This window comes from Brachybacterium sp. J153, assembly GCF_036311905.1.
GTDB lineage: Bacteria > Actinomycetota > Actinomycetes > Actinomycetales > Dermabacteraceae > Brachybacterium.
Window position 1 is genome coordinate 1 of sequence record NZ_JAZDCH010000014.1, and the last position, 43018, is coordinate 43018.

54 protein-coding genes are annotated in these 43018 nt (G+C 71.3%); 23 read left to right on the forward strand and 31 right to left on the reverse strand.

Annotated elements, in window-relative coordinates:
* Positions 1 to 58 precede the first annotated feature (58 nt).
* Together V1258_RS07535 and V1258_RS07540 are read right to left on the reverse strand one after the other, a co-directional pair.
* Positions 59 to 1747, reverse strand: a complete 1689-nt coding sequence (locus V1258_RS07535) for a hypothetical protein (protein WP_329749050.1) — start codon at positions 1745 to 1747, stop codon at positions 59 to 61.
* Positions 1732 to 2499 (reverse strand): ABC transporter ATP-binding protein, encoded by a 768-nt coding sequence (locus tag V1258_RS07540; protein WP_329749051.1) that lies wholly within the window; start codon positions 2497 to 2499, stop codon positions 1732 to 1734. Before V1258_RS07540 ends, V1258_RS07535 begins: the two co-directional genes overlap by 16 nt.
* Positions 2500 to 2627: 128 nt before the next feature.
* Between V1258_RS07540 and V1258_RS07545 the strand changes: the two genes are divergently transcribed.
* Entirely contained in the window at positions 2628 to 3872 is a 1245-nt protein-coding gene (locus tag V1258_RS07545; protein WP_329749052.1) for an AI-2E family transporter, read from the forward strand.
* A 78-nt stretch (positions 3873 to 3950) separates the two neighbouring features.
* On the opposite strand, the gene greA is transcribed toward V1258_RS07545, so the two are convergent.
* Together greA and V1258_RS07555 are read right to left on the reverse strand one after the other, a co-directional pair.
* Entirely contained in the window at positions 3951 to 4439 is a 489-nt protein-coding gene (gene greA / locus V1258_RS07550) for a transcription elongation factor GreA (protein WP_329749053.1), read from the reverse strand.
* 133 nt (positions 4440 to 4572) lie between these two features.
* Positions 4573 to 4965, reverse strand: coding sequence for a DUF4307 domain-containing protein (locus V1258_RS07555; protein ID WP_329749054.1), 393 nt, complete (start codon positions 4963 to 4965; stop codon positions 4573 to 4575).
* 109 nt (positions 4966 to 5074) lie between these two features.
* Between V1258_RS07555 and mca the strand changes: the two genes are divergently transcribed.
* A complete protein-coding gene (mca, locus tag V1258_RS07560) occupies positions 5075 to 5983 on the forward strand; it encodes a mycothiol conjugate amidase Mca (protein WP_329749055.1) in 909 nt (302 codons plus the stop codon).
* The gene (locus V1258_RS07565; RefSeq protein ID WP_329749056.1) at positions 5980 to 6369 is read left to right on the forward strand and encodes a hypothetical protein; all 390 of its coding nucleotides are present in this window, start codon (positions 5980 to 5982) and stop codon (positions 6367 to 6369) included. Before mca ends, V1258_RS07565 begins: the two co-directional genes overlap by 4 nt.
* Positions 6370 to 6378: 9 nt before the next feature.
* On the opposite strand, the gene trhA is transcribed toward V1258_RS07565, so the two are convergent.
* Positions 6379 to 7149 carry a PAQR family membrane homeostasis protein TrhA gene (trhA, locus tag V1258_RS07570; protein WP_329749057.1) on the reverse strand — a complete coding sequence of 257 codons (771 nt, stop codon included), beginning with the start codon at positions 7147 to 7149 and terminating at the stop codon, positions 6379 to 6381.
* A gap of 151 nt (positions 7150 to 7300) precedes the next feature.
* Between trhA and V1258_RS07575 the strand changes: the two genes are divergently transcribed.
* Together V1258_RS07575 and V1258_RS07580 are read left to right on the forward strand one after the other, a co-directional pair.
* Positions 7301 to 8059 carry an isoprenyl transferase gene (locus V1258_RS07575; RefSeq protein ID WP_329749058.1) on the forward strand — a complete coding sequence of 253 codons (759 nt, stop codon included), beginning with the start codon at positions 7301 to 7303 and terminating at the stop codon, positions 8057 to 8059.
* 120 nt (positions 8060 to 8179) lie between these two features.
* Entirely contained in the window at positions 8180 to 9601 is a 1422-nt protein-coding gene (locus V1258_RS07580; RefSeq protein ID WP_329749059.1) for a PhoH family protein, read from the forward strand.
* 16 nt (positions 9602 to 9617) lie between these two features.
* On the opposite strand, the gene V1258_RS07585 is transcribed toward V1258_RS07580, so the two are convergent.
* The 4 genes from V1258_RS07585 to V1258_RS07600 all read right to left on the reverse strand — a co-directional run bounded on the left by V1258_RS07585 (position 9618) and on the right by V1258_RS07600 (position 12874).
* Positions 9618 to 10010 (reverse strand): helix-turn-helix domain-containing protein, encoded by a 393-nt coding sequence (locus tag V1258_RS07585; RefSeq protein WP_329749060.1) that lies wholly within the window; start codon positions 10008 to 10010, stop codon positions 9618 to 9620.
* On the reverse strand, positions 9991 to 10368 hold the full coding sequence (locus tag V1258_RS07590; protein WP_329749061.1) for a hypothetical protein: 378 nt from the start codon (positions 10366 to 10368) through the stop codon (positions 9991 to 9993). Before V1258_RS07590 ends, V1258_RS07585 begins: the two co-directional genes overlap by 20 nt.
* A gap of 131 nt (positions 10369 to 10499) precedes the next feature.
* A complete protein-coding gene (locus tag V1258_RS07595; RefSeq protein ID WP_329749062.1) occupies positions 10500 to 11915 on the reverse strand; it encodes a class II fumarate hydratase in 1416 nt (471 codons plus the stop codon).
* A gap of 47 nt (positions 11916 to 11962) precedes the next feature.
* The gene (locus V1258_RS07600; RefSeq protein ID WP_329749063.1) at positions 11963 to 12874 is read right to left on the reverse strand and encodes a carbohydrate kinase family protein; all 912 of its coding nucleotides are present in this window, start codon (positions 12872 to 12874) and stop codon (positions 11963 to 11965) included.
* A 53-nt stretch (positions 12875 to 12927) separates the two neighbouring features.
* Between V1258_RS07600 and V1258_RS07605 the strand changes: the two genes are divergently transcribed.
* Complete coding sequence (locus V1258_RS07605; RefSeq protein WP_329749064.1) at positions 12928 to 13512, forward strand: DUF4245 domain-containing protein; 585 nt, start codon at positions 12928 to 12930, stop codon at positions 13510 to 13512.
* Between the two features lie 19 nt (positions 13513 to 13531).
* Here the strand turns inward: V1258_RS07605 and V1258_RS07610 are convergent, their stop codons facing one another.
* Together V1258_RS07610 and xseA are read right to left on the reverse strand one after the other, a co-directional pair.
* Positions 13532 to 13804 carry an exodeoxyribonuclease VII small subunit gene (locus tag V1258_RS07610; protein WP_329749065.1) on the reverse strand — a complete coding sequence of 91 codons (273 nt, stop codon included), beginning with the start codon at positions 13802 to 13804 and terminating at the stop codon, positions 13532 to 13534.
* Positions 13801 to 15081 carry an exodeoxyribonuclease VII large subunit gene (gene xseA / locus V1258_RS07615; RefSeq protein WP_329749066.1) on the reverse strand — a complete coding sequence of 427 codons (1281 nt, stop codon included), beginning with the start codon at positions 15079 to 15081 and terminating at the stop codon, positions 13801 to 13803. Before xseA ends, V1258_RS07610 begins: the two co-directional genes overlap by 4 nt.
* 200 nt (positions 15082 to 15281) lie before the next feature.
* On the opposite strand from xseA, the gene V1258_RS07620 reads away from it, so the two are divergent.
* On the forward strand, positions 15282 to 16286 hold the full coding sequence (locus V1258_RS07620) for a 4-hydroxy-3-methylbut-2-enyl diphosphate reductase (protein ID WP_329749067.1): 1005 nt from the start codon (positions 15282 to 15284) through the stop codon (positions 16284 to 16286).
* A gap of 64 nt (positions 16287 to 16350) precedes the next feature.
* Here V1258_RS07620 and V1258_RS07625 read toward each other — a convergent pair whose 3' ends face one another.
* Both V1258_RS07625 and V1258_RS07630 read right to left on the reverse strand, forming a co-directional pair.
* Positions 16351 to 17538 (reverse strand): DNA recombination protein RmuC, encoded by a 1188-nt coding sequence (locus tag V1258_RS07625; protein WP_329749068.1) that lies wholly within the window; start codon positions 17536 to 17538, stop codon positions 16351 to 16353.
* A 58-nt stretch (positions 17539 to 17596) separates the two neighbouring features.
* The gene (locus V1258_RS07630; RefSeq protein WP_329749069.1) at positions 17597 to 17959 is read right to left on the reverse strand and encodes a winged helix-turn-helix transcriptional regulator; all 363 of its coding nucleotides are present in this window, start codon (positions 17957 to 17959) and stop codon (positions 17597 to 17599) included.
* 140 nt (positions 17960 to 18099) lie between these two features.
* On the opposite strand from V1258_RS07630, the gene V1258_RS07635 reads away from it, so the two are divergent.
* The 10 genes from V1258_RS07635 (at position 18100) to V1258_RS07680 (ending at position 23545) form a co-directional block, all read left to right on the forward strand.
* Positions 18100 to 18750, forward strand: coding sequence for an NAD(P)-dependent oxidoreductase (locus V1258_RS07635; protein WP_329749070.1), 651 nt, complete (start codon positions 18100 to 18102; stop codon positions 18748 to 18750).
* A 111-nt stretch (positions 18751 to 18861) separates the two neighbouring features.
* A complete protein-coding gene (ychF, locus tag V1258_RS07640) occupies positions 18862 to 19947 on the forward strand; it encodes a redox-regulated ATPase YchF (RefSeq protein ID WP_329749071.1) in 1086 nt (361 codons plus the stop codon).
* Between the two features lie 107 nt (positions 19948 to 20054).
* Positions 20055 to 20261, forward strand: coding sequence for a type II toxin-antitoxin system RelE/ParE family toxin (locus tag V1258_RS07645; RefSeq protein ID WP_442878587.1), 207 nt, complete (start codon positions 20055 to 20057; stop codon positions 20259 to 20261).
* The gene (locus tag V1258_RS07650; RefSeq protein WP_329749072.1) at positions 20236 to 20556 is read left to right on the forward strand and encodes a HigA family addiction module antitoxin; all 321 of its coding nucleotides are present in this window, start codon (positions 20236 to 20238) and stop codon (positions 20554 to 20556) included. The genes V1258_RS07645 and V1258_RS07650 overlap by 26 nt, the downstream gene beginning before the upstream one ends.
* Entirely contained in the window at positions 20553 to 21092 is a 540-nt protein-coding gene (locus V1258_RS07655) for a GNAT family N-acetyltransferase (RefSeq protein WP_329749073.1), read from the forward strand. The genes V1258_RS07650 and V1258_RS07655 overlap by 4 nt, the downstream gene beginning before the upstream one ends.
* 110 nt (positions 21093 to 21202) lie before the next feature.
* Positions 21203 to 21643, forward strand: coding sequence for a hypothetical protein (locus tag V1258_RS07660; protein WP_329749074.1), 441 nt, complete (start codon positions 21203 to 21205; stop codon positions 21641 to 21643).
* A gap of 280 nt (positions 21644 to 21923) precedes the next feature.
* Positions 21924 to 22316 carry a VOC family protein gene (locus tag V1258_RS07665; protein ID WP_329749075.1) on the forward strand — a complete coding sequence of 131 codons (393 nt, stop codon included), beginning with the start codon at positions 21924 to 21926 and terminating at the stop codon, positions 22314 to 22316.
* A gap of 421 nt (positions 22317 to 22737) precedes the next feature.
* Complete coding sequence (locus tag V1258_RS07670) at positions 22738 to 22971, forward strand: FitA-like ribbon-helix-helix domain-containing protein (protein ID WP_329749076.1); 234 nt, start codon at positions 22738 to 22740, stop codon at positions 22969 to 22971.
* The gene (locus V1258_RS07675) at positions 22968 to 23393 is read left to right on the forward strand and encodes a type II toxin-antitoxin system VapC family toxin (RefSeq protein ID WP_329749077.1); all 426 of its coding nucleotides are present in this window, start codon (positions 22968 to 22970) and stop codon (positions 23391 to 23393) included. Before V1258_RS07670 ends, V1258_RS07675 begins: the two co-directional genes overlap by 4 nt.
* A complete protein-coding gene (locus V1258_RS07680; protein WP_329749078.1) occupies positions 23390 to 23545 on the forward strand; it encodes a hypothetical protein in 156 nt (51 codons plus the stop codon). Before V1258_RS07675 ends, V1258_RS07680 begins: the two co-directional genes overlap by 4 nt.
* On the opposite strand, the gene V1258_RS15245 is transcribed toward V1258_RS07680, so the two are convergent.
* Positions 23528 to 23674 (reverse strand): hypothetical protein, encoded by a 147-nt coding sequence (locus tag V1258_RS15245; protein ID WP_442878588.1) that lies wholly within the window; start codon positions 23672 to 23674, stop codon positions 23528 to 23530. The genes V1258_RS07680 and V1258_RS15245 overlap by 18 nt on opposite strands.
* A 352-nt stretch (positions 23675 to 24026) precedes the next feature.
* Between V1258_RS15245 and V1258_RS07685 the strand changes: the two genes are divergently transcribed.
* Positions 24027 to 24587: an AAA family ATPase gene (locus V1258_RS07685; RefSeq protein WP_329749079.1), complete on the forward strand. Its 561-nt coding sequence runs from the start codon at positions 24027 to 24029 to the stop codon at positions 24585 to 24587.
* Positions 24588 to 24625: 38 nt separating this feature from the next.
* On the opposite strand, the gene V1258_RS07690 is transcribed toward V1258_RS07685, so the two are convergent.
* The 7 genes from V1258_RS07690 to V1258_RS07720 all read right to left on the reverse strand — a co-directional run bounded on the left by V1258_RS07690 (position 24626) and on the right by V1258_RS07720 (position 29016).
* Positions 24626 to 24919 (reverse strand): DUF4287 domain-containing protein, encoded by a 294-nt coding sequence (locus tag V1258_RS07690; RefSeq protein WP_329749080.1) that lies wholly within the window; start codon positions 24917 to 24919, stop codon positions 24626 to 24628.
* 100 nt (positions 24920 to 25019) lie between these two features.
* Positions 25020 to 25478 carry a GNAT family N-acetyltransferase gene (locus V1258_RS07695; protein ID WP_329749081.1) on the reverse strand — a complete coding sequence of 153 codons (459 nt, stop codon included), beginning with the start codon at positions 25476 to 25478 and terminating at the stop codon, positions 25020 to 25022.
* 69 nt (positions 25479 to 25547) lie between these two features.
* Positions 25548 to 25898, reverse strand: coding sequence for a hypothetical protein (locus V1258_RS07700; protein WP_329749082.1), 351 nt, complete (start codon positions 25896 to 25898; stop codon positions 25548 to 25550).
* A gap of 27 nt (positions 25899 to 25925) precedes the next feature.
* Positions 25926 to 26693: an SCO1664 family protein gene (locus tag V1258_RS07705; protein ID WP_329749083.1), complete on the reverse strand. Its 768-nt coding sequence runs from the start codon at positions 26691 to 26693 to the stop codon at positions 25926 to 25928.
* Positions 26693 to 27253 (reverse strand): DUF3090 domain-containing protein, encoded by a 561-nt coding sequence (locus V1258_RS07710; RefSeq protein WP_329749084.1) that lies wholly within the window; start codon positions 27251 to 27253, stop codon positions 26693 to 26695. The genes V1258_RS07705 and V1258_RS07710 overlap by 1 nt, the downstream gene beginning before the upstream one ends.
* On the reverse strand, positions 27250 to 27969 hold the full coding sequence (locus V1258_RS07715; RefSeq protein ID WP_329749085.1) for a histidine phosphatase family protein: 720 nt from the start codon (positions 27967 to 27969) through the stop codon (positions 27250 to 27252). Before V1258_RS07715 ends, V1258_RS07710 begins: the two co-directional genes overlap by 4 nt.
* Positions 27970 to 28218: 249 nt before the next feature.
* The gene (locus V1258_RS07720; protein ID WP_329749086.1) at positions 28219 to 29016 is read right to left on the reverse strand and encodes an alpha/beta fold hydrolase; all 798 of its coding nucleotides are present in this window, start codon (positions 29014 to 29016) and stop codon (positions 28219 to 28221) included.
* Between the two features lie 47 nt (positions 29017 to 29063).
* Here V1258_RS07720 and V1258_RS07725 point away from each other — a divergent pair, with 47 nt between their 5' ends.
* From V1258_RS07725 to V1258_RS07735, 3 genes are all read left to right on the forward strand, one after another.
* Positions 29064 to 30359: a condensation domain-containing protein gene (locus V1258_RS07725; protein ID WP_329749087.1), complete on the forward strand. Its 1296-nt coding sequence runs from the start codon at positions 29064 to 29066 to the stop codon at positions 30357 to 30359.
* Positions 30360 to 30455: 96 nt separating this feature from the next.
* Positions 30456 to 30665, forward strand: coding sequence for a hypothetical protein (locus V1258_RS07730; RefSeq protein ID WP_329749088.1), 210 nt, complete (start codon positions 30456 to 30458; stop codon positions 30663 to 30665).
* Positions 30666 to 30964: 299 nt separating this feature from the next.
* Positions 30965 to 31936 carry an arsenic resistance protein gene (locus V1258_RS07735; RefSeq protein ID WP_329749089.1) on the forward strand — a complete coding sequence of 324 codons (972 nt, stop codon included), beginning with the start codon at positions 30965 to 30967 and terminating at the stop codon, positions 31934 to 31936.
* A gap of 256 nt (positions 31937 to 32192) precedes the next feature.
* Here the strand turns inward: V1258_RS07735 and V1258_RS07740 are convergent, their stop codons facing one another.
* The 6 genes from V1258_RS07740 to V1258_RS07765 form a co-directional block, all read right to left on the reverse strand.
* The gene (locus tag V1258_RS07740) at positions 32193 to 32675 is read right to left on the reverse strand and encodes a phage tail protein (RefSeq protein ID WP_329749090.1); all 483 of its coding nucleotides are present in this window, start codon (positions 32673 to 32675) and stop codon (positions 32193 to 32195) included.
* Between the two features lie 47 nt (positions 32676 to 32722).
* Positions 32723 to 33145 carry an alternative ribosome rescue aminoacyl-tRNA hydrolase ArfB gene (gene arfB, locus V1258_RS07745; RefSeq protein WP_329749091.1) on the reverse strand — a complete coding sequence of 141 codons (423 nt, stop codon included), beginning with the start codon at positions 33143 to 33145 and terminating at the stop codon, positions 32723 to 32725.
* Positions 33146 to 33261: 116 nt separating this feature from the next.
* Positions 33262 to 33753 (reverse strand): VOC family protein, encoded by a 492-nt coding sequence (locus tag V1258_RS07750; RefSeq protein ID WP_329749092.1) that lies wholly within the window; start codon positions 33751 to 33753, stop codon positions 33262 to 33264.
* 113 nt (positions 33754 to 33866) lie between these two features.
* A complete protein-coding gene (locus V1258_RS07755) occupies positions 33867 to 34886 on the reverse strand; it encodes an LLM class flavin-dependent oxidoreductase (protein ID WP_329749093.1) in 1020 nt (339 codons plus the stop codon).
* A complete protein-coding gene (locus tag V1258_RS07760; protein WP_329749094.1) occupies positions 34879 to 35457 on the reverse strand; it encodes a 1-acyl-sn-glycerol-3-phosphate acyltransferase in 579 nt (192 codons plus the stop codon). The genes V1258_RS07755 and V1258_RS07760 overlap by 8 nt, the downstream gene beginning before the upstream one ends.
* A 62-nt stretch (positions 35458 to 35519) precedes the next feature.
* On the reverse strand, positions 35520 to 36305 hold the full coding sequence (locus tag V1258_RS07765; protein ID WP_442878589.1) for an isocitrate lyase/PEP mutase family protein: 786 nt from the start codon (positions 36303 to 36305) through the stop codon (positions 35520 to 35522).
* 142 nt (positions 36306 to 36447) lie between these two features.
* On the opposite strand from V1258_RS07765, the gene V1258_RS07770 reads away from it, so the two are divergent.
* Positions 36448 to 38103, forward strand: a complete 1656-nt coding sequence (locus tag V1258_RS07770) for an ABC-F family ATP-binding cassette domain-containing protein (RefSeq protein WP_329749095.1) — start codon at positions 36448 to 36450, stop codon at positions 38101 to 38103.
* Positions 38104 to 38112: 9 nt separating this feature from the next.
* Here V1258_RS07770 and V1258_RS07775 read toward each other — a convergent pair whose 3' ends face one another.
* The 4 genes from V1258_RS07775 to V1258_RS07790 form a co-directional block, all read right to left on the reverse strand.
* A complete protein-coding gene (locus V1258_RS07775; RefSeq protein WP_329749096.1) occupies positions 38113 to 38883 on the reverse strand; it encodes a DUF3152 domain-containing protein in 771 nt (256 codons plus the stop codon).
* A 42-nt stretch (positions 38884 to 38925) separates the two neighbouring features.
* Complete coding sequence (locus V1258_RS07780) at positions 38926 to 39420, reverse strand: flavin reductase family protein (protein WP_329749097.1); 495 nt, start codon at positions 39418 to 39420, stop codon at positions 38926 to 38928.
* Between the two features lie 155 nt (positions 39421 to 39575).
* Complete coding sequence (locus tag V1258_RS07785; RefSeq protein WP_329749098.1) at positions 39576 to 40424, reverse strand: sugar phosphate isomerase/epimerase family protein; 849 nt, start codon at positions 40422 to 40424, stop codon at positions 39576 to 39578.
* Positions 40425 to 40531: 107 nt separating this feature from the next.
* Positions 40532 to 41704 carry a Gfo/Idh/MocA family protein gene (locus V1258_RS07790; protein WP_329749099.1) on the reverse strand — a complete coding sequence of 391 codons (1173 nt, stop codon included), beginning with the start codon at positions 41702 to 41704 and terminating at the stop codon, positions 40532 to 40534.
* A 295-nt stretch (positions 41705 to 41999) separates the two neighbouring features.
* On the opposite strand from V1258_RS07790, the gene V1258_RS07795 reads away from it, so the two are divergent.
* On the forward strand, positions 42000 to 42947 hold the full coding sequence (locus V1258_RS07795; protein ID WP_329749100.1) for an L-lactate dehydrogenase: 948 nt from the start codon (positions 42000 to 42002) through the stop codon (positions 42945 to 42947).
* Positions 42948 to 43018: the final 71 nt, after the last annotated feature.

Consider the following 43018-nt stretch of genomic DNA (forward strand, 5'->3'; position numbering starts at 1 on the left):
GGGGCTTATCGTATGAATTTCGCCTTGTTTCGGGGGTTCTTCGCCCTTGCCCCCGCACCTAGATGTGGTCCCTGACCTTCTGGAAGAGGTCCGGGTAGCGCGCGTCCAGGCGCGCCGTCGCGAGGCGCATCCCGATCCAGAAGGCGAGGCCGCCGAGGATCAGCGACAGGGCGCCCGCGAGCAGCTGCAGCGGGAGGCTCCCGACGACGACGCCCCAGATGCCGACGCCGATCGTCGGCAGCTGCGGGATGAAGATCGCGACCATCGCGATGCCCATCGATAGCATGGCGTTGGCGCTCGAGGCGGACTTGTCCTTCATCGGGTTGGTGCCCGGCGCGGAGGACGGGTAGGGCATCAGCACCGAGATCAGCATCGACAGGCCCCAGGCTCCGAGCATCGTGCCGAACGAGGCCATCATCACCAGCGGGATCAGCGACGGCAGCCCGTACAGGAGCGGCAGCACGATCATCACCACCATCAGCGGCGGGACCATGATCAGCGCCATCGCCGCGACGCGGCCCAGGAGGTTCGCCCGCGCGGGCATCCCCGAGACGATCTGCACCCAGCCGGCGGGACCGTCGAAGCCCAGCTCGTTCGAGAGGCTGATGCCGCTGAGCCCGGCCATGAACACGGCCATGCCCATCATCATCGGGCGGGACTCGGGGAGCATCAGCCCCATCGCCGCGAGGAACACCACGATCAGCGGGTAGATGCCGATCGCCGCGAGATAGCGGGTGTCGCGCCGCCAGTAGCGCAGGGCGCGGCCCATCGAGGCGCCGAAGGGGCCGGCGGGGACGAAGCGCGGCACCAGCGAGGTGACCTTCGTGCTCCCCGAGGAGGCATCTCCGGTGAGCGCCGAGGTGAGCGACATGTCGATGGAGCGGCGCCACCACAGCCAGGTCAGCACGATCGCCGCCGCGCCGATCACTGCGCGCAGCAGTCCGGTCAGCCAGCGGCCCTCGGCGAGGTCCATCGGCACCGCGAACAGTGCGCCGAAGGGCGTCCAGGTGAATCCCTCGATCACGCGGGGCAGCCAGCGCATGAGCATCGCGCCGTCGATATCGCCGATCCGCTGCGCCCCCAGGGAGAAGCCGTAGATCGCCGCGAACATGACCATCATCCCGATCACCCCGCCGATCTCCCGGCCGGAGCGGGAGCTGGAGCGGGCCGCGGAGTGCGCGAACCAGGCGCGGGGCAGCAGCAGGCAGAGGACGAAGCCCGCGAGGTTCGCGGGCAGCAGGGCGATCAGCCCGGTGGCGATGCCGACGGCCCCGGGGCCGTAGAGCACCAGCCACAGCGCCTCGAAGACCGTGGCGATGAGCAGGGCGGCGAGGGTGAACAGGCTGGGGATCGACAGCACGGCGGCCGCGAGCATGCCCGGCTGCAGCTCCTTCGCGGAGCGCGGGTAGACCGCGAAGGCGCGCGGGTCGAGGGTGTCATCGAGCCCGAAGGCGAACACCGGGATCAGGAACCACAGCAGCACGGTGAGCACGCCCAGGCCGCGCGCGATCATCGGGAAGAGGGAGCCCTCGCCGGAGAGCACCGTGGTGCTGAGGAAGAGGAAGACCAGCAGACCGAGGCCGCCGAGGGCGTACAGCACGCCGATCGAGACGCCGACGATCTTGCCGACGTTCTTGCGGTACGACCGCTTCCACAGCGTCCACTTCAAGCGCAGGGACAGCCGGATCAGGTCGCGCGCGGGGACGGTGCCGTGCTCGACGGCGTCAGGGGTCAGGACTGCAGCCACGCCAGGCTCCCCTCCGCGACCTCGCCGCCGCCGACCAGGTCGATGAACGTCTGCACGAGGCTGCCGCCGCGACGGACCTCGTCGAGGGTGCCCGCGGCACGCAGCTCGCCGCCGGCGATGATCGCGACGTGCGAGCAGAGGCCCTCCACCAGCTCCATCACGTGGCTCGAGAGCACGACCGTGCCGCCGCCCGCGACGTAGGAGGTGAGCACCGTGCGGATCACCTGGGCGGAGACCGGGTCGACGGCCTCGAGCGGCTCGTCGAGGACCAGCAGCCGCGGGGCGTGCAGCAGGGCGCAGGCGAGCAGGATCTTCTTGGTCATGCCCGCGGAGTAGTCGACGACCAGCTTGCCGTCCTCCCCGGCGAGGTCGAAGGCCGCGAGCAGGGAGTCCGTGCGCTCCTCGACGATCGCGGGCTCCATGCCGCGGATCAGGCCCACGTAGGTCAGCAGCTCCCGGCCGGTCAGGCGGTCGAAGGTGCGCAGACCGTCGGCCAGCACCCCGAGATGAGCCTTCGCCCTCTCGGGCTCCGCCCACATGTCCACGCCGAGCACCTCAGCGGTGCCGTCGTCCGGGCGCAGCAGTCCCGTCGCCATCGACAGCGTGGTGGTCTTGCCGGCGCCGTTGGGTCCGACGATGCCGTAGAAGGAGCCGCGCGGGACGTCCAGGGAAATCCCGTGGACCACCTCCGTGCCGCCGAAGGACTTGCGCAGGCCGCGCAGGGAGAAGGCGGGGGCTGGATCGCTGTGCATGGGGTCACGCTATCGGCGGGGGAGAGGGCCCCGCACCGTCGCTCGGCCAGCGCGGGGGCGACCTTCGTCGGACCCTAGCGCCCCGTAGAGTGTGCGGGTGGCCGCACCGGCCCGGAGGAGGGAAGACGATGTCGAAGCTGCGCCCGAGCGAGAGGCGACCCGCGATCGCCCAGGAGGTCGCCGAGATCCCCATCGGCATCCGTCGGCTGTCGGCATGGTCCTGGCGGCTGCTGGTGATCGTCGCGGCCGGCGCGCTGCTGATGTGGGGCCTGATCCAGGTCTCGGGCCTGATGATCCCCGTGCTCATCGCGATCCTGCTCGCCGTGATGCTGACCCCCGTGGTCAAGGCGCTCACGCGCTACACCTTCCTCGGCCGGGGCGCCGCGAGCGGGGTGGCGCTGCTGGGCCTGCTGCTCGTCATCGCGGGCATGTTCACCCTCGCCGGACGGCAGTTGATCGCGCAGTGGGGCTCCATCCAGACCCAGGCGATCGCCGGCTTCCAGGCGGTCATGAACTGGGTGACCACGACCTTCAACATCGGCAACTCGACGATCGAAGCCGCGATCGACGAGGGCCTCGCCCAGCTGCAGCAGAACGCCGACCAGCTGGTGAACTCGGCGCTGTCCACGGCCGCCGTGCTCGGCAACCTCGCCACCGGCATCATCGTCACCCTGTTCACCCTGTTCTTCCTGCTCTCGAGCGGGTCGACGGTGTGGCGCTGGGTGGTCGGCCTGCTGCCGCCCGAAGCGCGCGTGCCCACCCATGAGGCGGTGCGCCGCGGTTGGAAAGCCCTCTCGGCGTACGTCCGCACCCAGATCCTGGTCGCCGCGGTCGATGCGACCGGCATTGCGATCGGCATGCTCGGCCTCGGCCTCGGCTCCTACGCCGTCCCGATCTGGCTGCTGGTCTTCATGTTCTCCTTCATCCCGCTGGTCGGCGCGGTGATCTCCGGAGCGATCGCCGTGCTCCTCGTGCTCGTGCTGAACAGCTGGGTCGGCGCGCTGATCATGCTCGCCGTGGTGCTCGCCGTGCAGCAGCTCGAGGGCAACGTCCTCCAGCCCTTCCTCATGGGCAAGGCCGTCGAGCTGCACCCGCTCGCCGTCTTCCTCGGCGTCGCGGGCGGCGCGATGGTGGCCGGCATCCCCGGTGCCCTCTTCGCCATCCCGCTGATCGCCTTCGTCAACGCCACCCTGCTGCACGTCGTCGGCCGCGATCCCAGCCCCGAGCTGGGCGTGGACAAGGCCGCCGCCGCGCACTTCGAGGCGCTGCGCCGCGGCCGGGTCACCGCCGCCGAACAGGACCCCCGCCCCGAGAACCCGGTGCGCCGCGCGACCCAGGCCGTCGTGCAGAAGGCCACCGGCTCCGACGCCTGAGCGTCGGGAACCGGTGGCCTCCGGAAGCGGGGGATCCGACCGGACCGCCTCCCCGGGCGGTCCGGTCGGATCGGGGGATCAGGGCACGTAGGGCGTGGCGGCCTTGATCTCGATCGGCAGGGACTTGCCGTTCGGCGCGGTGTAGTCGACGGAGTCGCCGACCTTCGAGCCGTGGATCGCGGACCCCAGCGGCGAGTCGCTCGAGAAGACCTCGAGATCGGTCCCCTCGGCGATCTCGCGGTTGCCCAGCAGGAAGGTGCGCTCCTTGCCGGCCATGGTGATCGTGACGACCATGCCGGGCTCGACCACGCCGTCGTCCTTCGGGGCCTCTCCCACCACGGCGTCCTTGAGCAGGCGCTTGAGGTCCGTGATGCGGGCCTCGTTCATGCCCTGCTCCTCGCGGGCCGCGTGGTAGCCGCCGTTCTCCTTGAGGTCGCCCTCGTCCCGGGCCGCGGCGATGCGCTCGGCGATCTCGGTGCGACGGGGCCCCTCGAGCTCGGCGAGCTCCTTGACGAGGCGGTCGTAGGCATCCTGGGTGAGCCAGGCGCCATTCGGCTGGCTGCTCATGGGTTCACTCCTTGTCAGTGGTCCCTCGGGCGCCGGGGCGGAAACGCCCCTGACGCGAAGAACGGGGCACATGTGCTCATGCGCCCCGTGGTCGGGTGATGATGACCGGTCCGGAAACCGGTATCGGAGCATCCTACACCGGATCGCATCCGATGACCTCGGCGGACACGGCGCTGCCCTGCGTCGAGATCTCGACGGTGTGCGAGGTGGTGCGCTCCGTCTGCGCCTGGATCCGCACCTCCACGAAGCCCACCTGGGCGCGTCCCTCGTTGAGGGCCTGCACTTGGCAGTCCGCCGCGGTGCCCGGAGGCATCGTCACCGCGAAGGTGGCCTCGAGGCGATCGTCGGCGAGGTGCTCGTAGGAGACGAGGTCGTAGCGCACCGGGGTGCGCGAGATCCACGTTCCCACCACGATCACGCCGAGGACGAAGAGCACGGCCGTGACGGCGCCCAGGATCCGGGCCGTGCGCCGGGAGACCAGCGGGGCGCCGTAGCGATCGGTCGGGCGGGAGGGGACGGAGCTCATGGCGTCCAGTCTCCCAGACCCTGCCCGGGACTCCGCTCGGGACCGTGGCGTACGATCGGGCGCTGGCGAGTCCCGTGCCCGGGCCCCGCCCCGGACCCTGAGGAGAGACGTGAGCGTCCAGCTGCCCGCCCCCGACGAGACCCTGCGTCTGGTCGCCGTCCACGCCCATCCGGACGACGAGTCCTCCAAGGGCGCCGGCTCGACCGCGCGCTACGCCCGCGAGGGCGTCCAGGTCACGGTCATCACCTGCACCGGCGGCGAGCGCGGCGACATCCTCAACCCGCGGCTGCAGGGTGACGAGGAGATCGCCCGCGACCTCCCCGCGGTGCGTCGACGGGAGATGGCGCGCGCGCAGGAGATCCTGGGCGTGGACCACGAGTGGCTCGGCTTCGTCGACTCGGGCCTGCCCGAGGGGGATCCGCTGCCCCCGCTGCCCGAGGGCAGCTTCGCGGCGCTCCCCGTCGAGGAGGCCGCCCGACCTCTCGTCGAGGCGCTGCGCCGGCTCCGCCCGCACGTGATGACCACGTACGACGAGAACGGCGGCTACCCGCATCCGGACCACATCCAGGTCCACCGCATCAGCCTCGCCGCCTTCGACCTCGCCGCCGATCCGGACTACGCCCCGGAGCTCGGCGAGCCGTGGGAGGTCGCGAAGCTCTACTACATCAATGGGTTCAACCGGCAGCGGTTCTCGGCGATCAACCGGCATCTGATCTCCCAGGGCATCCGCCAGGAGTCCCTCGAGCAGATGCTGGCGCGCTACGACGAGAGCCGGGACCGGCTGCTCACGACCAGGGTGGACGTGCGCGACTACCTCACCGTGCGGGACGAGGCGCTGCGCGCCCATGCCACGCAGGTCGACCCGGAGGGCCTGTTCTTCCAGGTGCCGCACGAGGTGGAGACGGTGGCCTGGGGCACCGACGACTACGAGCTGCACATCTCCCGCATCGGGGTGCGCCTGCCCGAGGATGATCTGTTCGCGGGACTCCGCCACGAGACGCTGGAGGCCCGCCCGTGACCGGTGCAGAGACGCTGCTCGTTCTCGGCGAGGTGCTCGCCGCCCCCTCCGACGGCGGGGAGATGAACTCCGTGACCGTCTCGCCGGGACTGCCCGGGTTCTTCGCGGCCTTCGTCCTCGCGGTGGTCGTGGTGCTCCTGGCCGTGGACCTCTCGCGGCGGACGCGCCGCATCCAGGCGCGGGCGCGCGTCGAGGAGCGAATGCGGGAAGAGCAGGAGCAGGAGCGGGCCGCGGCGGAGCGGGGCCCGTCGGCGGAGGTGAGCTCGTCGGCGGAGGAGACGGAGCCCCGGGCCGAGGAGCCCGCGGCGGAGCGGAGCCCGTCGGCGGAGGCGCTGGAGCGCGGGGCCGAGGAGCCCCCGTCGGCTCCGGAGGATCCGCAGCGCTGAGGCGAGCCCTCAGATCACGGCCACCGCAACCGCTGCGAAGTGGCAGCCGAAGCCGGCGATCGTGCCGGCGTGGAAGATCTCGTGGAAGCCGAACCAGGCGAAGGACGGGTTCGGCCGCTTGAGCCCGTAGACCACGGCGCCCGCCGTGTAGGCGACGCCGCCCGCCGCCAGCAGGATCACCACGGGCCAGCCGCCCGACGCGTGCAGCTCGGGCATGTAGAAGACCGCGACCCAGCCGAGCGCGATGTACGCCGGCACGTACAGCCAGCGCGGCGCTCCGGTCCAGAAGATCCGGAAGCACACGCCCACGAGGGCGCCGCCCCACGCGATTGCGAGCAGGGTCAGCGCCTGGCGGGGCTCGAGCAGCGCGGCGGCGATCGGCGTGTAGGTGCCGGCGATGATCAGGAAGATGTTCGCGTGGTCGAAGCGGCGCAGCATGATCGCGCGCCGCGGCGACCAGGTGCCGCGATGGTAGACGGCGCTGATCCCGAACAGCAGGCTCGCGGTGAGCACGAAGACCGCGCAGGCCAGCCGGATCGTCAGCGTGTCCCCGAGCGCGACGAGGACCAGGCCGATCACGAGGGTGGTCGGGAAGGCGATCAGGTGGAGCATGCCGCGGAGCCGGGGCTTCGGCGGCTGCAGCCCGAGAGTGCGCGCCCGGGCCGCCATCGCGCGGGTGAAGGTGCGCGGGGCGAAGGGGTGGGTGTCGGCCGTGGGCAGGTCCTCGTCGACCGCGGGGGCCGGGGCCGTGGGGGCCGAGGGGTCGATGCCGGTGTTCATGACGGAAGCGTAACCTACGGACCCGTAACCGCAGGGGGCCCCGGGCTGTGCGCATCCCGTGAGGATTCGGCGAGCGCCGCGGCGAACTGCCCGCCCAGGCGCCCGCGTCGTCGATAATGGGCGGGTGCGACGTCGGGGAGCGGAGGTGGCGATGGCCGAGCACGGACTGCTCCACACGATCTACGAGCGGCGCCTGATGCGCGAGCTCGAGGCGTTCTCGCTGCCGCAGCATCTCGGGATCATCGTCGACGGCAACCGCCGCTGGGCGAAGGCCGCCGGCGCCACCACCGAGCAGGGCCATCGCGTGGGGGCCGCGAAGATCGTCGAGTTCCTGTCCTGGTGCGAGGCCCTGGAGATCCCGCTCGTCACCGTGTGGATGCTCTCGACCGACAACCTCCGCCGCCCGCCCGAGGAGCTCGAGGCGCTCTACGCCATCATCGCGGACACGGTCCAGCAGATCACCGCCGCCGGCCACTGCGTGCGCCTCACGGGCAACGCCGACGCCCTGCCCGAACGGATCCGGGAGCACCTCGAGGAGCTGCGCGGTGCGGCGAGCGTCGACTCCCGCCTCACCGTCAACGTCGCGATCGGCTACGGCGGCCGCGAGGAGATCGTCGACGCGGTGCGGGAGCTGGTCCGCGACCTCGGCTCCGCCGGGCTCGGGGCCGACGAGATCGCGGACGCCATCAGTGTCGGCTCCATCGCGGAGCACCTCTACACCCGCGGCCAGCCCGACCCCGACCTCATCATCCGCACCTCCGGGGAGCAGCGCCTCTCCGGCTTCCTGCTCTGGCAGTCCGTGCACTCCGAGTTCTGGTTCTGCGAGACCTACTGGCCGGGATTCCGTCGCATCGACCTGCTGCGCGCATTGCGCGAGTTCTGCCGTCGGGAGCGGCGTTTCGGGGCCTGAGCCCAGGACCTCCCAGATGACAATTCGGTGAACGTCCCCGCGCCGCGCGGTGTGACGCGCCCGACATCGCGTGCGCGGGGGGCTAAGGTCCAGTCATCCGCGCAATTCGGGGAGGCTCCGATGGATCAGATCATCACCACCAGCACCGATCTGGACAGGGGGGTGATCGGCGCGGCCAACCGGGACGGCTCGCCGGTGGTGCCCTCGTTACGCCCCGGCAGCGCCCAGCAGGTGCTCGACGGCGTCGAGACCGGCGTGATCACCTACGTGCTGGACACCTCCGTGCTGCTCTCGGACCCGCTCTCGCTGCACCGCTTCGCCGAGCACGACATCGTGCTGCCGATCGTGGTCGTCACCGAGCTCGAGGCCAAGCGTCACCATCCCGACCTCGGCTACTTCGCCCGCCAGGCGCTGCGCATCCTCGACGACCTGCGCGAGCTGCACGGCAACCTCTCGGTGCCGCTGCCGATCGGCAAGGACGGCGGGCACGTCCACGTCGAGCTGAACCACATGAACACCTCCTCGCTGCCGGACGGCTTCCGCCTCGGGGACAATGACACCCGCATCCTCGCGGTCGCCAAGAACCTCCAGCTCGAGGGCAAGCATGTCGTGCTCGTCTCGAAGGATCTGCCGATGCGGATCAAGGCCTCCGCCTCCGGCATCCACGCCGAGGAGTATCGCGCCGAGCTCGCCCGCGACCGCGGCTACATCGGCATGGTCACCGCCGCCGTCGACGAGCAGACGATGACCGACCTCTACGACGGGCAGGTCGTCGACATCCCCGAGGTCGCGCACCAGCCGGTCCACACGGGGCTCACGATCACCAGCCCCCGCGGCTCGGCGCTCGGCCGCATCACCCGCGACAAGCAGGTGCGGCTCGTCCAGGGCGATCAGACCGTGTTCGGCGTCGCCGGCCGCTCCGCCGAGCAGCGCGTGGCGATCGACCTGCTGCAGGACGAGTCGATCGGCATCGTCTCCCTCGGCGGCCGCGCCGGCACGGGCAAGAGCGCCCTGGCCCTCTGCGCCGGCCTCGAGGCCGTGCTCGAGCGCCGCACCCAGCGCAAGATCATGGTGTTCCGGCCGCTGTTCGCCGTGGGCGGGCAGGAGCTCGGCTATCTCCCCGGCGACCAGTCCGAGAAGATGGGCCCCTGGGGACAGGCCGTCTTCGACACGCTCGGCTCGATGGTCTCCCAGAACGTGATCGACGAGGTGCTCTCCCGCGGCATGCTCGAGGTCCTCCCGCTGACCCACATCCGCGGCCGCTCCCTCCACGACGCCTTCGTGATCGTCGACGAGGCGCAGTCCCTCGAGCGGAACGTCCTGCTGACGATGCTCTCCCGCATCGGCCAGAACTCCCGAGTCGTCCTCACCCACGACGTCGCCCAGCGCGACAACCTGCGCATCGGCCGCTACGACGGGATCGCGAGCGTCGTCGAGGCGCTCAAGGAGAAGGACCTCTTCGCCCACATCACCCTGCAGCGCTCCGAGCGGTCCAAGGTGGCGGAGCTGGTCACCCACGTCCTGGACGAGCCGATCCCCTGAGCCGGGTGGTGGCGGCTCAGCAGTCCACGGGAGTGTCGGGCCAGGGCTCGCCGGCGTCGAGCTCATCGCGCCAGGCGCGCAGACGGGCGCGGGCCTCGGACAGTGCCCGCTCCTTCTCGTCCAGCGCCAGATCGAGATCGTCGAGCGCTGAGCGGGCTGCCGCGATCCGCTCCCGCACCGTGGAGGTCCCGCTCTTCGCGTCCAGCAGCCTGCGCACATGGTCGAGGGAGAAGCCGACCGCTCGCAGCGCGGAGATCACCTGCAGCTGATCCAGGGCGGCGGGGTCGTAGCGACGCGCGCCGCCGGCAGTGCGCCGAGGTGGCGGCAGCAGCCCCTCGCGCTCGTAGAAGCGCAGGGCGTCCGGGCTGAGCCCGCTGCGACGCGAGACCTCACCGATGGGCAGCGACATACCAGGAGTACAGCACGAGGCAGACGGCCACGACCGCCGCACGCACCAGATGATGGCTGAGATGGAACTCCCCGATCGTCCGCCCCCACAGCAGCGGCGCCGCACAGATCAGCACTCCGCTGAGCACGGCCAGGCCGATCAGCGCCCCGCGAGGACCCGGCTCCGACACCCGGACCGGGATCGCGGCGAGGACCACCACGGCGACGCTCAGCAGCGCCGCCGCAGCGTAGGCGACGGCCGGCACGCCGAGGGCGACAGCGCTCAGGCCGCCGTCGGCAGCGGACTGCCGCAGGGCGACGAGGGCGAGGAGCTGGGACACGGCGAGGAGTGCGAAGGGCGCGAGCAGGAGGATCCACATGCCGCCCAGTCCAGACCATGGAGTGCACTCCAGGTCAAGGGTCCGACACCATGGGCTCGACGCTCTCGAGGAGCCGGATCCTCGCCGGGTCGCCGTCCAGCGGTGGAGCGGAACGACGACCCGTGCACCGATCAGGCCCTCGGCGCGGTCATCGACAGCACATCCAGCGCGCTGTCGAGCTGCTCCTCGGTCAGCTCGCCGCGCTCGACGAAGCCCAGCGCGATCACGGCCTCGCGCACGGAGATCCGCTCGGCGACGGCGTGCTTGGCGATCTTCGCCGCCGACTCGTAGCCGATCAGCTTGTTCAGCGGGGTGACGATCGACGGGGAGGCCTCCGCGTAGAAGCGGGCCTTCTCCTCGTTGGCGACCAGACCGTCCACCGTCTTGTCGGCTAGCACGGTGGAGGCGTTGGCGAGCAGGCGGATCGACTCCAGCAGGCTCGTGCCCATCAGCGGGATCTGCACGTTGAGCTCGAAGGCGCCCTGCGCGCCGCCCCAGGCGATCGCGGCGTCGTTCCCGACGATCTTCGCGCACACCATCAGCACGGCCTCGGGGATGACGGGGTTGACCTTGCCGGGCATGATCGAGGAACCGGGCTGGAGGTCCGGGATCGCGATCTCGCCGAGGCCGGTGTTCGGGCCCGAGCCCATCCAGCGCAGGTCGTTGCAGATCTTGGTGACGGAGACGGCGATGGTGCGCAGCGCGCCGGACATCTCGACCAGGCCGTCGCGCGCGGACTGCGCCTCGAAGTGGTTGCGGGCCTCGGTGAGCGGCAGCGAGGTCTGCTCGGCGAGGTTCGCGATGACCTTCTGCGGGAAGCCGAGCGGGGTGTTGATGCCGGTGCCGACGGCGGTGCCGCCCTGGGGGACCTCCGCGGTGCGGGGCAGGGCCGCCTCGACCCGCTCGATGCCGTAGCGGACCGCGGCCGCGTAGCCGCCGAACTCCTGGCCGAGGGTGACCGGGGTGGCGTCCATGAGGTGGGTGCGGCCTGACTTGACGACGTCCTTCCACGCCTCGGCCTTGGCCTCGAGGGACTCGGCGAGGTGGGCGAGCGCGGGCAGCAGGTGCTCGACGACGCCCGCGGTGACGGCCACGTGCACCGAGGTGGGGAAGACGTCGTTGCTGGACTGCGAGCAGTTGACGTGATCGTTCGGGTGCACCTCGAGGTCGCCGCGCGAGGCGAGGGTCGCGAGCACCTCGTTCATGTTCATGTTCGAGCTGGTGCCGGAACCGGTCTGGTAGGTGTCGACCGGGAACTGGTCGTCGTGGGCGCCGGAGATGACCTCGTCGGCCGCGGCGACGATCGCGTCGGCGATCGCGCCGTCGAGGACGCCGAGCTCCTTGTTGGCGCGGGCCGCGGCCTTCTTCACCTGGGCGAGGGCGTGGATGTGCGCGGGCTCGAGGCCCTGCCCGGAGATCGGGAAGTTCTCGACGGCGCGCTGGGTCTGTGCGCGGTACAGGGCGGACGCGGGGACGCGCACCTCACCCATGGTGTCGTGCTCGATGCGGTACTCGTCCTGCGCGGCGGCGGGCGTGGTCGGGGTCATCAGGTTCCTCCCTCGGGGGTGAGCGGTCTGGTCGTCGGGTCGCCGGATCAGGCGAGCTCGTGGCTCCACGGCGGGTTCGCTCCCGCGCGCGAGACGGTGATGGCGGCGAGCGCGGCGGCGCGGCGCAGCACGGTCGCGAGGTCGTCCGACGGGATGGCTGAGAGCGCCTCGCGCCCCGAGGCGCCGAGGAGCCCCTTCGCGGCGAGCGCGTCGAGGATCCCGGCGGAGAACGTGTCGCCGGCGCCGACGGTGTCGACGGCCTCGACGACGACGGGCGCGACCTGCACGCGGCCGCTGCGGGCGAAGCCGACGGCGCCCTCGCCGCCGCGGGTGATCACGGCGAGGCGCGGGCCGAGGTCGAGCCAGGACGCGACGACGTCCTCGATGTCCTCGGTGCCGTACAGCCACGCGACGTCCTCGTCGGACGCCTTGACGACGTCGGAGAGCCGCAGGTTCTCCTCGATCCGGGCGCGGACTCCCTCCGGGGAGCCCATGAGGCTCGGCCGGGCGTTCGGGTCGTAGCTGATGGTCGCGGTCTCGCGGGCGGCGGTCAGCACCTGCCGGACGGTCGCGGCGCCGGGGTCGAGGACCGCCGCGATCGACGAGGTGTGGACCGCGTCGACGGCCGACGGGGCGCCCGTGGGGTCCGGGGCCCAGGTCAGGTCGAAGACGTAGGTCGCGGCGCCGGTCGCATCGAGGGTTGCCTCGGCGGTCGAGGTCGGCTCCGCGGTCGAGCTCGCCGGGGTGAGCTGCACGCGGGACTGCTCGAGGTGGGCGCGGATCGCGTCGCCGCGGGCGTCGGCGCCGATACGGGTCAGGAGATGGGAGGTGTGGCCGAGGCGCCCGAGGGCGACGGCGACGTTCAGGGGGGAGCCGCCGGGGTGCTCGCGGCGCGTGCCGTCGGCAGAGACGACGATGTCCGTGAGGGCTTCTCCGACGGTGAGGAAGGTGGAAGTCACCCCCGGATCATGTCAGGTTTCGCCGGACGAGGCGACACGGCGACAATGGGTCCATGCAGGAACCGCCCGAAGCCCCCCAGAAGTCCCACTATGAGCTGCCGTCCCGGAAGAACACGGTGCTGCGCAACATGGTGTGGGCGCTGCTGCTCACCATGGGTGTCGTGGTGATCATCGGGATCGCCTTCTTCGGCGTGGGGGACAGCGGCGACCGTCAGGTGCTCGAGAACTCGGAGCTGGACGTCGCCGCGAGTGCCGAGCGTGCGCAGGACGCCGCGGACTTCCCCGTCGCCGCCCCGGAGATGGGGGAGGAGTGGGCGGAGCGCGATGCCCGCTTCACCGGGGGCGAGGTGCCGAGCTGGCGGGTGCAGTACACCGCTCCCTCCGGGCATCTGGTGACCCTCACCGAGGAGGCGGAGCTGAGCCCGACGCTGGTCTCCGCCGCCGTGCCGGGCGCCGTGGTGGAGGCGGAGCTGGAGATCGCCGGCGCCTCCTGCCAGCAGCTCACGGGGGAGCAGGACGGCAGCGACGTCCGGGCCCTGGCCTGCGAGGGGGAGGGCTTCGGCCTCGTGGTGCACGGCGACGTGGAGGATGCGGAGCTGCGCGCGCTGATGGACGCCGCCCTCGCCGACGTCGCCTGAGCGGGGCTGCCGGCTGACGTCACTCCGCCGCGGAGGCTCCCTCCCCGCCGCGGCGTGCCGCCACGGCCTCGTCGAGACGCTCGCGGGCGCCGTCGAGCCACTGCTGGCAGCGGCGGGCGAGCATCTCGCCCCGCTCCCACAGCGCGATCGAGTCCTCGAGCCCGCCCTGCCCGGACTCGAGCCGCCGCACGACCTCGACGAGCTGGTCGCGGGCGGCCTCGTAGGACAGCGCCGCGACGTCCTCGGGCATGGGGGCGGTTTCGGCGGGGGACGTCTCGGGGTTCTGGCTCATGGCTGCTCCTTCGGGGCGGCGGGCGGGGTGTAGGGGTCTGTCTCGGTGCGCTCCACGCCGAAGCGGCCTCCCGCCACACGGACGGAGAGGGCGTCGCCGACGGTCGAGTCCTCGGGACGGCGCAGGATCGTGCCATCGGGCGCCTGGACCACGGCGTAGCCGCGCTCGAGGGTCGCGAGCGGGCTGAGCGAGCGCACCCGCGCGCCGAGGTGGCCGACCTCGTCGCGGGCGCGGTCGAGGCGGGAGCCGATGAGGGTGCGGGCGAGGGCGATGCGGGAGCGGATCTCGTCCTCGCGGCCCGCGAGGATGCTCGAGGGATTCTCGAGCACGGGCCGCGAGCGCATCGCGTCGAGCCCGGACTGCTCCCGCTCGATCCGGGCGCGGATCGCGGCGCGCAGCCGGGTGCGGCCGAGTTCCAGCTGCTCGACCTCGGCGACGATGTCGGGTACCACGCGCTTGGCGGCGTCGGTGGGGGTCGAGGCGCGGACGTCCGCCGCGAGGTCGATCAGCGGGGTGTCCACCTCGTGGCCGATCGCGGAGACGATCGGCGTGCGGGCCGCGGCGACCAGGCGCACCAGCTGCTCGTCGGAGAAGGGGAGCAGGTCCTCGAGGGAGCCGCCGCCGCGGGAGATGATGATGACGTCGACCGTCTCGTCGGCGTCGAGCTCCTTCAGTGCGGCGGAGACCTCCTTGACAGCCTTCGCGCCCTGCACGGCGACCTCGCGGATCTCGAAGCGCACGGCGGGCCAGCGGCGGCGGGCGTTGACGACGACGTCGCGCTCCGCGGCGGACTCGCGCCCGCAGATCAGACCGATGGTCTGCGGCAGGAACGGCAGCGGCTGCTTGCGGCCGGCCTCGAACAGCCCCTCGGCGGAGAGGGTCCGCTTGAGCTGCTCGAGCCGGGCGAGCAGCTCGCCGAGGCCGACGGGCCGGATCTCGTCGGCCTCCAGCTGGAGGGTGCCGCGCTTGGTCCAGAAGGAGGGCTTCGCGTGGATGACCACGCGGGCGCCGGCGACCGGCTCGACCGGGAGAGCGCGCAGCACGTGCTCCCGCACGGGGACGGAGAAGGACATGTCCACGTCGATGTCCCGCAGGGTCATGAAGGCCAGACCCGAGCCGGGACGGCGGTTCAGCTGCACGATCTCGCCCTCGACCCACAGCGGCGACATGCGGGCGACGTACTCCCCGACCTTCACCGACAGCTGGCGCAGCGGCCACGGGTTCTCCGGGGTGGTCTGCGCGGCGGTCGCGGCGAGGGGCGGGGGCTGCTCGGTCATGGGCACCACTGTGCCACCCGCGACCCACACGCCGGCGTCGCGACGGGTGCCGATGTGGACGGAGGGGGTGTGGGGAGGATCGACCCGAAGCACGCTCCGAGCAGGGGAGACGTGCCCGTCGGGCGGGGCCGGTGTGGAGGGTTGGTGAGTCTCGCCCCACCGCCTCCCTGCCCGGGGTGCGGGTCTCCTACGATGGCGGGGTGAACAGCGGAACCGTCCTCCTTGCCGAGCCCCGCGGCTACTGCGCGGGCGTCGATCGAGCCGTCGTCGCCGTCGAGCGCGCGCTCGAGCACTACGACGAGACCGTGTACGTGCGCCACGAGATCGTGCACAACAAGTTCGTGGTGGACCGGCTCAAGGAGAAGGGCGCCGTGTTCGTCGAGGAGGTCGACGAGGTGCCAGAAGGCTCGCTCGTGATCTTCTCCGCGCACGGCATCTCCCCGAAGGTCCGCGAGATGGCGGAGCAGCGGAACCTGCGCACCATCGACGCGACCTGCCCGCTGGTCACCAAGGTCCACAAGGAGGCGGTGCGCTTCGCCCGCCAGGACTACGACATCCTGCTGGTGGGCCACGAGGGCCACGAGGAGGTCGAGGGCACCGCCGGCGAGGCACCTGAGCACGTGCAGATCGTCAACGGGCCCGAGGACGTCCACAAGGTCACGGTCCGCGACCCGGAGAAGGTCGTCTGGCTCTCGCAGACCACCCTCAGCGTCGACGAGACGATGGAGACGGTGGACCGGCTCAAGGAGCGTTTCCCGACCTTGCAGGCCCCGCCGAGCGATGACATCTGCTACGCCACCCAGAACCGCCAGGTCGCGATCAAGAAGATCGCCCCGGATGCGGATCTCGTGCTCGTGGTCGGCTCCCCGAACTCCTCGAACTCGGTGCGCCTGATGGAGGTCGCGCTCGAGGCCGGAGCCCGGTCCTCGCACCGCATCGACAGCGTCTCCGAGCTGCGGGACGAGTGGTTCGAAGGCGTCGGCACCGTGGGCGTCACCTCCGGCGCCTCCGTTCCCGATGTGCTGGTGCAGGAGCTGCTGGCCGAGCTCGCCGAGCGCGGCTACGGCGACGTGAAGCCGGTCCGCACCGCGACCGAGGACCTCATGTTCTCCCTGCCGCGCGAGCTGCGCCAGGAGATGAAGGCCTCGGGCGAGACCGACCGTCGCACCAAGCCCTCGGGAGATCGCGCGACCGCCGAGTCCTGACCGGGCTGCCGTTGCGCCGTTCTTCGGCGCGACCGCACGCCGCTCACCGGTCACGCGCAGCGGCTCAGCCGGCCGAGCGGCCCCGTCGGCCGAGTTCCGAGCGGCGCGGATCCGCGAGACCCGCGATCTCGCCGTCCTCGAGCGTGCGCGCGCGGCGCGTGAGCTGCTCGACCTCGTCGACGGCGGTGCCCGCGAGACCGAGGTCCTCGAACCGTCGCGCGGTGACCAGCACCCTGGACTGCAGTGACCCGACCGCCTCGTTGAACGCCGCGACTGAGGAGTCCAGCGACCGCCCCACCTTCCCCAGATGTCCCGTGAACACGCCGAGTCGATGGTGCAGCTCGCGGCCCGCCTCGAGCACCTCGCGGGCGTCGCGGTTGAGGGACTCGGTGCGCCAGGTGTGCGCGACCGTGCGCAGCAGCGCCATGAGCGTCGCGGGGGAGGCGATCACCACGTCCCGGGCGAAGGCGTGCTCGAGCAGGTCCGGGGCGGTTTCGAGGGCCGCGGCGAGCACCCCGTCGCTCGGCACGAACAGGACCGTGAACTCGGGGGTGTCCCCGAGCGCCTTCCAGTAGGCCTTCGCCGAAATCTGGTCCACGTGGTGGCGCAGCGCCCGGGCGTGGGCGGTGCGGCGGGTGCGGGCGCGGCTCGGATCCTGCTCCTCGATCGCGTCGAGATAGGCGTCCATCGGCGCCTTCGCATCGACGACCAGGGTGCGCTCGCCGGCGAGGCGCACCACCAGGTCCGGGCGCTGTCCCTTCTCCCCGTCAGCCCGCGCACCGGCCGCCTGCTCGGAGAAGTCGACGTGCTCGAGCATCCCGGCGGCCTCGACGATCCGCCGGAGCTGCACCTCGCCCCAGCGCCCGCGCGCGGTCGGCGCCCGCAGCGCCGAGGTCAGCGCCGCGGTGCCGTTCTCGAGCGACTGCGCCCGACGGCCCAGCTCGCCGAGATGCGCGCGCAGCGCCCCCTCCGCCTCGACCCGGGCCGCCTCGGAGCGCGCGAGGGAGCGCTCGAGATGGGCGAGCGTCGCGGTGATCGGGGCGAGGGTCCGCTGCAGCTCGGCCTCACGCTCCTCCTCCGCGGCATCGCGGCGGGCCGCGTCGCGCTCGTGGCGCTCGTCGGCCAGACGCAGCAGCTGCGTGGAGGCGTCCCCCTGGCTGCGCGCGCGCTCCCGCATCACCAGCCAGGTCGCAACAGCGCCGAGGAGTGCGCCCAGCACGATCCCCACCAGCAGCATCTGTGTTCCGCTCATGCCGACAGCACATCACGGAGGTCCGACGGACGAGGGGCACCACGCCCGGGGCAGGCCATCAGCGCTGTGCGGCGAGCTCCCGGGAGGTGTGGACCTCGCCCATGTGCTCGCTCGCCCAGGCCACGAGTGCACCGAGCGGCTCGAGCAGGGAGCGGCCGAGCTCGGTGAGCTCGTACTCGACCCGCGGAGGGATCTCGGGGTGCGCGGTGCGCAGCACCAGCCCGTCCGCCTCGAGCGCGCGGAGGGTCTGGGTGAGCATCTTCTGGCTCACGCCGTCGACCCGGCGGGCGAGCTGGGAGAAGCGCTGCGGGCCGTCCTCGAGGGCGCCGATGACCAGCACCGTCCAGCGGTCACCGATGCGGTCCAGCAGCTGCCTGGAGGGGCAGTCGTGGACGTAGGGGTCATAGGCGAGAGAGGACATGAGGGGCTCCTGGGGTGGTTACCGGAAAGTGCGTACTTCCCTGCGGAGAGAAGGTTACCTACAGTGAGCGTCGAGGTCCATGACAGAAGTCGCGGACGTTTCGTCGAATCGGCACCAGGAGTGCCGGGAAGTAGAGCCCCATGGCTCGCATTGTCGTCCTCGGAGGGACCGGCTACGCCGGCACCGGCATCGTCACGGAGGCCGCGCAGCGCGGCCACGACGTCCTCTCCGTCTCCCGCACCGCCCCGGCGGAGCTCCCCGCCGGCGCCGCGCACCGCGCGGGGGACCTGCGGGACGAGGCGCTGCTCGCCGAGGTTCTCGAGGGAGCCGACGTCGTCATCGCCGCCTCAGCCCCGCGCGGTGAGCTCGCCGAGCCCGGCGTCCTGCGCGGCATCTACGCCACCGTCGCCCGCCTCGCGGGCGAGAAGGGCGCGCGCTTCGGCGTCGTCGGCGGGGCCGGCTCGACGCTCGTCGCCGAGGGCGGTCCGCGGGTGCAGGACACCCCCGACTTCCCCGACGCCTTCAAGGCCGAGGCGAACGAGCTCACCGCCGTGCTCGAGGACCTCCGGGCCGACGAGACCGGGCTCGACTGGTTCTTCGTCAGCCCCGCGGGCGGCTTCGGCGCCTACGCCCCCGGCGAGCGCACCGGCGCATACCGGACCAGCGACGACGTGCTCCTCGTCGACGCCGACGGCAACTCGGCCCTCTCCGCCGAGGACCTCGGCGTCGCGATCGTCGACGAGATCCAGCAGCCCGCGCATCGCCGCGCCCGCTTCCACGTCGCCTACTGAGCCCTCCGGCTCCGCGCTCCGGGGCCGACGGTGTGAGGTGCGCCCGCCGGGCGCCCCGACCGTCGGCCCCGACCTGCGCCACGGGCCGTGCGCGCCGTAGGATCGGGCACCGTGGCTCTCACTATCGGAATCGTCGGACTGCCCAACGTCGGCAAGTCCACCCTGTTCAACGCCCTGACTCGCGCCGAGGTGCTCGCCGCGAACTACCCGTTCGCGACCATCGACCCCAACGTCGGCGTGGTGCCCCTGCCCGACCCGCGGCTCGCGCAGCTCGCGGGCATCTTCGGCAGCGAGAAGCTGGTCCCCGCGACCGTCTCCTTCGTGGACATCGCCGGGATCGTCAAGGGCGCGAGCGAGGGCGAGGGCCTCGGCAACAAGTTCCTCGCCAGTATCCGCGAGGCCGACGCCATCTGCCAGGTCACCCGCGCCTTCGCCGACCCCGACGTGACCCGCGTCGAGGGCTCGAAGGACGCCGCGGGCGACATGGAGACCATCACCACCGAGCTGATCCTCGCCGATCTCCAGACCATCGAGAACTCGATGCAGCGCCTGGAGAAGGAGACCAAGCGCGGCCTGCTGGACGCCGCCGTGCTCGAGAACGTCCTCAAGGCGAAGTCCCTGCTTGAGACCGGGAAGACCCTCTACCAGGGGGCGAAGGACGCCGGCATCGACGTCACCCAGCTGCGCGAGCTGCAGCTCATGACCGCCAAGCCCTTCATCTACGTCTTCAACACCGACGAGGACGGCCTCGCCGACACCGCCATGCAGCAGCAGCTGCGCGACCTCGTCGCTCCCGCCGAAGCGATCTTCCTCGACGCGAAGTTCGAGTCCGAGCTCATCGAGCTCGACGCGGAGGAGGCCGCGGAGATGCTCGAGAGCACCGGCCAGGAGGAGTCGGGCCTGGATCAGCTGGCCCGCGTCGGCTTCGACACCCTGGGGCTGCAGACCTACCTCACCGCCGGCCCCAAGGAGTCCCGCGCCTGGACGATCCCCAAGGGCGCGACCGCCCCGCAGGCCGCCGGCGTGATCCACACCGACTTCGAGCGCGGCTTCATCAAGGCCGAGATCGTCTCCTTCGACCAGCTGATGGAGGCCGGCTCCATGGCCGAGGCGAAAGCCAAGGGGTGGGTCCGCATGGAGGGCAAGGAGTACGTCATGCGCGACGGCGACGTGGTGGAGTTCCGGTTTAACGTCTAGCGTTATTGACGGACTCCGTCATCGACTGGTCTCGTGATTAGTCGTTCGGCAGCAAGGACACCGAGCGCATCTGGCATGAGCAGTACGTCAAGCGCGTCGATCGAACAGTGCAACGGGCGACGCTGCGGAAGCTCGAGTTGATCAATGCAGCGAAGGAAGTCGAGGACCTCCGGGTCCCGCCGGGGAACCGCTTGGAGCGGCTCGTCGGTGACCGACGTGGTCAGCACAGCATCCGCGTGAATGCGCAATGGCGTGTTTGCTTCGTCTGGAGAAACGGAGGTGCAGAAGATGTCGAACTCGTCGACTACCACTGAGGCCGACCTGATCGAGCCGATCCACCCGGGGGATATCCAGATGGAGGACTTCATCGAGGGCTTCGGGATCACGCAGAACAAGCTCGCCGTGTCCATCGGGGTGCCGCCGCGGCGGATCAACGAGATCGTGCACGGCAAGCGGGGGATCACCGCTGATACGGCGATCCGGCTGGCGCGCTACTTCGGCACGTCCGAGGAGTTCTGGATGAACCTGCAGTCGAACTACGCGCTGCGGCTCGAGCGTCGCGTGCTGCGTGACAAGGTTGCGGCGATCACCCCGCTGCAGGTCGCGTGAGCACTGTGCTGTCAGTGTGGCTGCGTCGACTGCGGGGTACGGATGCTCCGGCTGTGCTCGCGGCGTTCACCTCGAATACGGACATGGCGCGGCAGGGCGAGGTGACCACCCTCGCCGCCGCGGAGGCCTACGTGAACCGCCTGATCGCGGACGACTCGCCGCACGAGGCCTGGGCACTGGTCGAATGCGACGAGGTGATCGGTCTCGTCTGCGTCACCGTCGACGAGGCGAACCGCAGTGGCTGGTTCTGGTACTGGATGACGTCGTCAGCGCGAGGTCGTGGCTGGATGAGTCGGTCTGCGGCGACCATCGCGGACTGGGCGCTGACAGAACGCGGGCTGGATCGTCTCGAGCTTGGGCATCGCGTCAACAATCCGGCCTCGGGTGCTGTGGCCATGAGGGCAGGGTTCGTCCCGGAAGGTACCGAGCGGGAGAAGTTCCTGGTGGACGGCGAGAGGATCGATGTCGATACCTACGGGCGATTGCGATCAGACCCGGCTCCGCGCTTCGTTCCCGTCGCGATGCTCTCGGAGTGACGGTGAACCCGCAGGTGGTTCTCCGTGACGTAACCCGGTGGAGTTCCGATTCAGCGTCTGACATCTTGACGGACGGCGGTGCGTGAGTGATCCCCGGGCGATCGAGGCGGATGCAGCTGCGTCTCGCCAGGAAGCACTGGGCGATCGTCGCTGCCACGGCGGCGCTGGCGGTCGGCGGGTGCGCGATGCCCTGGTCCTGGGGCATCTGGGGCGTGTTCGTTGCCTGTGCTGCTCTGACGTCGGTGGGTTCGACGGCGCCTGCTCTGCTGCTTCTGCCGCGGTCCGCGGTGACGCCGATGCTGGTCGCGCAGGTGGCGTCGTGTGCGGTGTGGTTCATGCTCATCGGATGGGGGCTGGTCCTGCTGCTGGACCCGGCGTACACCGTCGGCTGGGTGTTCCCAGGGAAAAGCGGCGTCGGCGCGCGTGTGGTGGACGAGGATGATGCATGGTGGATCGGCTGGCTGATCCTCGGTCTGGGGCTCTTCTGCACGGTGACGGTCATCGCCGTCGAGATCATTCCTCGCCTCCGCCGTGCGCTGCGGGAGTCGTGACCTCGAGAGCGTCGCGGTCCGGGGTGGGCTGTCCGCGGTGCCCGCGGGCCGCCCACCCGACGCGGTGGTTTCTCTCCAGAGGCTGCTCCGTGCCGGAACTTGGTGGAGTTTCGTTCTGCCGTATCGCCTCCGGTTGCGCGTGGTGTCATGCGCTTCCGCTGCGTTTGGTCACCGCGTTGCTGCCCTTGTCCATGTCCTCCCGGGTTCGCTCCTGACGGTGGACAGCTGGATGACGACCCTGCGAGCCGATCCGCGAGACGCGTAGCCATACGATTGAGCGGTGACGACTCCTATACGCCGCGAGATCGGCCAAGTCTTCATCCCTGTGCGGGACATCCACCGCTCTGCCGGCTGGTACGGCAGGCTGCTCGGTGCGGAGGTGTCCCTGCCTTCGCATGACGACACGATCGTCGACGTCCCGATGGAATCGGGTCCCGGCCTTGCTCTGGACGCGAACGCGCCGTTCACGCCGGACGGTCCGCCACGCTTCTTCTGGTGGGCCGATGACCTCGGCGCAGTCGTGGCGCATTTGCGCGATCTCGGGGCCGAACTCGCCTCGGACGTCGTCGACATCGGGAGCGTGGCCTTCGTCCAGTTCCGGGATCCTGACGGGAACCTGCTCATGGTGTGCGCTCGAACGGAGGGCGACGAGTCCGCTCACACCGTTGTCTGACCGCCGGTGCGCGAAGGCGCGGCTCATCAGCGCTGGCCCGCACAACGACAGTGGCGGAGGAGATTGCTCGATGTCGGAATGGGGTGGAAGCACCTCTCGGTTGGTAGGTAGATCAGTCCACCTACCAACCCGGGGGTGCTCGATGTTTGTGCATCGTGGATGCGGATGAGTGCCGCACGTAGGCTGCGACGAGATGGCCGAACGCGGTCCACGAGGTGTGCGCTCGCACAGGTTGCTCCATACCGGAACTCGGTGGAGTTCCGGTTCAACGTGTGACCAGCGCTCTCGATGGTTGATCCGAGCATCGCCCCGGTTGCCTCGCCATGAGGGGACCGGCGCGGCGTCACATGGGAGTGCCTTCGCCTGGTGCGGCTGCTCATTGCACCGCTATCGTGAGTGATATCAGAGGAGGTGGTTGCCGATGTCATCCATCATCGTTCGCGGTCTGGATGAGGCCGTGAAACAGCAACTCGCCGCGCAGGCGAAGGAGCACGGCCGGTCGATGGAAGCCGAGGTGCGCGCCATCCTGACCAAGGCTGCGCGCAGGCCGCACATAGGAATCGCTCTGCTAGCTGCCGCGCAGGATGTCGGGGGCGTCGAAGATCTGCCGATCCCTGAGCGCGACGACGTCGCACGTGCGGTGGACTTCGAGTGATCATTCTCGACACGAACGTGATCTCGGAGATCTTTCGACCGTCGCCTGAGCCACGCGTGGTGGGCTGGCTCGAGTCCCTGGAGGGTGACGTCGCGATCACGTCCGTCACGCTCGCGGAACTGTTGGCCGGAATGCGACGGTTGCCGGATGGTCGGCGCAAGGATGAGCTGACCAGGCGCATCGGCGCCGCGCTCGAACCGTATCGGGGTGGCCGTGCTGTGCTTCCGTTCGATGACGCAGCTGCCGACCGCTACGCCGATGTGCTCGTGGCTCGAGACCGTGCGGGAGCGCCGATCAGCACCGCCGACGCTCAGATTGCCGCGATCTGCCTGACGCACGGAGCGATCTGCGCTACGCGCAATGTGAAGGACTTCCAGCACACCGGCGTGGAGCTGGTGGATCCGTGGAAGGTTGATGCGTGAAGCATCATTCGATTGAGATCCTCGCCCAGCAGGAACTCCCTGAGGCAGATCTGGTTGCCCTTCGAGAGTTCTTCGACAGCGAATATCTTGAGGATCTCGAAGAGTGGGATACGCAGCAGCCCTACGGCTATGCGTTACATGATCTCCGCTGACGCGCGAGGGATGCGTCTCGGGGGTGAGCTCATGGGGTGCGCAGAGCAGTCGATGCGGAAGCCGAGCCGGTCCCGGTAGAACGCCGCGGCGAGCTCGACGTCGGAGACCGGCAGCACCGATGTGCTCACGAGTGCCGCGGGCGCTCTCTGCGCCGACAGACCGCCGACGGGAGCGGCGGAGTCCGCGCTCGCTGGCAGCTCGTCCCAGCTGGAGTGCCCTGCCTTGAGGGCGATGATCTCCTGGGCCTCGTGGGGGCAGGGCCAGCGCGTCGCGGTCGGACAGTGTGCGAGGGCGCTCGAGCTTCCGGATGCGTCCGCCGATCGAATGGTTGCCCGCGCGATGCCGGCGGAGCAGCAGCTTCGCCTGCTTCCTGTAGGTGTCGATGGTGGGCAGGGCGCTCCCTCTTCCGAAGAGACGTCGGTGGGACTTGCCCTGTCGGCTCTGGCGCCGTTTCGCGTCGGTCGGCGTACGCTTCACCGGGTGAGTTCCGCAGAGGTGAGTGCACATCCCCGGGTTCCACCGAGCGGCCGCCTCGTCGTGCTCGCCGGTCTCCCGGGTGTCGGCAAGACGAGCGTCGCGGGGAGCCTCGCGGCGCGGACGGCCTCGGTCCACCTCTCCATCGACGCGGTCGAGGACGCAATCCTCGCCTGTGGACTGCCGCCGGGGTGGGAGGTCGGCGTCGCGGCCTACGAGGCGACGCGTGCGATGGTCGAGCTGAACCTCCGGATCGGCCACGATGTCGTCGTCGATGCCGTGAACGACAGCGACGAGGCGCGGCAGACCTGGCGTGCCGCCGCGGCGCGGACCGGTGCGGAGATCGAGTTCGTGCACCTGAAGATCTCGGACGCGCAGGAGCATCGTCGACGGCTTCGGGGCAGGGACCGGGGCCTCGCGCACGTGGGGGAGCCGAGCTGGGAGGACGTGCAGCGCCGACGCGCTGACTATGCCGCGTGGACCGATGCCGTCGTGGAGGTCGACACCGGCGAACGGACGGCCGACGAGGTCGCGGATCTGCTCAGGGCGCGGTTCGGCATGCGGTGATGCAGGTCGACGGGGACGTCCCGCGGCGGGGGAGCTCGTCAGCTCGTGGGCTTGGTCGCCGCCCCGTCGAGCCAGAGCGTCTCCGACTCATCCCGATGCACGCCCTCCGTCCCGACGTGCTTGCTGCTGATCGTGGGGCCCTTCTGGATGACATGGACGAGTGCCATCCCATGGCCTCGCCCGAGGCCATAATCGTCCTTGAGCCACGCGAGGATCTCGCCGGCCTTCGTGCCCGGCTGGTCGAGGCCCTTTTCCTGTGCGATCTCGACAAGCTGCCGCGGCGTCAGGCCGGTCTTCTTCTCGATGGTGTCCAGATAGGCCTGGAATGACATGGGATCCCCCTCGCTCACCGAGCGCCGAGCGGCACTTGAGCACCAGGGTGCTGTCCCGTGCCCCCAGAGCACAAGACCCTGCCACCGGCAGCCCGGGGGATCAGAGGGCGCGGGTCAGGAAGATGCTGTTCGGGTCCGGCGAGTAGTGCGCGAACGGGTCGCACGGGGTGAACCCCTCGCTGCGGTAGAGCGCGCGAGCTCCCGCGAAGAACTCCATCGAGCCCGTCTCGAGCGAGAGCCGTCGGACTCCCCGGGAGCGAGCGTCGTCGACCACCACGCGCAGCAGGGCCCGCGCGATGCCCTGGCCGCGCCGGTGCGGGGCCGTGCGCATGCTCTTCAGCTCCTCGTGCGCCGCATCGATCCGTGCGAGGGCTGCCGTGCCCACGAGTTCCGCATCGAGACGTGCGCACCACAGGCGGACCTCCGGGCGATCCAACGCGGAGAGATCGAAGGCGTGCCGGGACTCAGGGGGCGCGGTGGACCGCATGTCGTCCAGGTGATCCTGGAGGAATCGAGCCAGGGCCGCATCCTCGAAATCTGCGCGCACGATGGAGAGCACCGCGCCATGCTCTCATGGCACGCCGTGCACGAGGGTGCGGCCCGATGCGCCTCGCCGTCCCCCGCGAGCTCAGGCTCCCGCGCGCTGGTGCTTGATCGCCGCCCGCCGGATCGAGGCGACCTTCGGGGAGTCCCTCCGGTCCTCGGGCAGCGCGTCGAGGACCGTGACGTCCGCCCGCGCCGCGAGCGTGAGCAGGCCCCACATCCCGATCGTGTCGAGCTCGAGGTCGATGTCCTCCGGCGAGGCCGCGGCGAACACCGCATGCGCCGCCGCCTCGACCTCGGGGTCGCTCTCCCTCTTCGCCGCGCCCTTGACGGCGTTGGGCTGGTTCGAGTAGTTGTCGAGCGCTGTCTGCAGCTGCTCGGACCGCTCTGTCCCGAGCGCAGCGGCCAGCGCCTCCTGGATCGGCATCTCGGTCATCACGTCACCGGTGTCCTCTCTGTGTCTTCAGAACAGCGGCCAGGGCACCGCAGGCATCTCCCCGCTCGGGGCCGGGAAGCATCCGTCCCCCTGCAGGCGGGTGCAGCGCTCGGCGAGCGCCGCGAGCTCCTCGGGGTTGAGCAGTGCCGCGAGGTCTCGGCCGAGCTCGTCGTCGAGAGCGTCGGCGACACGCCGGATGCCGTCCAGCTCCTCGGTGCTCAGCGCCTCTCCGATCCATCCCCAGAGGACGGTGCGCAGCTTGTCCTCGTGATGGAAGGTGAGTCCGTGGTCGACGCCGTGGCGGTGCCCGTCGGCCATGGCGAGGATGTGGTCGCCCTTGCGGTCGGCGTTGTTCACGATCACGTCGAACACCGCCATGCGTCGCAGCGCGGGGGTGTCCTCGTGGACGAGGGCGATCGCCCGACCGGACTGGTCCTCGCCCTCGAGCACGGTCCGCCAGCCCACCTCGGGCACCTGGTCCAGCGGGACCAGGTCCACGGCGTCCTGATCGGGATCCGGCTCCTGCCAGAGCTGGACCATCCCCTCGCCGAATGGGCCGTCGCGCAGCCAGGTGCGCGGCACGATGTCCCAGCCGACGGTCTCGGAGACGAGGTGGGCGGCCACCTCGCGGCGCGCCAGGGTGGCGCCGGGGAAGTCCCAGAGCGGGGCCTCGCCCGCAACGGGCTTGTAGACGACGACCGCATCGCCGATGGTCCCCAGGAACGTCGCGTTGGACGCGGTCGTGAGGCGACCGGTGAGCACCAGCTCGTCGGTCACCAGGTCCGGAGCGGACATCAGGACTCGGGGATGATGCAGGTGTGGCCACCGGGGTCGATGGGATGGCCGCAGAGCGTGCACAGGGGACGCCCGGCGTCGACGACCTCACGGGTGCGCCGGGTGAACGCCCGAGCGGTGCCGACGGGCATCTTCACCCTCAACATCTCGGCATCCGGCGCCGGCGGCTCCTCCGCGAGATCCTCGTCGAGCTCGCCGCCGTCCGGGAGCGGGTGCGCCTCGATGATCACCTGGGCCGTGGTGGGGTCCCAGCCGATGCCGATGGCGCCGGCGCGGAACTGCTCCTCGACGGTGTCGAGCGGATCGTTGTCGACGAGCTCGACGGGAGTGTTCGTGGGCACGCTCCAGCGGTTGCCCTCGACCTCGCGGAGCCGGTCGAGGATCTCGTCGACCTTCTGCGCGAGCAGCGCCGCCTGCTCCTTCTCGAGGGCGACGCTCACGATCCGCGGCCCAGTGCGCGCCTGGAGGTAGAACGTGCGGGATCCGGGGAGTCCGACCGTCCCGATGACGACGCGGTCCGGCCAGTCGAACTCATGGACAGGGGCGGGCACGTCGGTCATGTCCTGATCCTAGGCGCCGGGCCGTCGGCGGCGGGAGTGCCGGCGCCGCCGCCCACTGCGGCATCGGCCGACGGGACTCTCGTCGCGAGCCAGGACAGCTCGCCGGAGTCGGTGTTGGTCGCGAGGACCCTCGGCCTGCTCGCGCCATAGGTCACGATGGACACCGAGGCGGGCCCGACCTCGAGCCGCTGGAACATGTCCAGGTGCATGCCGAGCGCATCGGCCAGGATCGCCTTGAGGAGGTCGCCGTGGCTGACCGCGACCCACACCGCCCCCGGCCCGTGCTCGGACTCGACCTCCGCGTCGTGGCGCCGGATCGCCGCCACAGCCCGGGCCTGCATCCTGGCCATCGACTCGCCGCCGGGGAAGGTGACGGCCGACGGATGGGCCTGCACGGTCCGCCACAGCTCCTCGGTCGCGAGGTCCTTCAGCGCGCGGCCCTGCCATGCGCCGTAGTCGCACTCGATGAGGTCGGCGTCGACCGACTCGGGCGGGGCGGCCGACTGCCGCTCGAGGATGGCCCGGGCGGTCTCCCGGCAGCGCTCGAGAGGGCTCGACACCACGCGGGCCACCGGCACGGCCGCGATCCTGTCCCCGGTCCGCGCCGCCTGCTCCCGGCCCAGATCATCGAGGCCGACGCCGGGCGTCCGACCGGCCAGCAGCCCGGTCGCATTGGCCGTGGTGCGGCCGTGCCGCACGAGGAGAACTGTCGCCATCCCTCCAGCCTAATCACGCCCTCGAGGTCCGCGTCACCCCTTGGTCATCCGCACGGGGGGACGGCGCCGGCCCGCCGCCCGTACGGACCTCACGGTCTCGCCCTCGACAGCGAGGACCCGATCGACGGCGACGTCATGAGACCTACCGATCGACCCTCACACGGAGGCCCCTCCCCGGAGACGGGGAGGACGACGAGCTGATCGGGCTCCTCGGCGTCACCGTGTCACGTCCGCCGGAGCGGGCTGCGGTCACTGTCCCGTGGCGGAGAGGGGCGACCGTGCGATGTCGGCGGCGAGCACGGCCGGCCACCGTCGCACCTCGTCGGGTGTCGAGGCGACCTGCAGCGCGGCGTTCGGCATGAGCGAGACCAGCGCCTCGGCGGTCGAGATCGGGTGACCCGGGTCGTCGATCCAGGCGAGCACCGTGGTCGGCTGCGTGAGGCGCGCGATCTGCTCCGGCGTCGGGAGGTCGCTGAGCGCCGCACCGCGATAGACGGCGGGCAGGAGGTCCGCCGCGACGTGAGGCACCGTGTCGGGGCGGCCTGCTGCCGCCGGCGGGCCCGGGGCCGCGGCGTCGGCCGCGAGCATGCGCTCGATGCCGTGCGCCTCGAGGAGCGTCGCAGCCCTGCGGTACTCCTCGGCCCGCGCCGCTCTCGTCGCCCAGGCTGTCGGTGGGAGCAGCAGGGTGAACCCGCTGAAGCGGTCGGGCTCCAGCACTGCAGCGTGCAGCAGCGTGCCCGCGCCCATCGAGAGGCCCACGCCGTGCACCTGTTCGCCCGGGAACCACACCTCGAGCAGGTGCAGCAGGTCCTCGGCGAGGGTGGGCCACAGATAGTCCTCCGGGACCGGACGGCCGGTGGAGTGCCCGTGCCCGCGCGCGTCGTAGCGCAGCAGCCGCGTGTCGGAGAGCCCGCGCCCGAGATCGAGATCCAGCAGTCGATCGCGGGAGCGGCTCGAGGTGAGCCCGTGAAGCTGGACCACGGGCGGGCCGGACTCGTCGCTGAACGCCCAGGCGATCTGCGCTCCGGGGACCTCGATCCTGTGCATGTGATCGCCGCCTCTGCATCTGCGCTGGTCACGCCTATAGTAGCGCCATGCGGCTCACGCACGTCTCCCACCTGCGGCTGCCGTTCGGGCCACTGCTCGGGATCGAGCTCGAGGCGTCAGCGCCCGGACGGTCGTTGCCGATCTCCTTCGACCAGGCACGGCACGTTCAGCTCGGGGACCGGCCCGGGTCCTGGATGGCTCTCGCCTTCCGGCTGCCCGGCCCTCTCGATCGTGACGAGCTCGCCGCCGCGTGGACGGTGGTGGTCCGGGCCCACGGCACCTTGCGCACCGTCTTCGTCGATCGGGGCGATGCGCCCGCGTCGCTGCACGAGGTCACGTACGGCCCCGGGACCTGGGTCGAGCACGAGGTCGCGCCCGGGCAGTCGATGAGCTCCGCGCTGCAGGACGTCCTGGACGCGCACTGCCGACCGCTCTCGCGACCCTCGCACCGGCTGTGCATGATCGAGACGTCCGACGGGCCCACGCTCGTGCTCGCCGCCGACCACTCCCACGTGGACATGTGGTCGATGCTGGTCATCGTCCGGGACCTCCTGGCAGCCCTCGACAGGATCCAGCGCGGCGAGTCCCCCGCACCGGCGCCCGTGCCCTCCTTCGTCGAGCACACGGAGGCTCTCCGGGACCGTCCCGCGGCGCCGGAGGAGGTGCATCGACGCTGGCGCGAGGTCATCGACGCGGGCGGCGGTGCGATGCCCCGCTTCCCGCTGCCGCTGGGAGATCCGTCGGTCCATCCCGAGAGGGTGGTCGTCCGGGACGTGCTCGACGGCGACGCGCTGGCGGCCTACTCCGAGCGGGCGCGGCAGGAGGGGGTCTCGACCCTCGCTCTGACGATCTCCGCGATGACGAGCACCACCCAGGAGCTCGCGGGCACGGCTCTGAGAGCCGTGTTCCCGGTGCACAGCCGCTACGAGCAGCGCTGGCACGACAGCGTCGGCTGGTTCATCACGAACTCGGTGCTGGAATCCGGCGACCCCGACCCGTCGGCCTGCGCCGTCGCGATCAAGGAGTCGCTGCGGCTCGGCTCCCATCCGCTCTCCGAGCTCATGACTCCGTGGGGCGGCATGCCCGAGGCGGCGGGGATGCTGGCCGTGTCGTGGCTGGACATGCGTCGCCTCCCGGTGACGATCGACACCCGGGGCCTGGACGCCCACTACATCAGCGCCGGCATCCGCACTGACGGAGTGATGCTGTGGTTCGTCACCGACACCTCCGGCATCCACCTACGTTGCCGGTACCCGGACACCCCGGAGGCGCGGCAGAGCGTGGGTGCATGGCTGGACGACCTCGTCGCCCGCATTCGTCGAGCGGGCGTCCGGGGAGGCTGATCCTCCTCGCGTTCGACTCCCCTCCGGAGCGCCTGGCCGAGCCGGCCGATGCGTCGACTCCGTCACGTCGCGGCGGTGCACTGCGAGGCTGGGGAGATGAGCGCGCATCCCGCCTTCCCGAACCACGTCTTCGACGGGCTCGGCACCGAGCCCCTTGTCCACGAGGAGAGGATCGGCGGGATGGTGATGGTGGCCGAGAAACGATCAGAGAGCGGCCCGATCACCCTGCTCACCGCGGGGGCGTCGAAGCCTTCCACCGACTCGGGGGAGGCGGTCGAGCTCGCGGTCGAGGTGCCGGACGGCTAGCAGGGAGCGGGCGTGATCGCCCTGCGGATCGTGTGCGACGACATCGCGCAGAACCGGCGCGTCCCACCCGTCGCCGTCCCGTGGCGCAATCCCGAGCCCTTCCTGTGCGGCACCGCGATCTTCGCGATCGTGGTCACCGGATCGCGCTGGGGCGCCCGCTCCGACGAGGTGCGCGACGAGGACGGCGCGATCGTCGCCACACCCTCGGCGAACGCGGCGGCGGTCGCGACCTATCGTGCGGCAGGATTCGAGGCGCTGGAGGAGGCGAGCGACCTCCGCCGGCCCGGAGGAGGAGCGGCATGGGCGCGATCGTCGAGCGGATGGAGCGCCACCAGATCCCGTTCTACCTCGCGGGACTCGCCCTCGGAGCCGTCGTCGGCCTCGCCGTCCCCGCGATCGCGCCCGGGGCGGAGCGCGCCGTCACGCCGGTGCTGGCGCTCCTGCTCTATGCCACCTTCCTCGGCCTGCCGCTGGAGCGGATCGGCGCGGCGCTGCGCGACCGACGCTTCCTCGGGGCCTTGCTGTTGACGAACTTCGTGCTCCTGCCGCTGGTCGTCTGGCCGCTCTCGCTCCTGGTCGCCGACGACCGGGCGCTGCTGATCGGCGTTCTGCTGGTGCTGCTGACCCCGTGCATCGACTATGTCATCGTCTTCAGCGGGATCGCGGGCGGAGATGCGGAACGGCTCGTCGCCGCCTCGCCGCTGCTGATGCTCGGCCAGATGCTGCTCCTGCCGGCCTTCCTGTGGCTGCTCGCGGGGGAGGAGCTCGCTCGCGCGATCGACCTCGCGCCCTTCCTCGAGGCCTTCGGGCTCCTGATCGTGCTGCCTCTCCTCGCGGCGGCGCTCACCCGGCGGGCCTCGGGCCGGAGCCCGCTCGCCCGTCGGGTGGGCGGCGGCATGCAGGATGCGATGGTGCCGCTCATGGTGGCGACGCTCGCCGTGGTCGTCGCCTCCCAGATCGCCGGCGTCGGCGACCGCCTCGGCGACCTGCTGCGCACGGTTCCGGTGTACGTCCTGTTCGCGGCGGCGATGGTGGTCCTCGGCCTCCTCGCGGGCCGGCTCGCCCGCCTCGACGTCCCGGGCCGGCGCGCGCTCGTGCTCAGCGGCGTCACCCGGAACTCGCTCGTGGTGCTTCCGCTCGCCCTCGCGCTGCCCGCCGCGTACGACCTCGCCCCGCTCGCCGTGGTCACGCAGACCCTCGTCGAGCTGATCGTCCTGGTGATGCTGGTCCGTCTGGTGCCGCGGCTCGTGCCCGCCGACGGGGAGGGCTGAGGGCGAGGTCGGCCGTCGCGTCGTCGGACCGGGCCGGGGTGCGCCGCAGGTGGCCGTCCCGAGGAAGTCGAGACAGCCCCGAGGCCGTCGGGGTAGTGCTCGACCGTGACCGCTCAGATGATCATCACGGGCAGGCCGAGCGGGACCGGCTTCAGCAACAGGGGGCGAAGTCCTCGGCGAGCATCACCCCCGACTGCTGGCACAGGTGCTTCGGGAGGTCGGGATCGCGGCCGGCCACCTCAGCTCTGTCCCCGACTCATGCCTCCTCGGGCAGCGGATGCTCTCCCTTGATCACGAAGAAGGAGCCGCGGATCTCCCCGGCGAGCTTCGAGCGCTGCCGCGCGAACCTGAAGGCCGACAGCTCCGGCGGGACATCCATCCCCTCGGACAGCTTGACGCCGACCGCCCGCTTGCCTCCCTCCTCGCGCGTCCACAGCACGTTCACCGCGAGCCCGGACGCGTAGAAGACGTGCATCCAGAAGATCCCCTCGACCTCGTTGACGCTCACCTCGAGCGCCGGAGACGTGAGCACGATCTCCCGCTCAGAGCGCAGGATCTCCTCGACCCAGGAGAGGGTCGCAGAAGCCTGGGCGGCGGGCAGCGTCGCGAACGTGTGCGAGTACTTCGTCGAGACGTAGCGCGCCTCGTTCGCGCGCAGACCGGCGAGAGAGTCGGCGACGGGGGAGGACTCGAGGCCCGAGGTGGACACCTCCGTGAAGGACACGGTCTGTGCGGACATGGGCAGAGCGCGGGCCGCCAGGGAGGAGATCGTCCGGGACCCAGGCTCTACATCTCCGGACGACGGCGCAGCTGCTTGGTCGCCCCGCGCTGCGTCTTCGCCTCGAGCCGGCGCCGCTGCGAGCCGCGCGTGCGCTTCGTCGGCCGACGCGGCACCGGCGGGGCGAGCGCCTCGCGCAGCCGCGCGGCGAGTCGCTCGCGAGCGGTGGCCCGGTTGCGGTGCTGGGAGCGGTGCTCGGACGCCTCGATCCGCAGGACCTCGCCGAGCGAGGAGACCGCGCGCTCGCGCTGCTCCGGGGTGAGCGCGGTGCTCGCGGCGAGGTCCCAGCTGAGCTGCACGCGGGAATCAGCGGTGTTCACCCCTTGGCCGCCGGGTCCCGAGGCATGGGTGAAGCGCTCGACGAGCTCCGCCTCCGGGATCACGACCCCCTGGGGAGCGCCCGGCCCAGGAGCGACGCGGAGGTCCGTCATCAGGTCACCTTCCTTCGCGCCGGGGTCGACAGTGTCGACTGACGAACCATTTCGGGACTCATTCTGGCTCGTGCGTCGACAGTGTCGACCTCAGAGCCCCGCCCAGCGCGTGCCTCTCAGGACTCCGCGGCGGCCTCGAGCCGAGCGATGTCCAGCTTGACCTGCGTCATCATCTCGCGCGTGACCGCCTCGGCGTGGGGTCCCCGCAGCAGCTCGTTGAGCCGCTCGGGCACGACCTGCCAGGACAGACCGAAGCGGTCGCGGCACCAGCCGCACTGGGACTCGGCGCCGCCGTCGGCGATCAGCGCCTCCCACAGGCGATCCACCTCCTCCTGGGTCTGCACCGTGAGGACGATCGAGACCGCCTCGGAGAGCGGGAAGGCGGGGCCGCCGTTCAGCAGCGTGTACGGGACGCCACCGAGGACCAGGTCGACGGTGAGGGCCTGCCCGGTCATGTCCGGCCCATCGGGCGGGCCGCCGCCGGCCGCATAGGCGGTGCGGGCGAGGATCCTCGAGTCAGGGATCAGGGAGACGTAGAAGTCGGCGGCCTCGTCGATGCGGCCGTCGAACCAGAGGCAGGTCTGCACGTCAAGGCGCGGGGTGCTCATGCGGGCATCCTCCTCCTCGTCCGCTCCGAGGGCTACCCTTCGCGGCATGGGAATCCATCGGGAGGGAGGGAGCCGGACAGTCCTGACCGTGGCGCCCCGGACCCCGGGGCGGTTCAGTCCTGTGCGGGCGTCCAGCCGAGCGCCGGTCCGAGTCGGGTGGCGATGTCGGTGAGGATCCCCGCGTAGTCCTCGGGCGCGAAGCTGAAGGGGAGCGCGAAGGCGACCTCGTCGACCTCGCGGAAGCCCGCGTGGGCCCACAGCTGCTCGGCGATCTCCTCGCTCGTGCCGACCAGGTCCGGGGCGAACAGCATCCCGCGCGGTCCCTGAGGGGCGCGGGTGCGGGGGAGGCGCTCGGCGACGTAGGCGCGGTAGCGCTCCTCCTGCGCCGCGCTCGCCGAGTCGGTCGGGATCACGACGAGGCCCTGGGAGGCGCGGGTCCCGCCCGCGGCGCGGAAGGCGCGGATCTGCGCGGCCTGGACCGCGGCGAAGTCCGGCTCCTCGTCGGGGCCGGGGAAGATCACGCTCGAGGAGAGCAGGTGCAGCCCGTGCTCCCCGGCCCACACCGCGGATTCGAGGGAGCCGGCGCCGTACCAGAGCCGCTCGCGCAGCCCGGGGGAGTGGGGCTCGACCCGCGCCGAGTACTCCTCGACCACGCCCTGCTTCCCCTCGAGCTCGCGCACGCGCTCGCCGGCGAGGAGCCGTGCGAGGCGCTCCACGCGCGCCTTCGAGAAGTCCTCGACCTCGGCGGTGTCCGGGTAGAGGGCATGGCGGACGGTGTCGTACTGCATCGGGGTGCCCACGCTGACGCCGGGGTTGATCCGTCCGCCCGCGAGGACGTCGACGGTCGCGAGGTCCTCGGCCAGGCGCAGCGGGTTCTCCCAGCCCAGCGGGGTCACCGCGGTGCCGAGCTCGATGCGGGAGGTGCGCTGGCTCGCCGCGGCCATTACCGCGATCGGGGAGGAGATCCCGAACTGCAGGTGGCGGTGGCGCAGCCAGGCGCTGTCGAGGCCGAGCTCCTCGCCGAGCTCGATCAGCGACAGCGTCGCCTCGTGCCCCGGGCCGGGATCGGCGGGATCGAACAGGCCGATGGTGAGGAACCCGAGACGGCGCAGCGGGCGGGAGCGATCAGGCATTCGAATCATCCTCCTCCCGCAGCCGCGGCTCGACGCGCAGCTCGGGGTGGTAGCCGGATTTGTCGGCGAAGAAGGCGCGGATGCGGTCCATGTCCGCGCGGACGTCGCCGGTGACCTCGAAGGTCGGGCCCAGGCCGCTGGTCATCGTGGTGCGGTCCATGTACCCGAGCGTCAGCGGGAGCCCCGTCGCCCGGGCGATGCGGTAGAAGCCGGACTTCCAGTGGGTGTGGGCGCCCCGCGTACCGTCCGGGGTGATGACCAGCCCGAACACCTTCCCGCTGTGCACCAGGGCGATGACCTCGTCGACCACCCGGGCGGGGTCGCGGCGGTCCACCGGGATCCCGCCGAGGGCGCGCATGACCGGACCCTTCCAACCGGTGAACAGGGTGTGCTTGCCGAGCCAGCGCAGCCGGAGCCGCAGCCGCCAGCCGATCGCCAGCATGTACACGAAGTCCCAGTTGGAGGTGTGCGGGGCACCGACGAAGATCGTGGGCCGGTCCGGGACGCGCTCGACGGCGAGCCGCCACGGCGACACCGCCCAGAACAGGCGCGCGATGAGCTGTCGGATCATGGCCCGAGAGTAGGGCAGGGACAGGTCCTGTCCATGCGGCTTCCCGGATACCTGTAGCGGGATCAGTTCAGCGCCGGGGTGTCCTCCGGGATCACGCCGCTCCCATAGAGGTCCGTCGCCAGGTCGCGCAGGGCCCGCAGCGCGACGCGCTGGGTCATCGGCCCGTAAGAGATCCGGGCGACGCCCAGCTCCTCGTACTCCGCGGCGGACAGCGCCCCCGGCAGGCCGATCACCGACACCTTCCGCTCGCCGATCCCCGCGACCAGCTGCTGCGTCACCTCGCGGTCGAGGATCCCGGGCACGAAGACCAGGCTCGCCCCCGCCTCGAGGAAGGCCCGCCCGCGCTCGATCGCGTCTGCCACCGACTCCTGGATCGGCCGGTCCCCGCCGCGCACGAGCGCGTCGGTGCGGGCGTTGAGCTGGAAGTCCACGCCCTCCGCCTCGCCGGCGGCGACGATCGCCTCGACGGCGCGGACCGCCTGCGGCAGCGGCACCAGACGGTCCTCGACGTTCGCGCCGACGACGCCCGCGCCGATCGCGCGGCGGACCGTCTCGCCCGGATCGCCGAAGCCGGCGTCGAGATCCGCGGTGACCGGCAGATCGGTCGCGGCGACGATCTCGGCGATCGCCGCGAGGGCCACGTCGCGGGGGATTTCGCCGTCGGCGAAGCCGTGGCTCGCCGCGATCGAGTGCCCGGCGGTCGCGAGCGCGCGGGTGCCGGGGAGGTCGGCGACGGTGCTGGCGCTGATCGCGTCCCAGACGTTCACGACGCGGAGGATCTCGGGGGCCTCGTGGAGCGCCTTCAGCGCCTGGGCCTTCTCGGGGGTGGTCATCGCAGAGCTGCTCATGGCCCGACGCTACCCGCGTCCGCGGCGCTCCGGAAGGCCCGCGCCGGGCGGCGCGGGGCGGACGGTGGGAGGATGGGCCCATGGACCTCACCGTGGACCTCATCCTCTCCCTCGTCGCCCCGCCGGGCACGGCCTGGGTCCGGTGAGCGCGACCCTCGTCGCCTCCGGTCTCGCCGGAGGGCACGGCCACCGCATCCTGTTCGAGGGGGTCGACCTCACCGTCGCCCCCGGGGACGTGATCGGCGTCGTCGGCGCGAACGGCGCCGGGAAGTCGACCCTGCTCCGCCTCCTGGCCGGACTCGACAGCCCGCAGGCGGGCTCGATCGCGCTGTCCCCGCCGAGCGCCGTCATCGGCCACCTCCCGCAGGAGCACGAGCGCCGGCCGGGCGAGACCATCGCCGGGCATCTCGCGCGGCGCACCGGCTGCGCCGCGGCGACCGCGCGGATGGACGCCGCCGCCGAACGGCTTACCGACGAGAGCGCCGCGAGCGCCGACGCCTATGCGGCCGCCCTCGAGCACTGGCTCGCCGTCGGCGCCGCGGACCTCGAGGACCGGATCCCCGCGACCCTCGCGGAGCTCGGGCTCGACCTCGCCCCGAGCACCCCCATGACCGCGCTCTCCGGCGGGCAGGCGGCCCGCGTCGGGCTCGCGGCGCTGCTGCTGAGCCGCTTCGACCTGGTGCTGCTCGACGAGCCCACGAACGATCTCGACCTCGACGGCCTCGCCCGCCTGGAGTCCTTCGTACGCGGCCTGCGCGGCGGGGCGGTGCTGGTCAGCCACGACCGCGAGTTCCTCTCCCGCTGCGTCACCGAGGTGCTCGAGCTCGATCTCGCGCAGTCCTCCCACCGGCTCTACGGCGGCGGCTACGACGCCTACCTCGAGGAGCGCGAGACCGTGCGCCGGCACGCTCGCGAGGCCTACGAGGAGTTCGCCGCGACCAAGGCGGATCTCGTCTCCCGCGCCCGCACCCAGCGCGAATGGTCCAGCCAGGGCGTGCGCAACGCGATGCGGAAGTCACCGGACAACGACAAGATCCGACGCCGGGCGCAGTCCGAGTCCAGCGAGAAGCAGGCCCAGAAGGTACGGCAGATGGAGAGCCGGATCGCCCGCCTCGAGGAGGTCGAGGAGCCCCGCAAGGAGTGGCAGCTCCAGTTCACGATCGGGCAGGCGCCCCGCTCCTCGACCGTCGTCTCCACGCTCGGCGCCGCCGTGGTGCGCCAGGGCGACTTCACCCTCGGGCCCGTGTCCCTCCAGGTGAACGCCGGTGAGCGGGTGGGGATCACCGGCCCCAACGGCGCCGGCAAGACGACCCTGCTGCGCCTCCTGCTGGGGCACCGCGCCCCGGACGAGGGCTCGGCGAGCCTCGGCTCCTCGGTGCTGATCGGGGAGATCGACCAGGCCCGCACCGTGCTCGAGGCGACCGAGCCGGACGGTGCCCCGCTCCCGCTCTTCGCCGCGGTCGAGGCCCAGCTACCCGCGCTCAGCCCCGCCGAGGTGCGGACCCTGCTCGCGAAGTTCGCGCTGCGCGCGGATCACGTCGGCCGCGCCGCGGCGGAGCTGTCCCCGGGGGAGCGGACCCGCGCCGCCCTCGCCCTGCTGCAGGGCCGCGGGGTGAACCTGCTCGTCCTCGACGAGCCCACCAACCACCTCGACCTGCCCGCCATCGAGCAGCTCGAGGAGGCCCTCGAGTCCTACACCGGCACCCTGCTTCTGGTCACCCACGACCGGCGCATGCTGGAGGTCGTCTCCACCGATCGCCGCTGGCACGTCGAATCGGGGTCCGTGCGGGAGCTCTGAGGATCCCGCTCAGGCGGCGACCGTCGGCCAGGGGTTCGGCGTGCAGCCGTCCAGGTCGATGCTCTGCTGCAGCATCACCGGCGCCGGCTGCCCCTCGCCGGGGCACGAGGGGTGGCCGTGGCCGAGGAAGTGGCCCACCTCGTGGTTGACCATGTACGCCCGGTACTCCCGCAGATCGGTGAACGTGGGGGTCATGTACAACCAGCGGTCCGAGTTCAGCACCACGTCGCCGTCGTTGCGGCAGGACCAGGTGCTCTCCGTGCGCGCCGGCAGGCACAGCTCGTCGGTCGTGGTCGGGGAGGCGACGGAGATGGTGAACTCCGCGGCCGACGGATCGGCGACCCGGGTGAAGGCGACGTCATCGACGGGACCCCAGCCGCGCTCGTCGGCGAGGATCCGCTCGACCTCGTCGGCCGCCTCCTGCACGTCGATGCCGATCCCGTCCTCGACGCGCAGCGCATAGGTGTGGACCGTCGTCGCCTGCCCTGCGGAGCTCGCACCGGCGGCGGTCCAGGTGCCGGGCCCGACCGTCCCGGAGCGATGCAGCTCCTCGCTCTGGGCGAACATCTCGACGTCCGCCGCGGCGGTGGTGGCGGTGGTCTCCGGATCCGCCGCCGGGGCGGAGGGGAGCACCGTGCCCGTCGGCCCGACGAGCGCGGGATCCGGCTCCGAGGAGGTCAGCGCGACGACGAGCGGCACCGCGAGCAGCAGCACCGCGGCGGTGACGAGGAGGGTGCGCAGCAGACGTCCGCGTCGGCTCAGCACCAGTCGAGTGGCCATGGGGCGATCGTGCCATCCCGCGCCGTCCGACGCGGGCAGCGCTCAGCAGGCGATGTCGCCCTCGACGAGCCCCTTGAAGCGACTCCGGTGGAAGACCATCGCGGCCGCCGCGGGGGAGCTGTCGATCGCGAGCACCTCGAGCAGCGCGAGGTCGTGGTCGCCGGCGCGCATCTCGTCGTGGAGCGTCACCGTCATCCAGACGGGGGCGTCCCGCAGCACGAGCGCCCCGCCCTCGTCGACCTCCACGTCGAGACCGTCAAAGCGGCGCTCGCGGTCCGGACTCGCGAGCTGCCGGGTCACGCCCCGCTGGTTCGCGCCGAGCACGGTGATGCCGAGTCGGCCGTGCGCGCGCAGCAGCGGCCAGGTGCGAGAGCTGTGCTGCACCGCGACGGACACCAACGGCGGGTCCAGGGACACCCCGACCGTGAAGGTCGACGCGACGAGCCCGTGCCGGACCCCGTCGATCTCCGCGGCGACCAGGACCACTCCCTGGGGGACGTGGGAGAAGGCCTCACGGAGCGCGATGTCGGTCAGCATGTCCCGACTCTAGGCCGCCTCCCGGGACGACCGACGGCCGAGCCCCGATGCTGTGACCCGGCCGTCATCTGGCGTCATACGCGCTGGTGGAAACGCTCTGCGGGGTGTGCGGGAGATCGCCCCCCCCCCCGGGGCATCCCGCCGGCCGCTCGGGCTCAGTACCCGATGGACTTCAAGTACTCGCGCGAGTCCCGGATGCAGTCGAACGGGTCACGGCCGTAGGTGTCGTCCTGCTCGATGAGGAAGTACTCGGCCCCGGCCTTCTCGGCGGCCGGCAGGAGGGCGGGCCAGTTCATGTTGCCCTGGCCCACCTCGGCGAACTGGGCGAGGGACAGGAAGGCGCCGTAGAACTCCTTCATGTCCATCTCCCCGGCCTCGACGCGCTGCACGGCCTCCGCCGGCATCGGGGCCACGCGGAAGTCCTTGACGTGGATGAGCTTGCAGGCGCCGGCGTAGGCCTCGAGCATGTCGAGCGGGGCCATGCCGCCGCGCTGGACCCAGTGGAGGTCCACCTCGAACAGCAGCGAGGGGGCGACCCGGCGGACGATGTCGAAGATGCGCTCGCCGTCGAACTGGATCAGGTCCACGTGGTGGTTGTGGTAGCAGAGGGTGATGCCCTGCTCCGCCAGGCGGGCGGCGTACGGCTCGACGCTCGCGGCCCAGGCCTCCGTCGCCTCCTTCGACACCATCGCCGAGAAGGGCATCATGCCGATGCGCAGGAAGCGGGCGCCGGTGCGGCGGCAGGCGTCGACGGCGCGGTCGAACTCGGTCTCCAGGGCGAAGCCGTTGCCGCCGGGGGCGATCGAGGCGCTCATCGCGGCGGTCTCCACATTGAAGTCGGCCTTGCCGCGGACGAGGTCGTCGATGAGCTCGTCGGTCATCTCCACCTGGGAGACCTCGACGGCGTCGATGTCGAGCTCGCGCACCTGGCGCAGCACCTCGTACATCCCCTTCTCGTTGATCTGGTCCTTGAGCATCATGAGCTGCAGTCCGAGGACGGCCATGGGCGTGTTCTCCTTCGAGGATCGTGGCTGGTGGTGGGGTGCGGGTGCGGCACGCCCCGGCGCCGACGGGGCCGACGCCGGGACGTGCCGCGAGGTCGCGGGGGCGCTCAGGAGCGGGTGGGGAACTTGCCCTCCGCCTCGATGCGCTGGTTCAGCTCGGCGAGGTACTCGTCCGCCGGGTAGTCCACCAGGTCGATCTCGCGGCCGGTCCACGCCGACAGCTGCATGCCCGAGGCCAGGCGCACGCCGTTGATGCCCTCAGCGCCGTCGGCGATCAGCGGGGTGCCGTCGTTGATGTGGGCCGCGAAGTTGGTGAGGACGGCGATGTGCTGCTGACCCCACTGCGACTCGTAGGTCTTCTCCTCGACGGTGTAGACGGAGCTCGGATCCATCTCGCCGCGGAACAGCTTGGCGACATCCTGCATCGTCATCTTGTCGCTGAGGGCGCGCTCGTTCTCGGAAAGGCGGTAGACGGTGACCTTGGTCGAGGCGTCGACGACGACCTTGCCCTGGTCGAAGAGCATCTCCAGGCGGTCGGTGCCGATGATGTCGTTGGTGGAGGTCATGAAGTGGCCGGTGGCGCCGTCGCCGAAGTCCACGACCGCGTTGACCTCGTCCTCGGTGGCGATGTCGCGCTGGAAGCCGAAGGCCAGCTTCGCGAAGACCTTCTTCGGGGTGCCCGCGAGCCACTGCCACAGGTCCAGCTGGTGGGGAGCCTGGTTCACGAGGACGCCGCCGCCCTCACCGCCCCACGTGGCGCGCCACTCCGACTGGTCGTAGTAGCCCTGCGGACGCCACCAGGTGGTGATGATCCACGAGGTGTGGCGCAGCTTGCCCAGCTCGCCGGAGTCGATGAGCGCCTTGAGGTCCTTGTAGACGGGGTTGGTGCGCTGGTTGAACATGATCGCGAAGGTGGTCTCGGGGTGCTCCGCCGCGAAGGCGTTCATCTCCTCGACCTGCTTCGTGTACACGCCCGCGGGCTTCTCGGTGAGGGCGTGGATGCCCTTGCCGATCGCGGCGATGGTCATCTCGGCGTGCAGGAAGTGGGGGACGGTGGTGACCACGGCGTCCACGTCACCCGAGTCGAGCAGGGTCACGTAGTCGTCGTAGAAGGGGACGCCCGGGTGCTTCTCCGCGGCGAGCTCCTTCTTCGCGGGATCGATGTCGGCGATCGCGCCGAGCGTCATCCCGTCGATCTTCCCGTCCTGGAGGAGGCCGGCGTACATGCCGCCCTGGGCGCCGAGGCCGATGATCCCGAGGCGGACGTTCTTCTCCGACATGCTGTCTCCGTTCTGTCGTGAAGGGGAGCGCTCCGGACCGGGGGCCGGACGGATCGGCAGGACGCGGTGGTTAACCGGGCCCGACGGATGCCGTCGGCGGTGGGCGGGGCGATCCTCCTTCGATCTCGTCGTCGAGTCGCCGCGCCCTCGTCGGGCGCGCGCGGTGCGTCCCCTGATCGTCGCCGTCCCGGTGGCGGAAGCGGGGAAGTTGCAGGGCGTTGCAGTCCCCGGAGCGTCCGTCCCGCACCTTGGCGCCCCCTGTCGGCGCACCGGCGAGGGCCTCTACGCTCGCGGCATGAGCGGAACCTCAAAACTGACCGTGGTCGGAGCCGGAGCCGTCGGATCGAGCGTCGCCTATGCGGCACTGATCCGGGGCAGCGCCCGGCACATCGCCCTCTACGACATCGCCCCCGAGAAGACCTCGGCGGAGGTGCTCGACCTCGCGCACGGCTCCTTCTTCGCGGGCAGCAGCGAGATCACCGGAGGCAGCGACGTCGCCGTCGCCGCCGACAGCGACGTCGTCGTGATCACCGCCGGTGCGAAGCAGCGGCCGGGGCAGACCCGGATCGAGCTCGCCGCCACCAACGCGCGGATCATGGGGACCCTGATGCCGCAGCTGCTCGACGTCGCGCCCGACGCGGTGTACGTCATCGTCACCAATCCGTGCGACGTGCTGACGCTGTTGGCCGACGAGAGCAGCGGCCTGCCCGCCGGGCGCGTCTTCGCCTCCGGGACGGCGCTGGACTCCTCCCGGCTGAGGTGGGAGATCGCTCGGCGCGCCGGGGTGTCGACCTCGAGCGTGCACGCGCAGATCGTCGGCGAGCACGGCGACAGCGAGTTCCCGGTGTGGTCCACGGCGACCATCGGCACCGTCCCGATCCTCGAGTGGCGCGGCGAGGACGGCACCGGCTTCGACCGGGCGGAGCTCGAGAGGATCGCGGTGGACGTGCGCGATGCCGCCTACACGGTGATCCGTGGCAAGGGCGCCACCAACTATGCGATCGGCCTGTCGAGCGCCCGTATCGTCGAAGCCGTACTGCGCGACGAGCACGCGATCCTGCCGGTCGCGCCGGTACTCCACGGCGAGCACGGGATCGACGGGGTCGCGCTCTCGGTGCCGTGCGTGCTGGGTCGGCACGGCGCGCGCCCGATCGCGGGTACGCCGTTCGACGCCGACGAGCGCGCGGCGCTGCAGCGCTCCGCGGAGTCGCTGCGGGCCGTCGCCGCGGACCTGCGCGGCTGAGAGCCGGGACGCCGACGGGCCGGAACGGTGGCCAGTCCAGCCCGTCTGTGCTGGGGGAGGTAATCGCCAGT

Excerpts from the sequence above, each read along its gene's own strand:
- V1258_RS07540 (WP_329749051.1), bottom strand. The coding sequence starts at position 2,499 with ATGCACAGCGATCCAGCCCCCGCCTTCTCCCTGCGCGGCCTGCGCAAG.
- V1258_RS07545 (WP_329749052.1), top strand. The coding sequence starts at position 2,628 with ATGTCGAAGCTGCGCCCGAGCGAGAGGCGACCCGCGATCGCCCAGGAG.
- greA (WP_329749053.1), bottom strand. The coding sequence starts at position 4,439 with ATGAGCAGCCAGCCGAATGGCGCCTGGCTCACCCAGGATGCCTACGAC.
- V1258_RS07555 (WP_329749054.1), bottom strand. The coding sequence starts at position 4,965 with ATGAGCTCCGTCCCCTCCCGCCCGACCGATCGCTACGGCGCCCCGCTG.
- trhA (WP_329749057.1), bottom strand. The coding sequence starts at position 7,149 with ATGAACACCGGCATCGACCCCTCGGCCCCCACGGCCCCGGCCCCCGCG.
- V1258_RS07575 (WP_329749058.1), top strand. The coding sequence starts at position 7,301 with ATGGCCGAGCACGGACTGCTCCACACGATCTACGAGCGGCGCCTGATG.
- V1258_RS07580 (WP_329749059.1), top strand. The coding sequence starts at position 8,180 with ATGGATCAGATCATCACCACCAGCACCGATCTGGACAGGGGGGTGATC.
- V1258_RS07585 (WP_329749060.1), bottom strand. The coding sequence starts at position 10,010 with ATGTCGCTGCCCATCGGTGAGGTCTCGCGTCGCAGCGGGCTCAGCCCG.
- V1258_RS07590 (WP_329749061.1), bottom strand. The coding sequence starts at position 10,368 with ATGTGGATCCTCCTGCTCGCGCCCTTCGCACTCCTCGCCGTGTCCCAG.
- V1258_RS07595 (WP_329749062.1), bottom strand. The coding sequence starts at position 11,915 with ATGACCCCGACCACGCCCGCCGCCGCGCAGGACGAGTACCGCATCGAG.
- V1258_RS07605 (WP_329749064.1), top strand. The coding sequence starts at position 12,928 with ATGCAGGAACCGCCCGAAGCCCCCCAGAAGTCCCACTATGAGCTGCCG.
- V1258_RS07610 (WP_329749065.1), bottom strand. The coding sequence starts at position 13,804 with ATGAGCCAGAACCCCGAGACGTCCCCCGCCGAAACCGCCCCCATGCCC.
- xseA (WP_329749066.1), bottom strand. The coding sequence starts at position 15,081 with ATGACCGAGCAGCCCCCGCCCCTCGCCGCGACCGCCGCGCAGACCACC.
- V1258_RS07625 (WP_329749068.1), bottom strand. The coding sequence starts at position 17,538 with ATGAGCGGAACACAGATGCTGCTGGTGGGGATCGTGCTGGGCGCACTC.
- V1258_RS07630 (WP_329749069.1), bottom strand. The coding sequence starts at position 17,959 with ATGTCCTCTCTCGCCTATGACCCCTACGTCCACGACTGCCCCTCCAGG.
- V1258_RS07635 (WP_329749070.1), top strand. The coding sequence starts at position 18,100 with ATGGCTCGCATTGTCGTCCTCGGAGGGACCGGCTACGCCGGCACCGGC.
- V1258_RS07650 (WP_329749072.1), top strand. The coding sequence starts at position 20,236 with ATGTCGAACTCGTCGACTACCACTGAGGCCGACCTGATCGAGCCGATC.
- V1258_RS07660 (WP_329749074.1), top strand. The coding sequence starts at position 21,203 with ATGCAGCTGCGTCTCGCCAGGAAGCACTGGGCGATCGTCGCTGCCACG.
- V1258_RS07670 (WP_329749076.1), top strand. The coding sequence starts at position 22,738 with ATGTCATCCATCATCGTTCGCGGTCTGGATGAGGCCGTGAAACAGCAA.
- V1258_RS07690 (WP_329749080.1), bottom strand. The coding sequence starts at position 24,919 with ATGTCATTCCAGGCCTATCTGGACACCATCGAGAAGAAGACCGGCCTG.
- V1258_RS07700 (WP_329749082.1), bottom strand. The coding sequence starts at position 25,898 with ATGACCGAGATGCCGATCCAGGAGGCGCTGGCCGCTGCGCTCGGGACA.
- V1258_RS07705 (WP_329749083.1), bottom strand. The coding sequence starts at position 26,693 with ATGTCCGCTCCGGACCTGGTGACCGACGAGCTGGTGCTCACCGGTCGC.
- V1258_RS07710 (WP_329749084.1), bottom strand. The coding sequence starts at position 27,253 with ATGACCGACGTGCCCGCCCCTGTCCATGAGTTCGACTGGCCGGACCGC.
- V1258_RS07715 (WP_329749085.1), bottom strand. The coding sequence starts at position 27,969 with ATGGCGACAGTTCTCCTCGTGCGGCACGGCCGCACCACGGCCAATGCG.
- V1258_RS07720 (WP_329749086.1), bottom strand. The coding sequence starts at position 29,016 with ATGCACAGGATCGAGGTCCCCGGAGCGCAGATCGCCTGGGCGTTCAGC.
- V1258_RS07725 (WP_329749087.1), top strand. The coding sequence starts at position 29,064 with ATGCGGCTCACGCACGTCTCCCACCTGCGGCTGCCGTTCGGGCCACTG.
- V1258_RS07730 (WP_329749088.1), top strand. The coding sequence starts at position 30,456 with ATGAGCGCGCATCCCGCCTTCCCGAACCACGTCTTCGACGGGCTCGGC.
- V1258_RS07735 (WP_329749089.1), top strand. The coding sequence starts at position 30,965 with ATGGGCGCGATCGTCGAGCGGATGGAGCGCCACCAGATCCCGTTCTAC.
- V1258_RS07740 (WP_329749090.1), bottom strand. The coding sequence starts at position 32,675 with ATGTCCGCACAGACCGTGTCCTTCACGGAGGTGTCCACCTCGGGCCTC.
- arfB (WP_329749091.1), bottom strand. The coding sequence starts at position 33,145 with ATGACGGACCTCCGCGTCGCTCCTGGGCCGGGCGCTCCCCAGGGGGTC.
- V1258_RS07750 (WP_329749092.1), bottom strand. The coding sequence starts at position 33,753 with ATGAGCACCCCGCGCCTTGACGTGCAGACCTGCCTCTGGTTCGACGGC.
- V1258_RS07755 (WP_329749093.1), bottom strand. The coding sequence starts at position 34,886 with ATGCCTGATCGCTCCCGCCCGCTGCGCCGTCTCGGGTTCCTCACCATC.
- V1258_RS07760 (WP_329749094.1), bottom strand. The coding sequence starts at position 35,457 with ATGATCCGACAGCTCATCGCGCGCCTGTTCTGGGCGGTGTCGCCGTGG.
- V1258_RS07765 (WP_442878589.1), bottom strand. The coding sequence starts at position 36,305 with ATGAGCAGCTCTGCGATGACCACCCCCGAGAAGGCCCAGGCGCTGAAG.
- V1258_RS07775 (WP_329749096.1), bottom strand. The coding sequence starts at position 38,883 with ATGGCCACTCGACTGGTGCTGAGCCGACGCGGACGTCTGCTGCGCACC.
- V1258_RS07780 (WP_329749097.1), bottom strand. The coding sequence starts at position 39,420 with ATGCTGACCGACATCGCGCTCCGTGAGGCCTTCTCCCACGTCCCCCAG.
- V1258_RS07785 (WP_329749098.1), bottom strand. The coding sequence starts at position 40,424 with ATGGCCGTCCTCGGACTGCAGCTCATGATGCTCAAGGACCAGATCAAC.
- V1258_RS07790 (WP_329749099.1), bottom strand. The coding sequence starts at position 41,704 with ATGTCGGAGAAGAACGTCCGCCTCGGGATCATCGGCCTCGGCGCCCAG.
- V1258_RS07795 (WP_329749100.1), top strand. The coding sequence starts at position 42,000 with ATGAGCGGAACCTCAAAACTGACCGTGGTCGGAGCCGGAGCCGTCGGA.